Annotated in this window: 48 protein-coding genes (1 of these 48 running past the window's edge); 21 read left to right on the forward strand and 27 right to left on the reverse strand. The window is 43.9% G+C overall.

What is annotated here, in order from left to right; translation table 11 throughout:
* Positions 1-295, forward strand: the 3' portion of a protein-coding gene (locus T3H97_RS25825; RefSeq protein ID WP_328801313.1) for a DMT family transporter. 605 nt of this gene lie to the left of the window's left edge; 295 of the gene's 900 nt are visible here — the last part of the coding sequence; its start codon lies beyond the left edge, outside the window; its stop codon occupies positions 293-295.
* 87 nt (positions 296-382) lie between these two features.
* Here the strand turns inward: T3H97_RS25825 and T3H97_RS25830 are convergent, their stop codons facing one another.
* Both T3H97_RS25830 and T3H97_RS25835 read right to left on the reverse strand, forming a co-directional pair.
* Positions 383-2,389, reverse strand: coding sequence for a PTS fructose transporter subunit IIABC (locus tag T3H97_RS25830; RefSeq protein WP_328801314.1), 2,007 nt, complete (start codon positions 2,387-2,389; stop codon positions 383-385).
* A gap of 169 nt (positions 2,390-2,558) precedes the next feature.
* A complete protein-coding gene (locus tag T3H97_RS25835; RefSeq protein WP_328801315.1) occupies positions 2,559-4,511 on the reverse strand; it encodes a BglG family transcription antiterminator in 1,953 nt (650 codons plus the stop codon).
* Positions 4,512-4,661: 150 nt separating this feature from the next.
* On the opposite strand from T3H97_RS25835, the gene T3H97_RS25840 reads away from it, so the two are divergent.
* The 6 genes from T3H97_RS25840 (at position 4,662) to T3H97_RS25865 (ending at position 9,334) form a co-directional block, all read left to right on the forward strand.
* Positions 4,662-5,390 (forward strand): SDR family oxidoreductase, encoded by a 729-nt coding sequence (locus T3H97_RS25840; protein ID WP_328801316.1) that lies wholly within the window; start codon positions 4,662-4,664, stop codon positions 5,388-5,390.
* Complete coding sequence (locus T3H97_RS25845) at positions 5,384-5,854, forward strand: MerR family transcriptional regulator (RefSeq protein WP_328801317.1); 471 nt, start codon at positions 5,384-5,386, stop codon at positions 5,852-5,854. The genes T3H97_RS25840 and T3H97_RS25845 overlap by 7 nt, the downstream gene beginning before the upstream one ends.
* 90 nt (positions 5,855-5,944) lie before the next feature.
* Positions 5,945-6,496 carry a GNAT family N-acetyltransferase gene (locus T3H97_RS25850; RefSeq protein ID WP_328801318.1) on the forward strand — a complete coding sequence of 184 codons (552 nt, stop codon included), beginning with the start codon at positions 5,945-5,947 and terminating at the stop codon, positions 6,494-6,496.
* A gap of 17 nt (positions 6,497-6,513) precedes the next feature.
* Positions 6,514-6,759, forward strand: a complete 246-nt coding sequence (locus T3H97_RS25855; protein ID WP_328801319.1) for a GNAT family N-acetyltransferase — start codon at positions 6,514-6,516, stop codon at positions 6,757-6,759.
* Positions 6,760-7,042: 283 nt separating this feature from the next.
* Entirely contained in the window at positions 7,043-8,071 is a 1,029-nt protein-coding gene (locus tag T3H97_RS25860) for an RDD family protein (RefSeq protein WP_328802884.1), read from the forward strand.
* A 222-nt stretch (positions 8,072-8,293) separates the two neighbouring features.
* A complete protein-coding gene (locus T3H97_RS25865) occupies positions 8,294-9,334 on the forward strand; it encodes a CdaR family transcriptional regulator (RefSeq protein ID WP_328801320.1) in 1,041 nt (346 codons plus the stop codon).
* Between the two features lie 128 nt (positions 9,335-9,462).
* Here the strand turns inward: T3H97_RS25865 and T3H97_RS25870 are convergent, their stop codons facing one another.
* Positions 9,463-10,608, reverse strand: coding sequence for a glycerate kinase family protein (locus tag T3H97_RS25870; protein ID WP_328801321.1), 1,146 nt, complete (start codon positions 10,606-10,608; stop codon positions 9,463-9,465).
* 21 nt (positions 10,609-10,629) lie between these two features.
* Positions 10,630-11,925, reverse strand: a complete 1,296-nt coding sequence (locus T3H97_RS25875) for a GntP family permease (RefSeq protein ID WP_013312693.1) — start codon at positions 11,923-11,925, stop codon at positions 10,630-10,632.
* 244 nt (positions 11,926-12,169) lie between these two features.
* On the opposite strand from T3H97_RS25875, the gene T3H97_RS25880 reads away from it, so the two are divergent.
* From T3H97_RS25880 to gnd, 4 genes are all read left to right on the forward strand, one after another.
* Positions 12,170-12,901 (forward strand): GntR family transcriptional regulator, encoded by a 732-nt coding sequence (locus tag T3H97_RS25880; RefSeq protein WP_103047116.1) that lies wholly within the window; start codon positions 12,170-12,172, stop codon positions 12,899-12,901.
* A complete protein-coding gene (gene gntK, locus T3H97_RS25885) occupies positions 12,894-14,432 on the forward strand; it encodes a gluconokinase (RefSeq protein WP_328801322.1) in 1,539 nt (512 codons plus the stop codon). The genes T3H97_RS25880 and gntK overlap by 8 nt, the downstream gene beginning before the upstream one ends.
* Positions 14,433-14,458: 26 nt before the next feature.
* Positions 14,459-15,805 (forward strand): GntP family permease, encoded by a 1,347-nt coding sequence (locus T3H97_RS25890; RefSeq protein ID WP_328801323.1) that lies wholly within the window; start codon positions 14,459-14,461, stop codon positions 15,803-15,805.
* A 108-nt stretch (positions 15,806-15,913) separates the two neighbouring features.
* A complete protein-coding gene (gene gnd / locus T3H97_RS25895; protein ID WP_328801324.1) occupies positions 15,914-17,317 on the forward strand; it encodes a decarboxylating NADP(+)-dependent phosphogluconate dehydrogenase in 1,404 nt (467 codons plus the stop codon).
* A gap of 113 nt (positions 17,318-17,430) precedes the next feature.
* On the opposite strand, the gene T3H97_RS25900 is transcribed toward gnd, so the two are convergent.
* The 5 genes from T3H97_RS25900 to T3H97_RS25920 form a co-directional block, all read right to left on the reverse strand.
* Positions 17,431-17,802, reverse strand: a complete 372-nt coding sequence (locus T3H97_RS25900) for a DMT family transporter (protein ID WP_272639524.1) — start codon at positions 17,800-17,802, stop codon at positions 17,431-17,433.
* Entirely contained in the window at positions 17,802-18,353 is a 552-nt protein-coding gene (locus T3H97_RS25905) for a TetR/AcrR family transcriptional regulator (RefSeq protein WP_272639525.1), read from the reverse strand. The genes T3H97_RS25900 and T3H97_RS25905 overlap by 1 nt, the downstream gene beginning before the upstream one ends.
* A gap of 187 nt (positions 18,354-18,540) precedes the next feature.
* Positions 18,541-19,497, reverse strand: a complete 957-nt coding sequence (locus T3H97_RS25910) for an endo-1,4-beta-xylanase (RefSeq protein ID WP_328801325.1) — start codon at positions 19,495-19,497, stop codon at positions 18,541-18,543.
* Between the two features lie 324 nt (positions 19,498-19,821).
* A complete protein-coding gene (locus tag T3H97_RS25915; RefSeq protein ID WP_328801327.1) occupies positions 19,822-20,760 on the reverse strand; it encodes an alpha/beta hydrolase in 939 nt (312 codons plus the stop codon).
* Positions 20,761-20,784: 24 nt separating this feature from the next.
* A complete protein-coding gene (locus tag T3H97_RS25920) occupies positions 20,785-21,846 on the reverse strand; it encodes an LLM class flavin-dependent oxidoreductase (protein WP_025722808.1) in 1,062 nt (353 codons plus the stop codon).
* A 318-nt stretch (positions 21,847-22,164) separates the two neighbouring features.
* Here T3H97_RS25920 and T3H97_RS25925 point away from each other — a divergent pair, with 318 nt between their 5' ends.
* From T3H97_RS25925 to T3H97_RS25935, 3 genes are all read left to right on the forward strand, one after another.
* Positions 22,165-22,746, forward strand: a complete 582-nt coding sequence (locus tag T3H97_RS25925) for a TetR/AcrR family transcriptional regulator (RefSeq protein WP_328801328.1) — start codon at positions 22,165-22,167, stop codon at positions 22,744-22,746.
* Positions 22,747-22,972: 226 nt separating this feature from the next.
* Positions 22,973-23,419, forward strand: coding sequence for a GNAT family N-acetyltransferase (locus T3H97_RS25930; RefSeq protein ID WP_328801329.1), 447 nt, complete (start codon positions 22,973-22,975; stop codon positions 23,417-23,419).
* A gap of 327 nt (positions 23,420-23,746) precedes the next feature.
* On the forward strand, positions 23,747-25,192 hold the full coding sequence (locus T3H97_RS25935) for a DEAD/DEAH box helicase (protein ID WP_328801330.1): 1,446 nt from the start codon (positions 23,747-23,749) through the stop codon (positions 25,190-25,192).
* Between the two features lie 63 nt (positions 25,193-25,255).
* Here T3H97_RS25935 and T3H97_RS25940 read toward each other — a convergent pair whose 3' ends face one another.
* Positions 25,256-26,332, reverse strand: coding sequence for an elongation factor G (locus tag T3H97_RS25940; RefSeq protein ID WP_230486364.1), 1,077 nt, complete (start codon positions 26,330-26,332; stop codon positions 25,256-25,258).
* A gap of 760 nt (positions 26,333-27,092) precedes the next feature.
* On the opposite strand from T3H97_RS25940, the gene T3H97_RS25945 reads away from it, so the two are divergent.
* Complete coding sequence (locus T3H97_RS25945) at positions 27,093-27,683, forward strand: RNA polymerase sigma factor (protein ID WP_328801331.1); 591 nt, start codon at positions 27,093-27,095, stop codon at positions 27,681-27,683.
* Positions 27,644-28,711, forward strand: a complete 1,068-nt coding sequence (locus T3H97_RS25950) for a DUF4367 domain-containing protein (protein ID WP_328801332.1) — start codon at positions 27,644-27,646, stop codon at positions 28,709-28,711. Before T3H97_RS25945 ends, T3H97_RS25950 begins: the two co-directional genes overlap by 40 nt.
* 91 nt (positions 28,712-28,802) lie before the next feature.
* On the opposite strand, the gene T3H97_RS25955 is transcribed toward T3H97_RS25950, so the two are convergent.
* Positions 28,803-29,378 (reverse strand): histidine phosphatase family protein, encoded by a 576-nt coding sequence (locus T3H97_RS25955; RefSeq protein WP_328801333.1) that lies wholly within the window; start codon positions 29,376-29,378, stop codon positions 28,803-28,805.
* A gap of 156 nt (positions 29,379-29,534) precedes the next feature.
* Between T3H97_RS25955 and T3H97_RS25960 the strand changes: the two genes are divergently transcribed.
* Positions 29,535-30,752: a MerR family transcriptional regulator gene (locus tag T3H97_RS25960; protein WP_328801334.1), complete on the forward strand. Its 1,218-nt coding sequence runs from the start codon at positions 29,535-29,537 to the stop codon at positions 30,750-30,752.
* Position 30,753: 1 nt separating this feature from the next.
* The gene (nudK, locus tag T3H97_RS25965) at positions 30,754-31,716 is read left to right on the forward strand and encodes a GDP-mannose pyrophosphatase NudK (protein WP_328801335.1); all 963 of its coding nucleotides are present in this window, start codon (positions 30,754-30,756) and stop codon (positions 31,714-31,716) included.
* Between the two features lie 70 nt (positions 31,717-31,786).
* Here the strand turns inward: nudK and T3H97_RS25970 are convergent, their stop codons facing one another.
* Positions 31,787-32,710, reverse strand: a complete 924-nt coding sequence (locus tag T3H97_RS25970; protein ID WP_328801336.1) for an AraC family transcriptional regulator — start codon at positions 32,708-32,710, stop codon at positions 31,787-31,789.
* A gap of 185 nt (positions 32,711-32,895) precedes the next feature.
* On the opposite strand from T3H97_RS25970, the gene T3H97_RS25975 reads away from it, so the two are divergent.
* Positions 32,896-33,642: an SDR family oxidoreductase gene (locus tag T3H97_RS25975; RefSeq protein ID WP_328801337.1), complete on the forward strand. Its 747-nt coding sequence runs from the start codon at positions 32,896-32,898 to the stop codon at positions 33,640-33,642.
* A gap of 61 nt (positions 33,643-33,703) precedes the next feature.
* Here T3H97_RS25975 and T3H97_RS26520 read toward each other — a convergent pair whose 3' ends face one another.
* The 6 genes from T3H97_RS26520 to T3H97_RS26005 form a co-directional block, all read right to left on the reverse strand.
* Positions 33,704-33,829 carry a hypothetical protein gene (locus tag T3H97_RS26520; RefSeq protein WP_442955628.1) on the reverse strand — a complete coding sequence of 42 codons (126 nt, stop codon included), beginning with the start codon at positions 33,827-33,829 and terminating at the stop codon, positions 33,704-33,706.
* A gap of 138 nt (positions 33,830-33,967) precedes the next feature.
* Positions 33,968-35,467 (reverse strand): malate:quinone oxidoreductase, encoded by a 1,500-nt coding sequence (locus T3H97_RS25985; RefSeq protein ID WP_328801338.1) that lies wholly within the window; start codon positions 35,465-35,467, stop codon positions 33,968-33,970.
* A 375-nt stretch (positions 35,468-35,842) separates the two neighbouring features.
* Complete coding sequence (locus T3H97_RS25990; protein ID WP_328801339.1) at positions 35,843-36,706, reverse strand: P-loop NTPase family protein; 864 nt, start codon at positions 36,704-36,706, stop codon at positions 35,843-35,845.
* Positions 36,707-36,875: 169 nt separating this feature from the next.
* Entirely contained in the window at positions 36,876-38,300 is a 1,425-nt protein-coding gene (gene araA / locus T3H97_RS25995; RefSeq protein WP_328801340.1) for an L-arabinose isomerase, read from the reverse strand.
* 40 nt (positions 38,301-38,340) lie between these two features.
* On the reverse strand, positions 38,341-39,036 hold the full coding sequence (locus T3H97_RS26000) for an L-ribulose-5-phosphate 4-epimerase (RefSeq protein WP_104497505.1): 696 nt from the start codon (positions 39,034-39,036) through the stop codon (positions 38,341-38,343).
* A gap of 1 nt (position 39,037) precedes the next feature.
* On the reverse strand, positions 39,038-40,651 hold the full coding sequence (locus tag T3H97_RS26005) for a xylulokinase (RefSeq protein ID WP_328801341.1): 1,614 nt from the start codon (positions 40,649-40,651) through the stop codon (positions 39,038-39,040).
* A 290-nt stretch (positions 40,652-40,941) separates the two neighbouring features.
* Here T3H97_RS26005 and T3H97_RS26010 point away from each other — a divergent pair, with 290 nt between their 5' ends.
* Together T3H97_RS26010 and T3H97_RS26015 are read left to right on the forward strand one after the other, a co-directional pair.
* Positions 40,942-42,030: a GntR family transcriptional regulator gene (locus tag T3H97_RS26010; RefSeq protein ID WP_328801342.1), complete on the forward strand. Its 1,089-nt coding sequence runs from the start codon at positions 40,942-40,944 to the stop codon at positions 42,028-42,030.
* A gap of 166 nt (positions 42,031-42,196) precedes the next feature.
* A complete protein-coding gene (locus T3H97_RS26015) occupies positions 42,197-44,191 on the forward strand; it encodes a serine hydrolase domain-containing protein (RefSeq protein ID WP_328801343.1) in 1,995 nt (664 codons plus the stop codon).
* Positions 44,192-44,609: 418 nt separating this feature from the next.
* Here T3H97_RS26015 and T3H97_RS26020 read toward each other — a convergent pair whose 3' ends face one another.
* From T3H97_RS26020 to T3H97_RS26060, 9 genes are all read right to left on the reverse strand, one after another.
* Positions 44,610-46,409, reverse strand: a complete 1,800-nt coding sequence (locus tag T3H97_RS26020) for a hybrid sensor histidine kinase/response regulator transcription factor (RefSeq protein ID WP_328801344.1) — start codon at positions 46,407-46,409, stop codon at positions 44,610-44,612.
* 100 nt (positions 46,410-46,509) lie between these two features.
* Positions 46,510-47,097 carry a sensor domain-containing protein gene (locus T3H97_RS26025; RefSeq protein ID WP_328802885.1) on the reverse strand — a complete coding sequence of 196 codons (588 nt, stop codon included), beginning with the start codon at positions 47,095-47,097 and terminating at the stop codon, positions 46,510-46,512.
* Positions 47,098-47,370: 273 nt separating this feature from the next.
* The gene (locus T3H97_RS26030; protein WP_328801345.1) at positions 47,371-47,973 is read right to left on the reverse strand and encodes a class I SAM-dependent methyltransferase; all 603 of its coding nucleotides are present in this window, start codon (positions 47,971-47,973) and stop codon (positions 47,371-47,373) included.
* Positions 47,974-48,204: 231 nt separating this feature from the next.
* Positions 48,205-48,738, reverse strand: coding sequence for a YceI family protein (locus tag T3H97_RS26035; protein ID WP_328801346.1), 534 nt, complete (start codon positions 48,736-48,738; stop codon positions 48,205-48,207).
* A gap of 280 nt (positions 48,739-49,018) precedes the next feature.
* Positions 49,019-50,353, reverse strand: a complete 1,335-nt coding sequence (locus T3H97_RS26040; RefSeq protein ID WP_328801347.1) for an SMI1/KNR4 family protein — start codon at positions 50,351-50,353, stop codon at positions 49,019-49,021.
* A 342-nt stretch (positions 50,354-50,695) separates the two neighbouring features.
* Positions 50,696-51,223, reverse strand: coding sequence for a hypothetical protein (locus T3H97_RS26045; RefSeq protein WP_328801348.1), 528 nt, complete (start codon positions 51,221-51,223; stop codon positions 50,696-50,698).
* Between the two features lie 141 nt (positions 51,224-51,364).
* Entirely contained in the window at positions 51,365-51,925 is a 561-nt protein-coding gene (locus T3H97_RS26050) for a DUF4303 domain-containing protein (RefSeq protein WP_328801349.1), read from the reverse strand.
* Between the two features lie 102 nt (positions 51,926-52,027).
* Positions 52,028-53,992 (reverse strand): translation factor GTPase family protein, encoded by a 1,965-nt coding sequence (locus tag T3H97_RS26055; protein WP_328801350.1) that lies wholly within the window; start codon positions 53,990-53,992, stop codon positions 52,028-52,030.
* A gap of 373 nt (positions 53,993-54,365) precedes the next feature.
* Positions 54,366-57,482: a DEAD/DEAH box helicase gene (locus T3H97_RS26060; protein WP_328801351.1), complete on the reverse strand. Its 3,117-nt coding sequence runs from the start codon at positions 57,480-57,482 to the stop codon at positions 54,366-54,368.
* Positions 57,483-57,671 lie beyond the last annotated feature (189 nt).

The following is a 57,671-nucleotide window of genomic DNA, read 5'->3' on the forward strand; positions in this document are numbered from 1 at the left end:
GGCTTGTTCCTTTGTGGAGGCCCAACAGTTCAACTTTAACCACGTTGGTGTAGGGGAGATTGGGCTAGTCTTATATTATGGTATCTTTGTCACCGCATTAGGCTACGTATTATGGTTTAGGGGTGTATCAAGAGTACCGGCTAGTACAGCAGCTGTATACACGGGGTGTATTCCCGTCAGCACACTGCTGCTGTCCTATATCATCCTCCGTGAATCCTTCTCATTTGCTCATCTGGCTGGTGCAGGCTTTGTATTTCTCGGCATCATACTTATATCACGCGGTGAACGCCGCTGACTCACGCAAAGACCTTCTCAGAAAAGAGGCTCCCGGCTGAAACTTCGGGAGCCTCTTTTCTTTAATTTAGGTTCTTATCGCATTGAATTAATGCACCTGATCCAGCAATTGATATGCTTCTTCCTTCGTTGTAACTGCCAGAAGCGCTTCTCTGAAATGATCGTCCATCAGCTTACGTGATAACATTTGCAGCACTTTCAGATGCGCATTTTCCTTGCTGTTGCGCGGTACGGCAATCATGAAGATCAGTTTTGCCTCACTTCCGTCTGCACTATTCCAGTCAACACCGCCCTGCTTGATGCCGAAGACCACGCTTGGCTTCAGGACAGCTTCCGATTTGCCATGAGGAATGGCAATATTCATTCCAATGCCTGTTGATCCTTCTTCCTCTCTGGCTAATATCGCCTGTTTGAAATCACTGGCAGAGCTTACAGCTCCAGTTCTCTCAAGTGCTCCGATCATTTCATCAACCACAGCATCTCGTGTCGTTCCTTCCAGATCCAAATTAATCAGATCCATCGTTACAATATCCGTCAGTTTCTCAATGTGAATGTCTTGCGAAGACACGGCTGGCCCGTTACTTGTGACAGTTGTTGAAACTGATGACTCCGCAACGGCCGTTGTAGTAATCGCAGATTGTCCAGCTCCTGTGGTAGAATGTCCAGGCATCGCTTCCCCAGCAATATCTGGAGTTACAGTTGCTGCAATATCTTTTTTCAACAAGCTCACCAGGACAACCGATACAGCTACGCCAACGATAACGGCGATGAAGAACATAAACACATGGTCCACTGCACCAAGTACAGCTACAATCGGTCCACCATGAGCTACCTTGTCACCTACATTCCCCAACATCGCAATGACTGAACCGACCATGGATCCTACCATGATACTAGGAATAACACGCAGTGGATCTTGCGCCGCGAATGGAATCGCACCTTCGGTAATCCCGAACAACCCCATCGTGAATGTTGCCTTCCCGGCCTCGCGTTCCGCAGGTGCAAATTTACGTTTGTTGATCATCGCTGCAAGTCCCATCCCAATCGGCGGAATACAAATCGCAACGGCGATTGGCCCCATAATTTCATAATTCCCTTCGCCGATCATGGCCGAACCGAATAAGAATGCGACTTTGTTCACAGGGCCGCCCATATCAAAGGAGATCATCGCACCTAGAATCAATGCTAGTAGAATTGAACTTGTACCTTGCATACCTGCAAGCCAGCCCGTTAAAGCTTCAAACAATTGTGCGACTGGAGCACCAATCACAAAGACAAAGATTAATCCAACAATTAACGATGCCAATACAGGGATAATAATAATAGGCATGATCGGCTGTAACGCTCGCCCAACCTTCATTTTCCGAATACCCAGTGCAACATAACCCGCCAGGAAACCAGCGATAATTCCGCCGATAAATCCGGCCCCCGCCTCACTTCCATAAAAACTGCCGTTCGCAGCAATGAATCCGCCAACCATACCCGGTGCAAGCCCCGGTCTATCTGCAATGCTCATCGCGATGAATCCAGCGAGGATCGGTATCATAAAGGTAAACGAAGCCGAACCGATATCCTGAACCGTCTTCCAGAATGAACCGTCAGGTATAACCAGACCGCCTGGTGTCTTCTCACCGCCAATCGTCAATGCAATGGCAATGAGCAATCCCCCAATGACGATGAAGGGTACCATATAGGACACGCCGTTCATCAGGTGGCGGTAGATGGGATTTTGCTTCGGTTTGTTCTCCTGTGAGCTACCTTCGGCAGAACGTGACTCTGCTTGGTACACAGGTACATTGCCCTTCATCACCCGCTGGATCAATTCTTCTGGACGGCGAATGCCATCCTGTACGCCAACGACCAGCAGTTTCTTACCGACGAAGCGGTCTTTAACCACCGTTTTATCCGCTGCAATAATAATGCCATCTGCCTCACGGATCTCCTGCTCGGTCAGTTGATTTTCGACTCCAATGGAGCCTTGCGTCTCGACCTTCATTTCGATGCCCAGCTTTGCTGCTGCCTTTTGCAGATTCTCAGCTGCCATATACGTATGTGCAATTCCGTTAGGACATGAGGTAATCGCTAATATCTTCATAGTCATTCCCCTTCTCTCTGTTGTTTCCGCTTACATTGATAGTATAAACGCCTATCTTGCTGTTATCGGACGAACTTTTTACCGGAACTTTCGGAAAAACGGAATTATACCGACAAAAAACAGGACTTATCTATAAGTCCTGTTCCAGAGCACAGCTTTTGATTTTAGTTTATCCCTTCATTCTCCCTAATAATCTCATCGCATCGGTCTCCTTAGATAAAGCATGCACCAAAGCAGGCTGCTCACTGATCAGGGACAATTCCTTGAATAACTGGCGCATCTCTTCCCGCCCATCCTGTTTAACCGCAAGCAAGAACACAAGCTCTACTTTCTCGGTCCCCCAGGTAAGCGGCTGCTTCAAGGTAGCGATTATAATAGAGGACTGCCTTATCCACTCGGAACCGCCATGCGGGATGGCTATGCCTCCTCCAATCGTCGTAGCCGACATTTTTTCTCGCACCAGTACGCTGTCCACATAACCGGGCTCCACATATCCTTTGTCCTCCAGTATTTGCGCCAGCTTGGAGATCAATTGTTCTGGATGCTGCACTTCCTGCTGGGGAAAGACCAAAAAGGGTGTTGTATATTTAAAAAATACCGATTCTTCTGCTGCCCTATGTTCCGGCTCATCCAGTCGTCGGATCACTTGCTCCAGTCGACGCTCGTCCTTGGCATCCAGCAAGGGAGAGACGAGAATGTGTGGAATGTTCATCTCTGGGAGATCTACAGTGGTAATAACGAGATCCACCTCCTGGGCTGCCAGATAGTCCTGGACTTCTGCTTTGGAAAGGGTTGTCTCCACATGTACAGCCGGAAATTTACGTTCCACCTTGGTGCGCAGCAGTTGGGACATACCGATGCCCATGTGACACACGATAATGGCTCTCTGGGGATGACTCTCTTTCTGGTGCAATCGCTCCACAGAAGCCTGAAAATGCAGCGTTAAATATGCCGCTTCCTCCTCGGGGAATGATAGCCGGATCCATTTCCCCACCTCTTCCAGTGTAATAATAACCCGGTCGAACATGTAGGGGTACATCTTCTTGATCTCGGCCAGCATAGGATTGGACACGGTCAACCCATATTGAAGACGGTTCAAGGTCGTATATAAATGGACATTTAACCCTTTCAGCAACATTTTGTCCTTGGAAAAGGCAATCATATTCAGCTCAGACATCCGCCGGACTAACTGCTCAATCAACTCAGGCAAAAGCGGGTGGCTATCTGCCAGCTCACCTTGTTTTCCTGTTCTTTCCTCCTGCTGGTAACGGAACTTCCCGCTAAGCAGGTGCAGAGTTAAATACGCTGTCTCTTCCTTGGAAAAAGGCACGGCAAACAACTTTTGCAACTGCTGCAAAAAAGACGTAGCCCATGTAAATTCGCGTCTCTCCTGCAAAAAGGCAATGTCCTGCTTGGAGAGGGAAATGGGTTGTCCCATCTTGGTTCGTTTGACCATTAAGAGGATATGCAGCATTAGAGCTTCGAAAGCTTCGTCAGTAAAACTGAGCTCATGGCGTTTTTGCAATGCTTTTAATTCATGATTTATGGTTGTAATCTCGTGCGATTCAAACTGTTTGCGCATCAACTGTCCTGTTAACTCAGGACTGTCAATCAGCTGGTTCATCCGCGCCAAAGCGATGCGCTTATTTTTCTCAGAGCCTTGAATGGTCAAGCCTACGCGCTGCTTGGTAATTAAGGCCAGATTAAAGCTGTGCAGCCAGCCATCAATCTTCTCCATATCTCTACGAATTACCGTCTTGTTCACATAATACTGTGAAGCTAGATCCTGGATGGTCACAGGCTTGGCATTCATCAAAAGCCGATAGGCGAGATGCAGTACCCTTTCCTCATCCGACTCATGTTGGGCTGTACTCTCGTCCGCATACAGTCGATGGAACAATTCATTCTGATCCGCTTCACCCATCTCCAGATAAATGCCGCGTCCCGGCCTTCTCACCAGATTGGCATCAGAATGCTTGACGATATAATCTTCAATTACTTTCAGATCGTTGCGGATCGTCTTTTCAGAGCAGTCGGTCAGATCCGCCAAATCCTGCGCTAACCACAACCGGTCTGGTTCAGTTAACAACATGCGTAAAATTTCCATTTGCCTTTTATTCATTCCATTCTCCCATCTTCCAAGTTAAAGAATGTCCAGGGCATTTCGAGCTATATTTTTGCTGGTTTTGTGTTGACTTTAAGTATACTCCAAGTAGTACATTTAAAGCATGGTGGCCGCCAAATTCAAGAATAATGAAAAGAGGAATCACTCATGACCATTGGGAAAACAGTTCTTATTACTGGGGCCAACAAAGGCATCGGGTATGAAACAGCCAGACAATTGGGGGGTATGGGTTATACAATCCTGATTGGCTCACGGAATGAGCAGAGCGGCCGGGAAGCGGTGGCTAAGTTGGCTAATGAGGGAGTAGAAGCCCGATTGATTTTCTTAGACGTGACGAACCAAAGTACGATTGATTCCGCAGTCCATCTTATCAAACAAGAATCCGGTTCCCTTGATGTACTCATCAACAATGCCGGCATATCTTTGGGAGGGGCTACTCCTCCAAGTCAGTTCTCTTTGGACGATTTAAGAGAAACGTATGAAACGAACTTTTTCGGTTTGGTCGCGGTGACGCAAGCCATGCTGCCTTTATTGCAAGAATCTCCATGTGGTAGAATCGTTAACTTGTCGAGTGGCCTTGGTTCGTTAACCTATAATAGCGATCCTGAGCATGAGCATGCACAATTTAATTTGCTTGCCTACAATAGCAGCAAAGCAGCGGTTAATATGTTCACCGTCACCCTTGCCAAAGAATTCAAAGACTCACCTCTCAAAATTAATTCGGCTGACCCTGGCTTTACCGCCACTGACTTAAATGGCTTTACAGGACCGGGTTCGGTACAACAAGCTACTGCTGTCGTTGTTCGTTTAGCCACTTTAAATAATGACGGGCCGTCAGGAGGATTTTTCGACTCGAATGGAGAAGTGCCTTGGTAATCGTTACAATGAAGGAGTGGGATACTTTGCAGGAAATTCCGGAGACGATAACCTCTATTAGTCAAGCTGCAGAACTAACAGGTTTAACAGAGGATACCATACGCTATTATGAGCGAATTGGCTTGCTGCCTTATGCAGAACGAAAGGCTAACGGACACAGGTTCTACAGTAAAGATCAGATTCTGGGGATTATCTTTTTAACCCGATTAAAAGCCACTGGAATGACCATAGAGGAAATGAAGCATTATCGGGAACTTTCGATGCAAGGCAACAGCACCATTCCGATCAGACACTCCTTACTTGAAAAACATAATCAGAAGATTCAACAAGAAATTTCCAAACTTATGGAAACCCAAAAAATTATTGAATATAAGCTCAACCATTATCGTGACCTCTCTACCAATCCTGATCTTAGCGACACGAATTGCAACCCTACAACACCCAGCACCAATCCCCTTTTTTAAGGGGTTATTTTCATTTTCAGTGGAAGATTGATGGAGCTCCCTTAATTGCCTATAATCCAAATATAGTATGAATTTCTAGGGGGAATAACGGTGATCACCTATGTGAGATGCAATGACGTCAGTATGGAACACGTTTTTCAAGCGTTTTCGCTTGGGTTCTCGGATTATTCCATTCGCCTGACCACGGATCAGGACGATTTCGCAGCACGTTTTTTTGGTCCAGAGGGTAATACACGGAATCACTCTTTCCTTGGCGTGGATGAGGATCAACCGATCGGCTTAATTCTCGGCGGTGTCCGGCAGTTCGACGGGTACAAGACCATGCGTTGCGGCACGCTATGCATCGCTCCGGCTTACCGCGGTCAGGGGATTAGCAACAAGTTGCTGGAATTACATAAACAAACAGCCATCTCCGCGGACTGCCAGCAGCTATGGCTCGAAGTCATCAAGGATAATCATCGGGCCGTTAAATTATATGAAAAGCAAGGCTATCAGCCACGCTATACGCTGAAATACTTCAACGGCACTCTGCCCTCTGCCCCACCCACTGTCCCCTCACCGACTGCCACATCCATTGGCAAAGTGATACACCTTATTACGCCACCAGTACACAGGAAGCCTTTCTCGGCATCTACGAAGTGAATCAAACGTGCCTCGGCATGGTAAGCATGAGCGCTATGGGCAAAATCAACTTTCTTTGGGTCGATCCTAAGCATCGCAACCAAGGATTAGGATGCGCCCTCCTTCGTAGAGCAGCAGAGATCCACAAGATTGAGAAGGTGTACATCTGTCTGTCTGAAAATGACTCTCTTGAAGGCTTTATCCAAAAAATAGGTCTCTCGAAAGACCCCATTGAGCAATATGAAATGGGTATGCTGCTGAAGGTCGATCATGTTGGACAATGATCAACCTTCCTCCTATCCATGCTCCCCTGTTTGATTCACCTACATCTTCTTCTTCCAATTATAGAGTAAATGAGAGGAAGGGATATTTATAATAATTTCTTTGTTTATAGAATGTTTTCCTAAACATGGATTGTAAAATGACCGTTAATATAAGGAGTGTGTTTTTAATTATTAAGAAGAGGTGTATTTTTTGGACGAACAGCACGTATCACACAATCCGCAGGAATCTTCAAGACAGATGTACATTCGGCATGGCCAAAATTATGGGGTAGATCCAAACAGGATGGCGGCGTTATCAAAAACGTACGGGAATTCTACTCTGTTTAGACGGTGGGGAGCAACAGTTTTTGATTGCATATTTTTTTATCTTGGGTATATTTGTTTCTTTATTTCTGTCATTCAAATAACGGATAGATGGTTTTTGCCTTTAGCGATTGCATCCCGTTGTATTCTGCTTATTGCTTTCTTCAGCTATTATTTGCTTTTGGAAGGTTACACAGGCTATACGCTGGGTAAGTTCGTCTTTCGTATTAAGGTGGTTAATGGGGAAGGTAAGCCTCCTGGTTTTCTTAAATCACTCATTCGTACGCTGCTCAGGCTAATAGACACCAATCCGTTGCTAATGGGTGGGATACCTGCGGGTATCAGTGTGTTAGTAACTGCATCAAGACAACGAATTGGTGATTTAGCTGCAGGTACATATGTTGTAAAGGTACGGGATTTAGAGCCGATTAGCAAAAAGACAATGATACGTTCGCTGTTTATATTTTTTACCGCAATGGTGATCTTGGGAGCCTCGTTTGTAAATGCTATTTTTATACTTGCAGACAGTTACGTACCTCCTGAAGCTCCGGTGAGCAAGAAAGAGCAAAGCTATGTAAGTAAAGATGGACGTTTTCAGATCTCAGCCCCGCTAGACTGGTCAACAGACCCGGACCGTGAAGGAAAAGCAGAGATTGCAATATTCAATCCGTACATCCAAAAGTCCGTTGTGGTACTATCCCACTCGAAAAAGCAATTGGGCAATATAACTCTTCAACAGTACGGTAAGAAAGCTGAAAATAATTTAACCAAAGAGTGGAACCTGTCCAGTGTAGGACCTGTCTCTAACACAACCATTCACGGATATCCTGCCCTTGAGTTCGCGATTAAAGGTAAAAAAGATGTGGATAAATATATCACCCATGTAGCGATTATTGAGACCGAAAAGGATTACTACCAGGTGCTTGGATATGCACCAGCGTCTAAAGACGGCCGTTTAAAGAAAGAACTACACGACATTATCTATAGCTTCCGCGAGGTTCGTCATTAGACAGCGTGGCTGGCAATAAAAAGGATAGACACAAAAAGCAGGTGCTCCTATGAGCCCTGTTTTTTGCGTACAACGATTCTTCACATCTATGATAAAATGGACTGACATGTTCGACAACCTGCCTTATCATGTTGTTCAGATGCACAATATATTGGAAGCCCTTTCATAAAGTTGGTACATTAAAATACGCTATATCACTATAGATAAAGGAGGAATCCGGATTTGTTTCAGCTCTCCGAAAAACAAGCCCAAGACATCGTGGACAAAATGATGAAGGATATTCCATACAATATCAATATAATGAATGAACGAGGCATCATCATTGGCAGCGGCGAGAGTGAACGAATCGGAACTATTCACCAAGGCGCTGTTCAGGCGCTCGAAACCGGGAAAATGATTGAAGTGTGGCAGGACGGCCACTATGAGAAAAAGGGAACCAATGAACCGATTGTCATTCATCATGAGCTAGTTGGTGTCATTGGTATTTCAGGCAATCCCGATGAAGTGCGTCCTTTTTGCAATATTGTTAAAACTACGGTGTCTCTCCTGATTGAACAGCGCATCTCGTTGGAGCATCTGGCCCACGAAGCCAACCGCAAAAAGTCTGTGCTGGAAATGTTGTTAAATCATCAGGGAGCCTATACGCAAAAAATAAAAAAAGAAGCAGCTCAATATCACATTGATTTGCTTCTAAAAACTTCGGCTGTATATGTAAAGTATCTGCCTGCTGATCCAACTCATTTAGCCGAATTGTCTAATATATTCATGCAGCATCCGTCCTTTCGTATGGAGGAAGACTGCTATCTCATTCTGATACAAAATCAGGAACCGACAGACAAACTGCTAGAGCCACTTGTGCGCAGCCATCCCGATGTGCTGATTACAGTCAGCAGACAAGAACACAACATTGCGGATGTTTATATGCAAGCCAAGTCAGCTATGAATATTTTACTGGCACTGCGCCCGCCTGTGCAGAAAATTTCTTTTGCGGAAGTCGAATTTCTAGTCAAATTGAGTCAAACGAACCTGACGAACACGATCCATCTGGTCAGCAAGCTGGAAGATACCGTGGATTTGCTGGATACGCTGCGAAGCTTTATTAATCATAACGGCAGTGTCTCCTTTACCGCAGATGAATTAAATATTCATCGAAATACGCTGCAATACCGCCTGAAGCGCATCCATACCTTAACCGGTAAAGATCCCCGGAATCTCCTTCAGCTCTTTGAGCTTACGCACGGCTTATTGGCACTGTATCAATGAACTGCTGTATCACGCCAGACCATGCGCCAGTAATATCATATGTTCGCTCGCCGTCACTCCCAAATTTCTCAGTCAATCTGGCTTTGGCTAAAGTTCGGGATTACAGGCGAGCGCTCGTATTATTCGGTTCATTTCTCGCTGAATTGAAGTACTCTTGCGATATTCTCGCACGTACGCTCTACGTTTTGTGGCCCTTCGGCCAGCAGCTTACCGAGCTCCGAGGCTCCTGGTACGATGCCGAACACCGCATCTATTCCTTCCTTGTACAACGTGTCGATCCCTTCCCCGATATAACCTGCGACCGCAATGACCTTTTTGCCAGACTGTTTGGCCGCCTGAGCTACTCCATAAGGAGTTTTACCGAATTTAGTCTGAAAATCAATACCGCCTTCCCCCGTCAAAACGATATCGGCAGTGGCGAGCTTTTGTTTTAAACCAGTGTATTCAATCACAATTTCAATGCCTTTCTGCAGCGTCGCCTGAGTGAAAATTAATAAGCCCGCACCCAATCCACCTGCTGCGCCTGCGCCTGGGAGATCGCGCACATCCTTGCCCAGCTGCTGCTTTACCACATCGGCGTAATGGGCAAGATTGGCATCCAAATGCTGCACCATCTCCGGGGTTGCCCCTTTTTGTGGCCCGAATACTTGAGATGCCCCACGCTCTCCGCACAGCGGGTTTGTCACATCACAGGCTACAATCAGTTGGACCTGCGGCAAGCGGTCATCCAGTGATGAAATATCAACACTGGCCAGCTCGCCCAGACTACCGCCGCCGCGCGGAAGAGTATTGCCTGTTGCATCCAAAAATCTGGCACCCAGTGCTTCCGCCATGCCTGTACCGCCATCATTCGTTGCGCTTCCGCCAATGCCGATGATAATTTTTCGAATTCCCTGGTTCAGACATTCACAGATTAACTCCCCTGTGCCGTAGGTGGTTGTCTTTAACGGGTTTTTGTTATCCTTGTTAACCAGATGGATTCCACTGGCGGATGCCATCTCGATTGCCGCTGTGGTGCCGTCTCCCAGCAAGCCGTATGCAGCAGTTACAGGTTCTCCAAGCGGTCCTGTCACCTCGATATAACGAATCTGTCCGCCTGTCGCATCCACCAGTGACTGCACCGTTCCTTCACCGCCGTCCGCCATCGGTACATGCACATAATTCGCCGCCGGATAGACCTTGCGCAGTCCTTTTTCCATCGCGATACACACTTCTTTAGCCGTCATGCTTTCTTTAAAAGAATCTGGTGCCAGCACAAATGTTTTCTCTCTCATCTTCTCACCCCATCGTGAATATTAAAGTAAAAATCCATACATGAGTGTCGCTACAATTGCCATCGTTCCACCCACAATAGCTTCGTAAGGAATCAATCCCATCCGTTGTTTAATGCTCATTTTCATGCTGTCTGCTGTGACGTGAAAATAGTTGCCCTGTGGCAAGGAATCAATGACGGTAGCACCTGTATGCACCATCACAGCTGCAGCGAGTGGGGCCGTTCCCATGTTCAGAATGGCTTCCCCAAACGAGCCCGTCGCCAAAATAACGCCCGTCGAGGTGGACGCCGTGGCAGCTGCCATCAGAATGCCTGCAAGCGGTGCCAAAAATGTACCGGAAACTCCCGAAGCTTCAATCAGGCCAACCACCTGAGCAGACAAATTGGAGGCAGAGATCAGACCCGCAATCCCGCCTGCACCGATCAAAATCAGCACGGTCGCCGTCATTTTATTCAGACCGGAGGCCGAATACTTCAGGATATTGCGCCCTTGTCCCATGGCCAGCATACCCACAATCCCAGCGATCGGCAAAATGTACATCGCATCCACCTTGAAATTCGAAAGTGCTTCAATACCAGAGATGGAACCAATCGGGTTAATCATCAGCAAAATAACAGCTACCAACGGGGCTACAATCGCCCGTCCCAACGCCGGGTATTTCGATGTATCGACATCACTGTCCATGATATCCTGGTCGGACACCTTCACACCTTTGGTTTTCAACATAGATGCCACCAAAACAGTCATGATTAAACCGCATATCGCAGGAACCACACCCGCCAACATCACGTGGCTTAAATCCAGATTAAATCCGCGCGCCGCCGCAATCGTATTAGGATTGGGAGAGATGATGTTCCCCGCTTTTCCGCCTCCAGACAAAGCCAACAGGAGCGCCAGCTTGGAAATCCCCATCTTGTTACCGACCGACAATGCAATAGGTGCCACAATCAGCACGGCAACGGGAATAAATACACCTACCGCCGTAATAATCATCGTCGCCAAGGCTAGTGCGAGTATCGCTTTACTGCCGCCGAACTTCTTTACAATAGCCTGCGCAATCGTCTCCGCCGCCCCAGATTCCATCATTACGCCTGCCAATACACCTGCGGCAAGCACACGAATGACCGTCCCCATCACACTTTGCGTACCGCTTATTAACACGCTGATCGTCTGCTCCAGATTGGCTCCGCCCAATAAAGCGCCTACAATAGCTCCCAAAAATAAAGCGTAAACCGGATTCAGCTTTCTTAATATCAGAATAATTGCAATAGCCAGCCCTGCCAGAGCTCCTATCCAACTGATCGTCAATCCTTCCATCTGTCTAACCCCCCGGGCAATTTTTGATTACGCTTTCATTATATCGATTGCCGCACGTTAAAAATATTGAAGAACAGACGAATTTGATTGTGCATTTGCACAAAAAGTCCGAACTTCAATTGGAACCTATGATGGAATCAGTATAGAGGCGTTACAAAACAAATTTAATGTATACGCTTGCAAATTTAAAATTTCAGATTATAATACCTGTATACAAGTATACTTGATTAATTGAGAAGGTGAAATGATGGTCGAATCAGAATTCCTATATCCCTCCAAATGGCTTTTAAAAGCCTCAGCTGGTGATCGCGTAACATCCGAGCTTAGAATGCGCATTATTTCTGGCGGGATTGAAAGCGGTACCATATTATCTGAAAATAAACTAGCTGCTGATTTCACTGTAAGTCGCTCACCCATTCGTGAAGCGTTAAAAATACTGGCATCCGAAAATATCATTCGATTAGAAAGAATGGGAGCCGTTGTTATTGGCCTATCAGAAAAAGAAATAGAAGAAATTTATGATGTCCGTCTGCTCATAGAATCCTTCGTATTTGAACGTCTTGTAAAGATGGACATTGATGATTTGGCGAAGGAACTTAGTAAAATACTCGAAATGATGAAAGTCGCCATCAAATATGGTGATGCTGATGAGTTTTCATATCAAGATGTCTTATTCCATGAAACGATTATTCGTGCAGTCAATCATTCCCATATTCTGATGATTTGGAATAATTTGAAGCCTGTTATGGAAAGTCTCATTCTTCTGTCGATGCGTATGCGTTTCAAAGAAAAGTATGAAGATTTTACACGGATTATAAACAATCACGAACTTTATATTGAAGCAATCAAAGCAAAAGATAGAGACCTCATGATCAAGTCTTTACATGAAAACTTTGATGATGTTCAAGGTAAAGTAGAAGACCTATGGATGTCACAACAAATGCTATCTAAAGGAGTAGTGCAACAAAATGACTAACTATATGTTAGGTATAGATATCGGAACCACAAGTACGAAAGCCGTTCTATTTAGCGAAAAGGGCGAAGTCATCCAACAAGAGAATATTGGATACCCGCTTTATACACCGGATATAGCGACAGCTGAACAAAACCCAGAAGAGATTTTTCAGGCTGTCCTGCAAGCCACTTCGAATATAATGAAACATCACTCACAAAAAAAGCTATCGTTTGTTTCATTTAGCAGTGCCATGCATAGTGTCATTGCGATGGATGAAAATGACCGCCCACTGACGTCTTGTATCACTTGGGCAGATAATCGAAGTGAAGCATGGGCACATAAAATAAAAGATGAGCTGAATGGCCATGAAGTCTATAAACGAACAGGAACACCCATTCACCCCATGTCACCCTTAACGAAAATAGCCTGGATTGTGAATGACCTTCCTGAAACCGCTGTCAAGGTTAAAAAGTATATCGGAATTAAAGAATATATTTTTAAAAAGTTCTTTGATCAATATGTAGTGGATTATTCCCTAGCTTCTGCCATGGGCATGATGAATCTAGAAAAATTAGATTGGGATGAAGAAGCATTAAAAATTGCTGGTATAACCCCTTCTCAATTATCTGAGCTCGTGCCAACAACCAGGATATTTACCAACTGTGATTCAGATTTAGCAAAAAAGATGGGGATCGATCCACAAACATCGTTTGTCATTGGAGCTAGCGACGGAGTCCTTTCTAATCTAGGTGTTAATGCGATACGAAAAGGCGAAGTTGCCGTCACAATCGGGACAAGCGGTGCCATTCGAACCATTATAGACAAGCCTCAAACAGACGAAAAGGGAAGAATATTTTGTTATGCCTTAACAGAAAAGCACTGGGTTATTGGGGGGCCGGTGAACAATGGCGGGATGGTCCTTCGCTGGATCCGTGACGAGCTTGCCTCATCAGAAGTAGAAACAGCGAAAAGACTAGGAATTGATCCATATGATGTACTAACCAAGATTGCTGAACGTGTAAGACCAGGATCTGACGGATTGTTATTCCATCCATACCTGGCTGGTGAACGTGCGCCATTATGGAACCCAGACGTACGTGGCTCATTCTTCGGTTTAACGATGTCACACAAGAAAGAACATATGATTCGCGCAGCCCTAGAAGGAGTCATTTACAATTTGTACACCGTATTTTTGGCATTAACTGAATGCATGGACGGTCCCGTGACCCGAATTCAGGCTACAGGAGGCTTCGCAAGGTCAGCTGTTTGGCGGCAAATGATGTCCGATATATTCGCATCTAAAGTCGTTGTTCCTGAAAGCTACGAAAGTTCTTGTCTAGGAGCTTGTATTTTAGGCTTGTATGCCACCGGACAAATCCAGTCCTTTGAAGTCGTTTCTGAAATGGTTGGCAGTACCAACAAACATACACCAAAAGAAGAAGCAACCAAGGAATATAGAAAATTGCTGCCGATTTTCATTAACCTATCCAGAGTATTAGAAGATGATTATACACGAATTTCCAACTATCAAAGAAGCTTAATAAAACACTAAAAAGATAAAAACAGGGGGTAATTACAATGCCATTAGTTATCGTAGCAATTGGAATTTTAGCATTATTAGTTTTAATAATGGGCTTCAAATTGAATACCTTTATTTCATTAATCATTGTATCGTTCGGCGTCGCTTTAGCACTTGGAATGCCATTAGAGGAAATTGTCAAAACCATCGAAGCCGGATTAGGCGGAACCCTTGGTCACTTAGCGTTAATCTTTGGACTTGGAGCGATGTTAGGTAAGTTGATCGCTGATTCTGGTGGTGCTCAACGAATTGCCATGACCCTCGTAGACAAATTTGGTGAAAAAAATATCCAATGGGCAGTCGTAGCTGCTTCATTCATTATCGGTGTGGCGTTATTTTTTGAAGTAGGATTAGTATTGTTAATTCCAATCATATTTGCCATTTCAAAAGAATTAAAGGTTTCTATCTTATATCTCGGTATTCCGATGGTTGCAGCTTTATCCGTAACACATGGTTTCTTACCTCCACATCCAGGGCCAACAGTTATTGCTGGTGAATATGGCGCGAACCTTGGTGAGGTTTTACTTTACGGTTTCATTATTGCCATTCCAACCGTTATCTTAGCTGGACCTGTATTTACGAAGCTTGCCAAAAAACTCGTACCTGCATCATTTACGAAAATGGGTAATATCGCCTCTTTAGGTGAACAAAAAGTATTTAAGTCCGAGGAAACTCCTGGATTTGGAATCAGTGTATTTACTGCAATGCTTCCTGTCATTTTAATGTCTATTGCTACGATTATTACTTTGCTTCAAAAAACAATGGGATTTGAAGATAATAGTTTACTAGCAGCGATCCGTTTTATTGGTGATGCATCGACTTCGATGTTAATTTCCTTACTGGTAGCTGTCTACACCATGGGAATAGCAAGGAAAATTCCAATCAAAAATGTAATGGCATCTTGTACAACTGCTATTACTCATATTGGGATGATGCTCTTAATCATTGGGGGAGGCGGTGCCTTCAAACAAGTGCTGATTAATGGCGGCGTAGGTGACTATGTAGCCGAATTATTTAATGGAACTACATTATCACCCATCTTGCTTGCCTGGATCATTGCTGCAATTTTACGTATTTCCTTAGGTTCTGCAACTGTCTCAGCTTTAACAACCGCTGGTTTAGTTATTCCGATGTTAGGACAATCCGACGTTAATCTTGCTTTAGTTGTGCTTGCAACGGGAGCGGGTAGCTTAATAGCTTCACATGTTAACGATGCTGGTTTCTGGATGTTTAAAGAGTATTTTGGTTTAAGCATGAAAGAAACGTTTGCAACATGGACATTGCTTGAGACCATCATTTCTGTAGCTGGATTAGGATTTATTTTAGTACTAAGTTTATTCGTATAAACCATGATTCCCGGGCGGTAGATCCCCTCACTTATTTTTCTTAGAATCTTCTAAGCCTATAAGTGAGGATCTACGGCCTATTCATTTCAAATAAAAGGAGCAGAAAAAATGTCCAACACAATTGGTGTCATTGGTTTAGGGGTAATGGGCCGTAATATTGCTTTAAACATGGCTGGTAAGGGTGAGCAAGTCGCTGTCTATAATTATACGAGGGATTTAACTGACGATCTTGTTAAAAAAAGTGAAGGTCACCCCATCCATCCCTACTACGAAATTCAAGATTTTGTTTACTCCTTAAAAACTCCAAGAAAAATCTTCCTTATGGTAACAGCGGGCAAACCGGTCGATTCGGTAATAGGTACATTAGTACCCTTTCTTGAAGCAGGCGATGTGATCATGGACGGTGGTAACTCCCATTACAAAGATACGGAACGTAGATATGATGAATTGAAGTCAAAAGGAATCGGTTATTTAGGAATCGGTATTTCCGGCGGTGAAGTTGGGGCTTTAAATGGACCTTCGATCATGCCTGGTGGAGATAAAAACGTATATGAAAAAGCAGCTCCTATTCTAACAAAAATAGCAGCCCAAGTGGACGGAGACCCTTGCTGTGTTTATATGGGTCCAAAAGGTTCCGGTCACTTTGTAAAAATGGTACATAACGGAATCGAGTACGCAGATATGCAATTAATCGCAGAAACCTATACATTTTTAAGAAAAAGGTTACGTTTATCTGTGAATGAAATTGCTGATATCTTTGAAATATGGAATCAAGGGGAACTGAAAAGTTATTTAATCCAAATCACAGCAGAGATTTTACGGAAAAAGGATGATGTAACAGGCTTGCCATTAATCGATGTGATTCTTGATAAAACAGGGCAAAAGGGCACAGGTAAATGGACAAGCATTCAAGCAATTGATCATGGGATCCCATCATCCATTATTACAGAGTCATTGTTTGCCCGTTACATCTCCTCTTTAAAAGAAGAACGAGTTTATGCAGAAAATATTCTAACAGGACCCGGGATTGATCAGCGAAGTTTAAATAAAGATGTGTGGATTGAGTACATTAGACAAGCTTTTTATATGGGTAAAATTTGTGCCTACGCGCAAGGATTTATACAATATAAAATGACTTCTGAACTTTACGGATGGAATTTACCTTTAAAGGACATAGCCCTTATTTTCCGTGGTGGTTGCATCATTCGTGCCGAATTCTTAAACGTAATAAGCGAAACATATCAAGAACAGCCGAATTTGGCTAATCTTTTAATCGCTCCCTATTTTGCTGAAAAGGTTAAAGAATATCAAATAGGACTGCGAAAAGTTGTCTGTGAGGGCGTTAATTCTGGTACTTCGTTTCCATGTTTAAGTGCTTCACTTACTTATTACGATAGTTACCGGGCAGGCATTTCGAATGCTAACCTTTTGCAAGCACAAAGGGATTATTTTGGTGCCCATACTTATGAACGAAGTGATGCAGCAGGATCCTTTCACACAAACTGGCAGTGATCCATAGTCGTAGTAAATCTCCAGAGCCCTAATGTAGTGGTTCTTCCCTTCATTAGGGCTCTTATTTTGAATACATTTTCCCCACAATTCTCTTGTGTCTATACTATTTCATCTCATTTTTGAACGATTGAACTCGTTGCTTCTGTTGTTCCTTTTGCCTCACCATGTCCTGCACCAAATAGGTTCAGTACCACCACGCCAATAACAATTAAAGCAATACCTGCGATACTTCCTGTATTGATTTTTTCTTTCCAAATCAATACTGAAATAAGTGTTGTAGCAACAGCTCCTACACCTGACCAGATAGCATAAGTCATATTTAAAGGAAGCGTCTTAAGGGATAAGGAGATAAAGAAGAAAGAGATCGCGAACGCTACAATTGTGAGTAAAGTCGGATACAGCTTGGTGAAACCTTCTGAAGCTTTAAGCATTGAAGTTCCAACAAGTTCACCAACAATAGAGATTACCAAGAAAAGATAAGCCATTATTCATTCTCCTTTATATATGTTTTCAATTCTTCCATCATTTTTTGCCTCATTTCTTCATTGGGAGGAGCAAGCCCAAACATTTCAGCAAACCACAAGCCGTCTATAGCTAATCGGACGATCGTGGATCGAACAGGATCCAATTCGTCGCTTTCGATTTTACTTTGGATATTTGCATACTCATCCTGAAGTAGTTTTAGCATGTGAGGATTCGTAAACTGTGCTGCTGAGAGAGCGGTATACAGGTCACTTGCATTCCGATCGCCAGAAAATGATGTGTTCATATACGCGCGAGTCCATCTTCCTTTAGAATGTATATCGTCTTCTGCTCTCTCATTAAATTCGGAGACAAAGCTGGTCGATAGTTGTTCAACCATTCCCAAAATCAATTCATCTTTATTCGGAAAATGGTAAAGCAATCCTCCCTTACTTACTCCCGCTTTCTTAGCAACCGCTTCTAACGTTAATTTCTCTACTCCTTGTTCATGCACAATCATGGAGGCCGCTTTAAGTATTAATTCTCTTTTTAATGTTTTTTTAGTTGTATTCATTTTGATCACCGCCCATTTTACTATACCGTCCAGACGGTTTTATTTCAAGCAGAAAATACGTTTAAGCTAAATAAAAAGAAGCCTTGGCGTACAACATTTCAGCCAAGACTTCTTCCAATAAACATCTATCCAGCCCAGACATTTGGCAAAAGTTCGCATCTGTTGGGGTTTAAGTGCCACCCATAGCTTATCTTTGCAGATATTGTCTCAGCCATTGGATCGCGGGACGTTCCGTGCCGTTAGAGTTCAGCAGATGTGTGTTCGGCTTCCAAGTTTGTCCCTGAATATACCCCCAGAGCGTAACTCCCTTCACTGAGGGATGTTGCCAGAGTACCGGAAACTTCTCCTTGTATCTGGCAAGTTGGGTGTTATCGTCGCCAGTTATATCCAGTTCCGACACATAGATTGGCAATCCTGTTGCCGCCAGCTTGTTCAGTACAGTGTTCATCGTGTTAACTGAGACGGTGTCCATACTGAACTGGTGGCATTGGATACCAATTCCGTCAATCAGGCCTCTGCTCTTGAGCTGATTAATAATATTGACATATTGGTCGGTTAACGAAGGATCATTGATAATTCCATATTCATTGATCAACAGCTTGGCATTGGGGAAGGCTTGTCTTGCCTGTTGGAACGACCATATGACCCAATCCCATCCGGTCGACCCGTCACCACCAATGGCATTGCGATAGGACGGCTTCTGATGCAGCGGCTCATTCACCACATCTACAAACTCCGCATTCGGATAGCGTTGACCTGCTGCTTTAATCCACTGAGTCACTTCCGCTTTCTGATCAGCAGCCGACAGCCCCCTAACCCAACCTGGCTCCTGGGCACCCCATACCAACGTATGGAACTTGAACGGGAAGCCTTTGCTGCGGGCATAATTGTAGGCGGTATCGGCCTGTGACCAGTTCATGTTGTTACGGTTGCCTTCAACCGATTCCCACTTAGTCGAGTTCTCCGGCGTCACTTGATTCCAGTATGTCCCGTAACTAGGAGGGACACTGCCCGCAATGACATTCCCGAGGAATTTGCCACCGTTCGCCATACTGGCACTAGCCGGGTTTATCAGAACTGATGATAACAACACACCCGCCAACGCCAAGCTGCTTACCAACTTGCACACTTTAAATTTCGACATACAACCTCCTCCTCATACGTATAGTTTTTTAATATTCCTACTTTTAAATAAATCGCTTACATTTCCAATTATAAGAATGAAAGGTTATTATCCGCTACATGTAAAAGTAAAGATTTTACCCGAAAAACTTTACATCATTGCGGGGCGACTGAACACCTCGTGCTCCTTTAACACACGTTTCGATTAGAATCTAGTCTCGTATCAAACGACAAAAAAGATTACTGCAAAAAGTGATATACTCCCCTTTTACAGTAGCAAGTTTTATTATTTAACCTGCCTACTTTTTTGGAAGCATATCACTTTGGAGACTGCCCATTTAATAGTTTAAGGATTAAGGGCTCTTGCAATTGCGTCTACATAACTTTGGCTAGCACGTTGGCTTACTTCTGCTTGTGGAACTATTCCCTCAAAGTTGTGAAAAGTGCCGGGATACAGATGGAATTCGACGTCTACGCCCGCTTGGGCAAGACGTGCCACATATTCGATCGTCTCATCTCGGAATAGATCGAGCTGGCCTACGCACGTATAGGTCGGCGGCAGGCCAGCCAAGCTTTCTGCTCTCGACGGCACCGCATATGGGGACAACTCGGTGTCTTCAGTACGATCGCCCAAGTACATGTTCCAGGCCGCCAAGTTGTTCTTCCGGTTCCATGGTGCGTTATCGGCCGTAATTTCATGACTTGACGCCGTAATACTGCGGTCATCGATCATCGGATACAGCGGCATTTGGAAAATGAGGGCTGGCCCACCTTTGTCACGAGCCATTAAAGCAAGTGCTGCGGTCAGACCGCCGCCCCCACTTGCTCCGGCAATTGCGACCCGATCTAAGTCAATGCCCAGCAGCTCCGCTTCGTCGGTCATCCACGTCAAAGCGGCATAACAGTCATCGATGGCAGCTGGGTAGGGATGCTCAGGAGCAAGTCGGTAATCGACCGATACGACTACGCATTTGGCCGCCTGCACGAAGCGTTCGCACAAAGCATCGTCCATATCAGGATGGCCCATCACATAGCCTCCCCCGTGAATCCACAGCATGGCCGGAAGCCTAACGTCAGTTCGCTGGGCAGGTTCGTAGATTTTGACTAATATCTCGCCTGCTACGCTCGGAATCATCTGGCTTGTCGTACGTACGTGCTCCGACTGCTCAATAGGAGGACTAGACAAATAGCTTCTGCTCAGCTCTAAATTCTCTTCCAGTTGAAAACCAGGAAATTGTGCGATTACCGACCTTAATTCTGGTAATAAACGATTTTCAAAATCCACGTAAATCACTCCTATGTTTGGTTTTTATAATCTTTTCTCCGTCTCCGCTTCCCACTTGGCTATCTCCTTCCGAACTCGGGGTGCTACCTCTGTTCCTAGCAGCTCAATGGCTCTCATCACTTCGGCATGCGGCATCGTGCTTAACGGAACATACAGCATAAAGCGAGTAACACCTACATGTTTGCGAAGGTGAATGATCTTCTGGGCAACAGTCTCTGGATCGCCGACATACAGCGCACCTTCAAAGCTGCGCGCGGCATCGTAGCTAGAACGATCATAATGTGCCCAGCCCCGCTCCCTGCCCAATCTATTCATACCTGCCATCGTAGAAGGGAAATATGTATCTGCAGCTTGCTCATTATTCTCTCCGACAAATCCTATCGAGTGCGACCCAACCCTAAGCTTCGATTCATCATGACCGGCGTGCGCTGCTGCCTTCTTATAAAGCTGGACAAGTGGTGCAAAATTTACCGGATTCCCGCCAATGATCGCCAGTATCAAGGGCAGTCCTAACAGACCTGCCCGGATAGCAGAATCCTGCCTGCCCCCGCTGCCAACCCATATTGGTAAAGGATTCTGAACCGGCCGTGGATACACACCCAAATTGTTAATTGCTGGCCGATGTCCGCCTTTCCAGGTTACTTTTTCGGACTCCCGTATTTTAAGGAGCAATTCCAAATGTTGTTCAAACAGCTCATCATAGTCTTCCAAGTCATAGCCGAACAGTGGAAAAGATTCAATAAAGGAACCTCGACCCGCCATAATCTCCGCACGTCCATTCGAAATACCATCCAGCGTAGCAAAATCCTGAAAAACGCGAACGGGATCAGCTGAAGAAAGCACTGTCACTGCACTGGTCAGCCGAATCCGTTTCGTCTGCGCTGCAGCCGCTGACAGCACAACTGCTGGTGAAGATGCCGAATAATCCTTCCGATGATGCTCACCTACACCAAACACATCAAGTCCCACTTGATCAGCAAGGATAATTTCCTCGACAACTTCGCGCAATCGCTGTGCGTGACTTATCACTTCTCCTGTCTGAACGTCGGGCTTTGTTTCTACAAACGAAGTAATACCTATCTCCATCGTCCATCTCTCCTATTCTAATAGCCTTCTTTGTATGCTAATTAAATACCGGTAAAATATCATACCGATCGGTAAAATATTTTTCTCAGTAAATATAACTCATCAAAAAGAGTACTGTCAATAAATATAGTAAAAATACTTTAATTTATCCTCATACTGATATCTCCTTGGTGCGATAAACCAATCTGCATTTGACAATATAACGGGCTAATTATAAGATAATAACATACTAATTGGTACGCAAATAAAAACCCCTGACAATTATGATCATAGTCATTGAATTAAGAATAAAATTACGAGTAATGAGAGGTATTGATTATGGGACGAATCCGCGAATTTGACGAAGATAAAGTATTAGATGCAGCTATGCAAATATTTTGGGAGAAGGGATATGAAGCTACCTCATTAAGTGATTTAACTTCCAGAATGGAGATTCAACGACCCAGTATATATTCCACTTTTGGAGGCAAAAAAGAATTGTTCGAAGTTGCGCTGCGCAAATACATGATGTCCCGTGCTTCTATGATCCGAACCAAACTTCAAAGCGATTCATCTGTAAAAGAAGCATTTCGAACTTTTTTTGAAGGTGTGGTCGATGAGGAATATACAGAAAACCCTAGAAAAGGATGCTTTTGCATCAACACAATGGTTGAACTTGCACCTCATGATGAGAAATTTGAAATCCTTACAAGGGAACATCAAATGTACCTATCGGTTATATTTCAAGAAACCATTGAACGAGGTATACAATCAGGTGAGCTTGAGGTCAGTCTCGATGCAAAGGCTGTATCACAGGCGCTAGTCGTATCGTTAATTGGACTGACCGTAATGATAAAGTCTCGTCCAGAACGATCATTTATTAATAACACGATAGAGGTGACACTTACACTTCTTAAATAATTCGGAATGAACTCAATTTTAGCGAGTGGGTGTATTCTCGACGAACATGTCCCTCAGCGCAACCAAGACTGCTGAATACATTTCCTCGGCAGCCTTGGTTGCGCTCATATTACAGGCTTTTCACATTTGCATGAGTTCAAAAGATTCCTTCACCGATCTTTATTTTTGAATATATATGTTTTATTGTGTATAATAATTCAAAAATAATGAAAAGGGAGTACATCTAATGTCATATTTAATAAGAAACGCTAAGCCTGATGATTTAAGCAGTTTGACCGAGTTAATGTATGAATACATCGTTGGTTTTTATCAAAACCCTAGGCCACCTATCGAAAAAATTCATAATTTGATTCATACCCTTTTTAAGCAGCAAAACGGTATACAATTTGTGGCGGAACAAAATGGACAATTAATCGGCTTTGCTACATTATTCTTTACCTTTAGCACGATGAAAGCAGACAAAATCACAGTTATGAACGACCTATTTGTAATGGAACCCTTTAGAGATACAGAAGTAGAATCACAGCTTTTTTTAGAATGTCAAAAGTACTCACAAAATCATGGCTATGCTCATATGACCTGGATAACTTCTACTGAGAATAAACGCGCTCAAATTTTCTTTAAAAAGATGGATGCTGTCCAAGGGAGAGAGTGGGTTCACTTTTCATCGTAACAATACTTTTGATACGGTTTTCCGCGCTAACGGCAGTTCAAAGGGCACCTAATTGGGTGCCCTTTGTGCGTAAAACATGCTTTCACGCATGCGGATATGGAAACATGCCGATACCCGTACCTTCATGGCCTCCCTTTGCTGCTTAGAGTAGCCTCGTTTCTACCTCCATTCGGTAAATGCTCCAAGGATGCGTTTAGACAAACAGTTAATTCATTGATATGTATTAGAGTGAACGTGGATATAGAGTATACTAGATGAGTATAAGTTCGATACACGATGACATTATATATGTAATGGTATTCAAATACAGCGCAGAAGAGGTTGAAAATGAGTCAGAAGCATTTTACAGATTATGCATTAAGTGAAGAAATTGTAAGAGCGCTGAGTAGCTTGGGCTATGAGACGCCAACAGAGATTCAGACGGAAGTCATTCCAGTTGCGCTTGAGAAGAAGGATCTTGTCGCCAAATCGCAAACAGGTAGTGGCAAAACAGCAGCATACGGTATTCCAATCTGTGAGCTAGTAGATTGGAATGAGAATAAGCCCCAAGCTTTAATCCTGACGCCAACCCGTGAACTCGCGTTACAGGTCACCGAAGACATCACGAATATTGGACGCTTTAAGCGGATCAAAGCAACGCCCCTTTATGGGAAACATCCTTTTCATATCCAAAAGGCTGAGTTAAAACAAAGGACGCATGTGGCTGTAGGTACGCCAGGACGTGTACTGGACCATATTGAACGAGGCACGCTATCGTTAGATCGGATTGCCTATCTCGTGATTGATGAAGCTGACGAGATGCTGAATATGGGCTTTATCGAGCAGGTTCAGTCGATTATTCAAGCGCTGCCTAGTGACCGGGTTACCATGTTATTCTCCGCTACCTTCCCTGAGGACGTAGCCACACTGTCACGTAAATATATGAATGATCCTGTTAGAATTGAGATCAAAGCGACCGGTATAACGACCGCCACAATTGACCACTCTCTTATTCAGGTGAAGGAGTCAGACAAGCTGGCACTACTGCAAGATCTGCTCATTGTTGAGAATCCTGACAGCTGCATTATTTTCTGTCGTACGCAGGAGAATGTAGATACATTATTCAGAGCATTGGCTGATCTCGAATACCCATGTGATCGCATTCATGGTGGCATGGAGCAAGACGAGCGATTTGAGGTAATGAATGCATTCAGAAGGGGCCAATTCCGTTACTTGATTGCAACAGATGTTGCCGCCAGAGGGATTGATATCACGAATATCACCCATGTCATTAACTACGATATTCCCCTTGAGAAGGAAAGCTATGTTCACCGCACAGGACGTACGGGACGTGCTGGCAAAACGGGGAAAGCCATTTCCCTCATCACTCCTAAGGATGGCCGAAGATTAGCTGATATTGAAGCATATATTGGGTTCGCGATTCCACAGGTAAAGGCCCCCTCAGAAGAGGCTGTTGATCTGCGTAGAGAAGATTTTGAGCAGAAACTGCATGTAAAAACCGCACTCAAAAAAGATAAGCGAGAGCAACTAAACCAACAGATTATGAAGCTGAACTTTAACGGCGGTAAGAAGAAAAAGCTTAGAGCTGTCGACTTCGTGGGGACCATCGCTAAGCTTGATGGGGTCACCGCAGATGATATCGGGATCATTACGATTCTGGATAATGTAACGGATGTTGAGATTCTGAATGGTAAAGGTCCACTGGTGCTTGAGATTATGAAGAATACAACCGTAAAAGGTAAGCTGTTAAAGGTACGCAAAGGGAATAAGTAGAAGATACGCTGCATTAAAGAGGGTGAGGCAACCCCGCCCAGTACAGCCGATGGTTATCGTTAGCTATACGGGCGGGATTGCCGAGTTTATCTCTTGATCATTTAATTCATCTTTCCATTTATCGATATCATAAATGACTTTAAATTTTTCTTTCAACTGAGTATCATCTTCAATTGGCACAAAGCTGTCCAATTTCATATGGAAGTCCAAAACATCTTTTTTATGGTCATACATCTCTTCTAGAATCTCAATGATTGTGGAAAGTCTAGATTTAAATGATAACTTACAATCCTCTGTGTCCTCGAATATATATATATTTTCTACCTCTCTAAAAAAAGAGTTTCCTTCGAAATATAGCTTGTTACAGGTCATATGGATCTGCATCAGTGGTTCGCATATTTGCCAATCTGCTTTCAGCATAGCGTTTTTGAGCGATATATGTGCTCCACTAATATAATAATAATCTCGATAAAAACACATTGTACAAGAGGCTTTCATTATCTTAATTTTAGAATCTACAGCAGGATACCCTAATACAAATCCTTCAGCTAATAATTTCTTGGAAAAGTAATCTAACGATTTGATAAATAATTGATATCCAAGTTCCTTTCCTTCCTCATCATCTTTATGACAACAATAATGAATAATATCTTCATCCACTTGTTTATTTTCGTATCTATATCCCATTCCAGCCTGAATATGATCAATATGAATTTCGACTCCTGCAAATAGGTCATTTAAACTTGTTATTCTAGAGTGATTGCCTTTCAAATGAATATTCAAGTCAGCAGTACATTCTCTGTAGAGAATACAGGTGTCTTTGATATTCAATTTAATGTGTTGTCTTTCCATAAAATCAATGATTCTCTTAAGATGCAAGTAATCATTCCCTATTAAAATTATTTTCTTATATTCAATTGATCTATCATCAGCCTGATTCAAATGAACAGCAATACAAACATCCTGATCGTATTTTATTAATGCTTCAATACTTTCAATAATCCTATTTCGTAGCGCAGTTTGTTGAGGAAAAGGCATTGTTAATCCCATGTATTTTGATTCTAAGTTAGGTAGTAACTCCATTTGATCATTAAGATAACGTATCATATTATCAAAATATTTCTTAGTACTTTCATTCATAAGAAACTGTATCCTCTCATATTTTTTTAAGAGCTGGCCTACTCTTCTTGGAATCTCTCCTTCATATTTTCTATTTATCGATGAGTAACTTCCGTGCGATTTTGAAAAAACACTCCCGAATTGTTTCAGAGATTACTTACTATTGCGACGTCTAAACTTATTAAAAATGTAATGTCTAAATAGAACAATTAAAATTTCGGGTAGTAATACAGCAAATATGTATAACAATATAATGAATGGTAATGACGAAATGAAAGTTTCAGCGCCCTGGTCTGTTTTCACACGTTCAACTAGTAGCCACCACATAGGTACTGATACAATCCACATCAAGACATTAGAGATGATTACATAAAGAGTATTTTTCCATAGCAGACAAAATAAAATTGCAATAATGGCCGGAACAGTCCATGAACCTATCATATGACTATTACTTAATATAACAAATGTTATAACAGGATATAAAAGCGCAACCACCATCTGGACTCCCCTATTATCATAAAACCCCATTTCCTATCCCCTTTTTTCTTTACAATCTATTTTCACTTTTTTGATAGGTATATTTTATCATTCTATTTATTTCCACAATAAAAATTCAAGCTCTATGAAACCAACAACGTTGGTGATAATTGTTCTTCTTTATCGTATTCTCTTAGAGAGTTGATTAATACTTAAAAAATTTTAGAAAAGGTGTCCCTTTCGGTCCTCTTCATTTGTTATACAGATATAGTTTTCTTTTTAATCAGAGGGGGTGCCTAAATCTTTGAATGAGGAAATCGAATATAGAATTAAACGGGTCCAAGCTGGCGAGATCCAGGATTACGCCTACATTGTAAAGGAGTATCAGCGTCAGATTTTTGTGTACTGCTGGCGACTATTAGGCAGTGAGCAGGAAGCGGAAGAGGCAGTACAGGATATTTTCGTTAGTGCTTTCGAGAAAATCAGTATGTACAAGCCCACAGTGGGCTTCTCCTCCTGGCTGTATAAAATGGCTTATCATCACTGCCTGAACCTGATTCGCAGGAAGAAACTACAGCGCAAATTTAAAATCACCCTGTTCAACTCAACTAACATGACTTCAGACAGTGCTGCGCAGGTTATGGAACGTCAGCTTTTCAGTGAACCGCTGAGCCGGGCATTGGACCAACTGAATGCAGAGGAGCGAAACCTGTTGGTGCTGCGCATTTTTGAAGAAAAATCGTTTAGAGAAATCGGGGAAATTATGAACAAAAGCGAGGAAGCTATCAAGAAAAAATACGGCAGAACAAAAACAAAGCTCAAAAAAATGATGGAGCCCATAAAGGAGGACCCAAAATGCGTGAATTACAAGACAGAACTCAGGAACAAGGTCTGAAATACACCGATCTGAAAGACAAAGGCTTAAAAAATATGGACATGTTGACGGAGCCAGAGAACGTCTTAAAAATACAAGCCTTTGACGTCTCTGACAAAGTGATGGAACAGGTCTACCAAAAGGCGAAACCCCAAAAGGGACTCATCGTAAAAATGCGTCTTCAACCGCGCATCACCGCTCCTATTATGATCTTGCTTTTTGTATTGGGCGCCTCTGTGACTGGGTACGCCGCTTCGCAATATCTGGAATTACGTAACGGCAAAGGCGACGTCGTATTAAACACCGCCAAAACACCTGCCGAAACGGACGCCTCGAAAACGTATACCTCCACCTACGCACAGTGGAACGAAAAAGTGAAAGATCGCTTGCAGCCCGGAGAGTATGCCGCCTATTACGTCAAGGACGATTCTATGAATCAGAACAACCTATCTAATCCGGCCCTGTTTGCGTACAAGCCAGCTGAACTTTCAAGTTTCAACAGCTTACAAGATGAAATCAAGCGAACTGAGGCTCCATTATTCAGCAACCCCACTCATCTACCGGATGGCTATCAGTTTGAATTCGGATACGTCTATCCAAGCGCTGCATATCCTAGGATGATGGATAAAAAGGAATATCGAGCTTTAACCGATAAACTGATGCAACAGGCCAAAGCTGCACCGGAGGGTGAAAATCTGTTTATTCAAAAGCTGAGCTGGGACAAGTCAGACACCTCCTTTGCCCGGTATGCGAGAGGAAACGACTATGTAAACATTACCGTCACCAAATACACTTCTGAAGTCACAAAGACAACCATCATGCAAAATGAACAGGATTCGGCTGAGGAACTGATGATTAAAGGAACCAAGGCCTATTACATCAGAGCAAGCGAAACAAGCAAGCCCTTGGAGGTAGGAAAAAATCGACTGGGATGGCTCGATGAAAAAAGACGTTTACACTACAACATTTCTGATAACCAGGACAGCCCGCTGAGCAAAGAAGACCTGGTAAAAATAGCTGAAGATTTGCTTAACGGTTCACCGCAATAGTTATAAAAGAAAAGTTTCAAAAAGAGACCATCCTTTTTTAAGGGTGGTCTCTTTTTGAAGAATAGTCCTTATACCTTTTCCTCACAAACTATTACGGCATGTTCCACAATCTTTTTACCTCAACTAATTCCTGATCATTGAATTCCATTCTGTATACGTCTGGTTTGGATGTGTGTAGTAAAAATTTCAAATCGTACTGCTTGTCATAATACTCCATCATTAAAGTCATTACAGCTCCATGAGTGCCTAATGCGACTTTCCTTCCTCGGTAGATTTTTAACAATTCCTTTAAAACTGTTATACTTCGGTTCTGACAAACTGCATTAGACTCTCCTCCCGTTAAAGCAAAGTCGGGATCAGAAAATGACTTATCTAACAAAGGGAATAATTCATCATCGGACATTCGGTTGTCTTCACTAGAAAAAATTCTTTCTTTAAGATCCTCGAATATTAAAACTTCTTGTCCTGAGCATTGAGCTAATTCTTGAATGGTTAGGATTGCCCGTTGATAAGGACTTGAAACGAAAACCTCGATCCCCTCTCCTCTCAATAATTCAGTTATTTGAAAAGCATCTGACTTGCCTTTATCAGTCAAACCTCTTGTTCTTTCATTTCCTTCCGTCTTCGGTGATTCGCCATGTCTCACCATGTAAATGAAAGTTTTCATAGTATCCTCCATGAAGAGCTGATGAATTTTTATTACATGATATTCGTGACTAACTACCAAGTCACCTTTTGCTAGGGTGGTTTTCTCTTGTTTCTTATTGTATAAATTTTTCTTGAAGGTGACGTTACGTCATTTGCTATACTGGCTGAGAACGACATGCTAGAGCAATCAATTGGATGTGAGGAATGGATGGACAAAGAGAACTGTCTGACGACAGGACAGCTTGCCAAACGTACAGGGATAACGGTCAGGACATTGCGCTATTACGATCAAATTGGACTTCTGAGTCCAGGAGGTCATCGCACTGGATCCATAAGACTGTACAACATGAAAGATATGGAAAGATTACAGCGAATTCAGATGTTGAAGTATCTAGGGTTATCGCTTCAAACAATAATGGACATTTTAGATGCAGAATCGCCATCCAACGGAGAGATCAGACACTCGTTGCAAGCACAACTCGATGTTTTACAAAAGAAAATTGCTCATACGGAGCACGTAGTACATGCAATACGAGATGCTATGGAAATGTCGGCCTATGGATCCGATTGGAACCATTTGGCGGATGTTATTCAAACCGTGCAGAGTGAGCAAAATTGGGGGGAGCAATATCGGACGGCGAACCGCCTGCAAACGCGGATACATCTTTACGACAAGTACAGTACGAATCCCCAAGGCTGGCATCGTTGGATCTTTGAACAACTGGAGGTGCGACCGGGAGCCCACATTCTCGAGTTGGGCTGCGGCGACGGGACCTTTTGGATAAGAAACGGCGAACGAATTCCAAGCAGCTGGCGTATCACGCTTACCGATATGTCAAGCGGGATGGTGGAAGAAGCACGTTGCCGCTTGGGAAGCAACAATCCGCAGTTTAAGTTTTTATCTGTTGACGCGCAACAGATCCCATTCCATGAAGAGCAATTCGATATGGTTATCGCTAACAACATGCTGTACCACGTACCGGACATCCCTAGAGCAATCCGCGAGATGCACCGTATCTTAAAGCAAGGAGGTATTGTATGTACCTCTACAATGAGCACTCAACACCTACAAGAGGTCGAACACTTGGCGGTTTCGTTCGATCCTGAGCTTCATGTGTTGGATCATGCTATTAAACGGTTCCACCTGGATAACGGAGGGGACTTGCTGTCTTCTTGCTTTTCCGATCTTCGGTTGCTTCGATACGAGGATTGTCTGTTGGTCGACGAAGCGGAACCCCTGATCGAATATATAATTTCGACTCCGATGAACGCAAGAGAGCGACTTGTCGGAGCGGCTATTGACAAGTTTCGAGACCACATCAATCGGCTTTTGCAGCAGAACGGAACTCTCGAAATGACTAAAGAGAACGGAATCTTTCTAGGGAGGAAATGAGATGAAGGCACAACAATATCACCCAAGAGTACGGATTGTAAAAGAGGAGCTTCTATCGGATAACTGGTACATGTTAAATAAGGTTACATTCGAGTTTGAAAAAAATAATGGACAATGGGAGACACAATCCCGTGAAGTGTACGATCGTGGCAACGGCGTAACGATCCTGCTCTATAATCAGCACAAACAAACCGTTGTACTGACCAGACAGTTCCGAATGCCTACTTATCGGAACGGTAATGAAACTGGAATGCTTATCGAAACCTGTGCAGGATTACTCGATAAAGAAACACCGGAAGAAGGTATTCTTCGGGAGACGGAGGAGGAGACGGGATACCGTATCGACCGTGTGCAGAAAGTTGGCGAGGCCTATATGTCACCGGGCTCCGTTACCGAAATCCTGCACTTCTATGTAGCCGAGTATAGTGAAGATATGACAACGGGTGGCGGTGGTGGCCTTGAGGAGGAGCAGGAAAACATTGAAGTGATAGAACTTCCGTTTACTCAAGCGCTAGACATGGTCGAAAGCGGCGAGATTCGTGACGCCAAGACGATAATGCTGCTCCAATACGCTCAGATCCAGGGCCTCTTGAAAGTGAAATCGAAACCGCTTCATATCCTTATCGCAGGCCCTTATCGATCTGGAACGAATGATGATCATGTATTAATCGAGAAGAACGTCAACTACATGAATGAAATTGCTCTTCAAGTTTACGAGGCTGGTCACATGCCGGTGCTGGGAGAGTGGTATGCTTTGCCCCTTATCGCGACAGCCGGTTCCACTGCTCTGGGAGATGAGACCTTTAACAAAATCTTTCACTCGTCTTCCATTCGCCTGCTTGATTACTGTAACGCCGTGCTTCGGGTTGGAGGACCTTCTCAGGGTGCCGATGAAATGGTAAGGGTGGCGAAAGAGAAAGGATTGTTGATTTACGAACGGCTCGACGAACTTCCGTTGGTGTGATATATCCTCTTTGACCAGACCAAAGACAACTTGCCTCTGGGCATTCCCCACGGATCACCCGAAGAAGCTTTCAATCAACTGAGACACTAAGGGAATTGCGCAAATGTTTAACATCACTCATCGGTGGACGTCCAAACATGCGTCCATATTCCCGGCTGAACTGCGAAGGGCTCTCATAGCCAACGCGAAAGCCTGCATTGGCGGCTTCCAATCCCTCCGAGAGCAGCAAGCGGCGTGCAGTCTGCAGTCGAATGGCCTTCTGATACTGCAGAGGACTTATAGCCGTTACCTTTTTAAAATGCTTGTGTAAGGAAGAAGGGCTCATGTTTACTTCCTTCGCCAATTCTTCAATCACAAGAGGCTTAGAGTAATCGCGGGTTATCAGATGGATCGCTTGGGAGATGCTATGTGCATAGCTACCAACTACGGCAAATTGCCTGATTAAAGCCCCCTGCTCACCTTGTAATACACGATAAAGGATCTCGTGCGTGATAAGCGGCGCAAGAAACTGAATATCCGCAGGCGTATCCGAAAGTCTGACAAGCCGAAGCAGCGCATCAAGCAGCAGAGGGTCAGATTGGCTCACTAGTATGCCTCGTCCAGTCTTTACGTTACATTGAGGAGGACTCTTCTTGATAATATCCAGAATGACATCTGGGCTAATGGATAATTGAAGACTTAGATAAGGAAGTTCCGACGAGGCTTGAGTTATTTTACCAATTACGGGAAGTTGGACTGATGTGACCATGTAGGTTGTTGGATCGTACACATAGTTTTCTCCAGCCAGCATTGCTGTCTTTGAGCCTTGTGCGACCACGTACAGGGAGGGCATATGGACCGTATGATTCAGCTCGGACACATGGCTTGCACGTCTGAAATAAAGTCCTGGCACAGACGAAACAAACGTACCGTCCGAAGACGCATGTTGATGAATTAGATGAATCAGTTCTTGTAGATTCGTAGAAATATCAGAGGGGGGAGGAGACGAAATCATACATGCTTCACCTTCCTTTCTGTTGAACGCTAATATTGATGTGCTAATTATATGCACGCCGAATAGGATTAGGCAAGAATTGGACTTGATCGGTCTACCTGTCTCAATCGAATTCTACTTAAAATTTACTTGCAAGGCCAACAGAGGGCCTAAGGCAAATAGATCAAAGGAAGAAGGATTGGGATATGCATTTGGAAGGAAAAATAGAGAACAAAGTCGTCGTGATTACAGGTGCAAGCAGCGGAATTGGAGAAGCAACAGCACTGTTGCTTGCCGAGCGTGGAGCAAAAGTCGTGCTTGGAGCGCGCGGAGTGGAGCGCCTTGAAGCGCTGGCGACACGCATTTCCAATGGAGGTGGTGAAGCTGTCTATGCACGTACTGACGTGAGACGGCGCGAGGATCTGTACAACCTCGTTACTTTGGCTTGCGAACGGTACGGGAAGCTGGATGTTCTCGTCAGCAACGCTGGCGTTATGCCTATTTCCCCTCTAGAAGATCTGTGTGTCGAGGACTGGGAGGACATGATTGACGTCAACATTAAAGGCGTTTTGTACGGTATAGCCGCAGCACTGCCTATCTTTCGCAAGCAGGGTTCCGGACATTTCGTGAACATCGCTTCTGTAGCAGGACATAAGACTGTGCCGAACCAGTCGGTCTACTCCGGTACGAAGTTCGCCGTGCGCGCGATCTCAGAGGGATTGCGCCAGGAGGCTGGCGACAAGCTGCGCGTGACCATCATTTCGCCTGGTATTGTGCAGACGAATTTCACAGAGGGGATGACCAATCCAGCATTGAGAGATCAACTCGCTGCCATTCGGGATAAACTAGCCATGACACCTGACGCGGTAGCCCGTGCAATTGGATTCGCAATTGAACAACCGGCCGATATTGATGTGAGCGAAATCGTGATCCGTCCAACCGCACAAATGTAATATAAATAGATAGGGGCACCTCCTCTTGTGGGTGCGCCCCTATCTATTTATGCATAAAGCTTTACCATGGAAGCCGATCATCCATGTAATAGAATCCGCCCGTTGGACCATCCTCCGGCAGGGTCGCCAGTCGGACCGCCGTTTTCGCCCCATCCTCCACTGACAGCTCTGCCTTTTCCCCGCCCATCTGCGTTTTAACCAGGCCGAGGTGGCAATCCGCTGCACCCGTTCATTGGACAACTGGAACTGAATAGAGCCTATAGCGCTGCTTTCTTTTCTGTCTGGCTGCATCCTATCATATTGGGAACGATCAGCAAATAAAAAATTAACGATGAAGCGGTTCTTTTTCGCCCAGACCGAGCACCTCCGTTGTGGACTCATAAATTTCTTGGTAAAGCTCTGGGTTTTCCGCTAGTGACACCCCATAAGAAGGAATCATCTCTTTTATTTTTGGTTCCCATTCTTCCATATGTTGTGGGAAGCATTTTTCCAATACTTCCAGCATAACGTGAACAGCAGTAGAAGCACCCGGAGAAGCGCCGAGCAGTGCAGCTATCGAACCATCAGCGGCACTAACCACTTCTGTACCAAATTGAAGTGTTCCTTTACCGCCCTCCGTATCTTTGATCACCTGCACACGTTGACCCGCTACCACGATCCCCCAGTCCTCGATTTTGGCGTTCGGAATAAACTCGCGTAATTCTTCCAGACGCTTTTCATTCGATAACATCACTTGCTGGATCAGGTATTTGGTCAATGCCATCTCTTTTGCGCCTGCCGCCAACATCGTGATGAGATTATTGGGTTTTACAGAACCGATCAAATCCAAATTTGAGCCCGTTTTCAAGAACTTCGGTGAGAAGCCGGCAAACGGTCCAAATAGCAGTGCTTTTTGGTTACCGATATATCTTGTATCCAGATGCGGAACAGACATGGGAGGAGCACCAACCTTAGCTTTACCGTATACTTTCGCATGATGCTGGGCGACAACCTTAGGATTGTTACATACCATAAATAGTCCACTTACCGGGAATCCCCCGATATATTTGGACTCAGGAATACCAGTTCTTTGTAGTAAAGGTAGACTTCCACCCCCACCACCGATAAAGACAAATTTGGCAGTATGGTATTCGATTTTACCATTATCCAGATTATGGACTTTGACTTTCCACGAGCCGTCGCTCGCACGTTTAATATCCTTTACACTATGTTTGTAATTGATCTCGACGTTTTTACTTTTTAAATGCTCAAACAACATGCGTGTTAAAGCACCAAAGTTGACATCTGTTCCAGAGTCGATTTTGGTTGCCGCGATTGGTTCATTCAATGTACGGCCTTCCATAATCAGCGGAATCCATTCCTTCAGCTTTTCAGGGTCGTCGGAAAATTCCATGCCTTGAAATAGAGAAATAGGTGAAAGCGCTTTAAACCTTTTTTTCAAAAAAGATACATTTTTCTCTCCTGTTACCAAACTCATATGAGGTATTGGTTTGATAAAGTCCTGAGGATTACGAATCAAATGGCTGTTTACAAGAAAAGACCAAAACTGTCTTGAAAGCTGAAACTGCTCATTAATGTCTACAGCTTTACGAATATCTATAGATCCGTCAGCTTTTTCGGATGTATAGTTCAGCTCGCACAGTGCAGCATGGCCCGTACCTGCATTATTCCATTCGTTAGAGCTTTCTTCTCCTGCGTTTGCGAGTTTCTCAAACACTTTGATTTCCCATTCTGGTGCTAACTCTTTCAGCAATGATCCCAGAGTCGCGCTCATGACTCCGGCACCAATTAAGATAACGTCTGTATTTTTCTGAATGCTATTCATAAAAACCTTCCTTATCTCTTATATTTGCAAAAAAGAGCAGGCCCTCCTGCTTAGGTGATACAAGAAGCAAGGCTCCACTCAGGAACATATCTTTTCTGTCTCTATTATAACTAAAATATAATCTTTTAAAAATTATATTGTCTATTATCTGATAATTATAAATCATTTCTGCTAAAAAGTGAGAATTTTCTTTACAGAAATAATAAGAATGGATCTCAACACGCTGTATTATTGGGGCTTCACTTACTAGCAGTAATAACAGACACCAAAAAGGCTTTTAGAAGCAAATGATGTAGAGTACAGATTTCCAATGATCGAATCAACAGTCCATGTATATGAATAACTCGGTAAAATATGTCTTTACGGGATAGGCCCTTATAAATACTTCATCATGATATTCGAAACGGTCTGTTGTTGATTCTCCCAATCATAATCGGAGTTATCCATAATAAATGATTGAAAGGGGAGTTGCTCAATAATTTGCAATTCTAGCTCTCGTCGATGTTCAAGGAACTGAATATATCCTTCGTACCCGTGAAGCCCCTTCTTCTTTCCATAATCTTGCTCCGTATGGTACCAAATCGCGAAATCTAACCATTCTTGAGACCTCATCGTTTTCACTCGCTCAATCGTCTCACGCACATTAGGTTGCCTCAAATAAAACAAAATTGGATTTAGGTCCTGAATTTGCTTTGCAATCTGTAATACATGCTGAACAAATCGATCATTTCCAGCATCGTGTCGAGCGAGTAATGCACACCCTGGGTTCTGTAAAAAACAGCATTCGAGTATGATTAGCTTTTCCTTTTCTCGCTGATCCTTAGCAAAAGAACTCCAACGTTGAACCATCAACTCGCAATATTTTTCTACGGGTACTCCATCGTAGATTTCATAACGCCGCATTTCCTCATACAAACTAGACGGAATTTCATTTTGAGCTGATTGCTGGGCAAGTGCATATGCGATTAAAGAGTCGTTGCCATTCACAGATACAAACGGATCAATGTAATGAAACACCTCGGAATAGATAGATCGGAGCCGATCAAGTTCTTCGTTCGGCATACATGCAACCGATTCATAATCAGCGGGATGCCGTAAGTTCCCTTCTAAAAATAGTTCCGATTCTACTTGATGTGTGTTTAACATGTCATGTATGTATCTAGATAATGTGGATTTGCCAGAGCCAGGTATCCCTTCAACGATAACCAATTTCGTTTTCATAGCTGGTAAATTCGCCATAGTGTCACATCCTTATAAATTGAGTGATTACCTTAAGGAGAATCCAATTGTCTCGTTATAACGCCAGATAGCTTAGGAACCTTCCCTTATCTCGACATCCTTAGAAAACCAGTATAAGCATTGGGTCCTGAGGACTGACCCAATGCTTATATAGATGGATATCTTCTAGTTATTTAATAATTACGTATTCCAGGTTAACCAGTTTTGCATAAGTCACAATTTGGTCCGTGGTTAGATTCAAGGAAACCACGGTATGGTGACCGCCACCGTTCTCAATCCATGCTTTAACCCCATCTTGGAAGTTTGGCTTCACATTCCACAGTACACGGGCCACTGGAAGATTAGGAGCAGGAACTGTCGGTTCAAATGCAGTAACCTCGTTGATCAGCAGTTTATAATGCGTGCCAAAGTCAGCCATGGAAACAACTACACCGTCTCCTGCCTTGCCGTCAAATACCAGACGGGCTGGATCTTCACGATCGCCGATACCTAACGGAGAAACGATGACTTTAGGCTTGTTGCTTGCCAACGTTGGGTCAACTTCAAGCATATGGGATTGAAGGATCGATTCCTGACCAGCCGTTAATTCATAAGTGTAGTCTTCCATAAAGCCAGTGGATTGGTTATGGCTCATGACTTTAAGCAGACGATCGAGCGCCGCCGTCTTCCAGTCTCCTTCACCGGCGAAGCCGTATCCTTGTGCCATCAAACGTTGAACGGCAAGACCAGGAAGCTGTTTCATACCATAGAGATCCTCGAAGTTCGTAGTGAAGGCAGTGTAGCCGCCATGATCCAGGAACCGTTTAAGGGCAATTTCATAGCTCGCTTGCACTCTTACACTGGCTTCCCAAGCTTCCTTGCTATAAGTACCATAATCAAATTCATAAAGTTCGGAGTATTCCGCAAACAAAGCATCAATCTCTTCTTCTTTCACAGCATTGACGTACTGAACAAGGTCGCCAATTCCGAAGTAGTCAACGGTCCATCCAAATTGAATTTGAGCTTCGACCTTATCACCTTCCGTAACGCCAACGTTACGCATGTTGTCGCCAAAGCGGGCAACTTTGATATTGAAGCTTTCGTTATAAGCAACCGCTACATCCATCCACTCTGCGATTTGCTTCTGCACTTCTGCACGTTCCCAGTACCCTACGACCACTTTATTCTGTTTCTTCAGACGGGCATTGATAAATCCATATTCACGGTCACCATGAGCTGCCTGATTGAGGTTCATGAAGTCCATGTCAATCGTAGCCCAAGGAATGCTTTCATTATACTGTGTAGCCAAATGAAGCAGCGGCTTTTGCAGCAATTTAGTACCACGAATCCACATTTTTGCAGGTGAGAAGGTATGCATCCACGTGATGACACCGGCAACCTCGTCGCGATAGTTGACTTCTTTCATAATGCTAGTAATTTTGTCTGCACTAACTGCCAGATCCTGCAATACAAGCGGATAAGGCAGAACACCGCTTTTATTTAAGGCATCGGTCATTTCTTGTGCGTGTGCTTTGACTTCTGCTAATGCTTCTTCTCCATACAGATGTTGTGAACCTACGACAAACCAAAACTGTTTTGTACCTACTGTTGACATAACATTCATCCTCTTTCTTCGTTTGTTAGTTTAATTGGTCTTATTTTTGTCCGTAGTAAGCGTCTTTCCCATGTTTGCGCAAATAGTGTTTATCTAGAATGCGCTGCGGCAATTCTTCAGCAAAATGATTCAATTCTCGTGCGAATAAATTCATTTTCGAAACTTCTTCCAACACGACGCTATTCATTACCGCCGATTTTGCATCTTTGCCCCAAGTGAAGGGAGCATGACCCTTAAGTAGAACACCAGGCACTGCTAAAATATCCAGCCCGCGCTGCTCAAAAGTTTCGATGATGACACGGCCGGTTTCCGCTTCGTAACCACGATCAATCTCCTCTTGCGTCAAGAAACGGGCACAAGGAACAGAACCATAGAAGGTGTCTGCATGAGTAGTCCCCATTACAGGTACATCCAAGCCTGCTTGAGCCCAAATGGTCGCCCAAGTCGAATGCGTGTGTACAATACCTCCGATCTCTGCATAATGCTTATAAAGTACAGCGTGAGTCGGTGTATCTGATGAAGGTCTCATCTCTCCTTCAACAACATTGCCATCAAAATCGACAACCACCATATCGCTAGCTTTCATCGTGTCATAACTAACACCACTAGGTTTGATCACGAATAGGCGACTCTCACGATCAACAGCGCTTACGTTACCCCAGGTGTATTTCACGAGTCCATGTTTAGGCAAATCCAGATTGGCTTGAAATACTTCTTCTTTCAGTTGCTCTAACACGTCAATCCCTCCAGTTTTCCACTAGGTTATCTACAGCAGCCTGCTCAATTGCTAGACCTTGTGTGTAGCGTTCCATGAATGTCTCAAATCCCTTAACGTCGGAACTGTCGGGAGAAATTTCTTGCCCCTCAGCATCTCTAAATACTTTTTGGTCGAGGAAGTCTTCCAGACTTTCGTGTTGATCCTTGTTCATCATGTAAGAAGCCAGAATGGCAATACCCCACGCCCCGCCTTCTCCAGCTGTTGACATCACTGATACCGGGACATTCATGGCAGCCGCAACAATTTTTTGTCCGACGATAGGGGTTTTAAATAAACCACCGTGAGCCAGAATGCTGTCAATTGCGACATTTTCTTTCTTTGTCAAAATATCCATTCCGATTTTCAAAGCAGCAAACGCAGTGAAAAGATGAGTCCGCATGAAATTGGCCAAATTGAAACGGCTTTCAGGAGAGCGGACAAACAATGGCCGACCTTTCTCTATTCCGGTGATATTCTCCCCTGACAAATAGCCATAGCTGAGTAAACCGCCGCCATCTGGGTCTGCTTCCAAAGCCTTGTTCAGCAACACACTGAATAAATGATTCGGGTCCACCTTTTGCCCCATTGCCTCATAGAACTCACGGAACAAGCCCAGCCAAGCATTGATATCACTTGAACAGTTGTTGGCATGGACCATTCCGACCGGATTACCATTCGGTGTAGTTACCAGATCAATTTCCGGATATACCGCTGAAAGATCCTTCTCTAATACAAGCATCGCAAAAACCGAGGTTCCCACAGAGACGTTGCCCGTCCGTTTTCTTACACTATTCGTAGCGACCATCCCTGTTCCCGCATCACCTTCTGGAGGGCAAAGCGGAATACCTGGTTGTAAATCTTCGGATTTATCTAAGATTTTGGCTCCCGCGGCGGTTAATACACCTGCCTGCTCGCCTGAAATATAAACCTTAGGGAGAATGTCTTTTAAGTTCCAATCGTAACCTTTGGCCGCAATGAGTTCATCGAACTGCTTAACCATCGATTCGTTATAATCATGTGTAGTCTCATCAATTGGGAATATGCCCGAAGCATCCCCGACTCCAATCGCCTTATCGCCAGTCAACAACCAGTGAATGTATCCAGCTAACGTCGTCATAAAATCAACCTGAGGGACATGTTGCTCTTCGTTCAATATAGCTTGATACAGATGAGCAATACTCCATCGCTCAGGGATGTTGAATTGGAATTTATCAGTTAAAACTTTTGCTGCGGCACCAGTTGTCGCATTCCGCCAAGTACGGAACGGAACAAGCAACTCGCCCCTGCTGTCAAAAGCCATATATCCGTGCATCATTGCAGAGAATCCTATAGAACCAACGGTACGAAGGGTGATCCCATATTTTTGTTCAACCTCTTGCTTCATTTCACTATAAGCCTCTTGCAGACCCGTAATAATACTCTCTAAGTTGTACGTCCAATAACCGTCTACCAAGAGATTTTCCCACTCATAGCTTCCAGATGCGATGGTTTCAAAATGATGATCAATCAGCACTGCCTTGATACGTGTGGATCCAAATTCGATACCAAGTGAGGTTTCTCCCTTAGTAATCGCTTGTTTAATGTCTTGATCCATGCTCACGTTACTCCTCTCTCTGAACAACTGTTATAATCGCAATAATTGAAAGAAGGCGCTTTCTTTTGTTTACAGCCTTAGTATATTTTTTGTGCGTACATTTGTCAACACGAAAACATAGTTATGCCTACAAATGATATGATGAACCGAGTATTTCTCTATTTTGTCTTTAGTATTTATACAGATAGGACAATAGATTATAATAAACTCATAATTATGCTAAAATATGTACATACAAATATTATGGATGCATCAATTAGTATTAGAACAACTTGGAAAGAAGGAATAAAGTGAAACCAAAGTATCAGGTCATCCTTGAGGATATAAAAAGCAACATTCTATCAGGAGCATACAGCGTAGGAGAACAAATTCCAACGGAGTCGGCTTTGCAGGATATATATCAAGTTAGTCGCCAGACGGTTCGAAAGGCTATTTTAGAGCTATCCAATGAGGGTTTTTTAAGAAGTGAAAAAGGATCGGGCACTTACGTCAGTAGCCAATTCCGATCAAAAAACGGCGGGAATTCCAGTAATAAAACCATCGGAGTCATCACGACCTACATTTCTGACTACATCTTCCCTTCCATTATTCGCGGAATTGAAGCCAGATTAAATGAAGATAATTATTCATTGCTATTAGCGAGCACCAATAATGATGTCGCACAGGAAAAGAAAGCTTTGGAGATGATGTTGTCCTTTGGTGTCGATGGTTTGATCATTGAGCCTACAAAGAGCAATCTATATAATCCCAATATCGCTTACTACCTGACGTTCAAGGAGCAGGATGTTCCGTTCATCATGATTAATGCTTATTATGAAGAATTGGAAGTTCCCTTCTTTTGTCTCGATGACGTACAGTCCAGCTATCTGGCAACAAAAGAATTGATTGCTAACGGACACACACAGATTGGTATCATTGCCAAAATGGATGATTTACAAGGAAAGCATCGAATGAAGGGATATATTAAAGCACTTGGAGAAGCCAAGTTACGGTTTCACCCTGAGCAAGTGCTCTCATTCTATACAGAGACGAAGCAGGACCTGTCCACCAACTTGAAGAAATTTCTGACCGAACAAAGAGGCGGGTTAACCGCAATTGTCTGCTATAACGACGAGGTAGGATTAGAAGTTGTACATGTATGCAGACAACTTGGGATATCCGTTCCCGAAGATTTGTCCATTATTGGTCAAGATAATTCCTATATTTCCAAAAATGCGAACATCAAACTCACGACATTGACACACCCACAGGAACAAATGGGACGTGATGCCGCCGATTGGGTTATTAAGAAACTGCAAGGGAAAAAGGATCTACGCAACCACACCTATTATCAACCTGTATTAATTGAAGGGGAAACGGTAAAGAAGAGGCTGCAGTGAAAGGGGTTCAATATTCTTTGTAAGAAGCCTAATTGTCATATGACACTTTGGAGTGATTTGGTATGGTGGGTGACGAAATGTAACTTGTTGGTATGACAAGTCCTTTGCCATACTTGGTTTTGCCAGACGCTATAAGGCAAAAATACATTTCAAGGAGAAACCATTCATGGAAAAAATGATTTACACCATTCTCGCGGTTCTACTATTATCTACTACGATAACTACCGCATGTATGGCACCCAACGGCGCGTCAGTTGCCGCACCCGTTAACGCACCAGTTGCATCTGAAAAGGCTAGCTTGGAGGGGCCGCGAAATGCCAAGGAACTAGAAGCTTTTGCAGATGGTGTTTTTGCGGACAAGATGAAGAAGTTTAATACAGTTGGTTCTAATTTTGTGGTCGTTGCAGGTGGGAAAGTGATGCTAAGCAAAGGTTACGGGTATGCCGACAAGGGCAAAAAAATTCCTGTTGATAAAAATACCGTTTTTCAAATTGGCTCTGTTACAAAGTCATTCACTGCATTGGCAGCTATGCAGTTGGTCGATAAGGGGAAAATGGACTTAAAACACGATATCCAAGAGTATTTAGGAGGAATAAAGGTTCCGAATAAAACAGGAAAAAAACTGACGATGTTTGATCTACTTACATATTCAAGTGGATTTGATGAACCAGATATTCTCATGGAAATGCATCCAGAATACGCGGACAAATATTTTCCAATGAAGAAGTACATTGCATCAAATATGCCAACTGTTGTCAGGCCTCCAGGAGAAGCGTACACTTATGACAATTTTGGTTTCATGCTAGCGGGATATGCTGTAGCAAACGTAACGGGTATGTCATATTCCAAATATATGGAAAAGAATATTTTCAAACCGTTAGGCATGAATTCGACGAGTGTGCGGTTTACCCCCCAATTGTTAAGCAGAATGGCTGCTCACTATGGACCAACAGGTGAACTGATACCCTTGGACGGGTTTAAACCAACGGAAAAACCTGAAGGCGGTATCGTTTCAACAGCAGATGACATGGCGAAGTACCTCATTATGCACCTGAACAAAGGCACGTACAAAGGTAAAGAAGTGGTGAGTCCAAAGAGCATAGAGCAAATGCACACATACCAATTATTCCCTGACAAGGAGCTCCCGGTTACAACAATTGGATTCGAAGGCTACTTCAAAGAGAAGATGAATAATCAGCATGTGATTCTAAAAGGAGGAAATGTTACAGGCCATTCTTCCTTGATTGTTATTCTGCCTGAGAAGAATACAGCGATGTACATGTCCTACAATAACGACTCCATGATGAGTCTTGACGTGTATGAAGAATTTATGAATCATTATTATCCGAGAAAATCAGAGGTTCCAAAGTCAACCTACGCGACAATAAGTGAGCAGCAGGCCCAAGACTACGTGGGATTATACCAAAACACGCGTATCGCTGCCTTAAGGACGAAGGTTTCGTATTCGGACGGGAAATTAATAATGGAGACAGGAACATCAGGCAAACATACACTAAAAATGATCCACCCTTTATTATTTGAAGATGAATCAGGTAATAAACTGACGTTTAATAAAAATGAAGCAGGCCATATTGCATATTTGTATTACATGCAGCTCCCAGACCTCGTTGCTTATGCGCAAAAAATAAACATTGATTCACCATTTTCTGATGTACCTGCGGATAGTAAGTATATTCCATATATAAACAACCTTAATGCTTTGAAAGTCATGAGCGGAAAGTCAGCCAACCTCTTTGATCCGAAAGGAACGATGACTCAGGGAGAATTCTCAGAAGTGCTGCTGCGCGCCCACGGGTGGTATAAACAACCTTTCATGATTGAACCGAATAAGAAGCAGATGATGGCCGGACTACGTAATTATCAGCCTAATTCTCCTATCACTAGACAAATGGCGGCGGTAATGATCCAGAACCTGAAACAGGTTGAGCCTGGAATTAAGGTTAAATTGAGTGGCGAAACGGATGCTTGGGCAGTTAAAGCAGTCACAGCTCTGGCTTCCCAAGGTATCATGGACCCGAATACCAAGATCAATTTAGACGGCTCCATAGACTTCCGCTCCAAACAGCTTTTGAAGCGTCAAGAAGCCAGTGCCTTATTGGATCAAGCATTTAATTACTATACGTTGCCAATCAGTCACTAATCCAAAAGGTTAAATAGATTTTCTACCGTAAGGGACAGTGCTTACTTCAGGAGTAACGAAAAAAAGCGCGAGTGCAGAGGGGATTTCCCCATGACTCGCGCTTTTTGGTACATCTCGCCCATTTGAGGATGTTATGGGCAAGCAAAGCCACCCGATAAGGGCACGGTACTAGCAGGTACCTAAGGAGGCGTACCGAAAGTCTGCCAACCGCGATTGGTCTCTGGCTTCCCCCTCAAGGGTGGGATTCATCTGCCTTTTTGTAATTACCAATTCCTATAATGGTACTTTATATAAGGTTTCCTGAACCCCCGATCAAACTGGGGGTTTTCTTGTACAATAAGAAACAAGCGGCTACTGATGCTGCCGCTTGTTTTTAGTTTTCTCCATATCCAACGGAAATCCGTATCGAGCCGTAAGGTTATTCCAGAAGCCCTGCCTCCCGGGCTTTTTGCACCGCTTCCTCCCGGTTGCGAACCCCCAGCTTCAGATAGACCGATGACGCATAGTTTCTAACCGTACCATCAGATAAATACAATTTGGAGGCAATGGTTTTATACCGCAGTCCTTTCGACACGGACTGTAAAATTTCAAGCTCCCGTGGAGTTAAGTCATAGGTCGCGGCCACTTTGGTTGTCGACGGATCTTCCCCACTCTTGTCTGCTTCCAGCTGTGCAAACAATTTGTGCGACATCTCCTGATCGATCAGCGTGCCTCCGCGATAGACCGTGCGTATTGTTTCGGCGAGCTCTACCGGCTTCATCGACTTCAATAAGTATCCGTCCGCTCCGCTTCGCAGCGCTTCCAGAGCCTGTCCAGTATCTTCGAACGTGGTGAGAATCAAGATGCGGATGTGGGGCCACGTTTGTTTTATGGTACGGGATGCGGAGATTCCGTCCAGGTTCGGCATGTCCAAATCCATGAGCACCAGCTGAGGCTGAACCTGCCTGCACAGTTCGATGGCTTGCTCGCCATCTTCTGCCACCCCTACGACTTGCAAATCTTGCTGCTCCTCGAGAAGAGTCCGCAGACTTTCACGGATAAAAGGCTGGTCATCGACGACCAACAGACGGATGACATCATCCTTAAGCTCCGTTTGTCGTGGCAGGGTGCAGGTAACGAGGGTGCCTTCGCCCGGTTGGGTATAGACGCCAACATGCCCTTGCAGATTCATCGCTCGCTCTTTCATGGCGTTCAAGCCGAAGCCATCCCGTCCATGTTCCATCCCACGGCCGTTATCTTGAATTTCCAGCCTCGTCTGCTGAGGCTCGAATTGTACCAAAACCGTAATCTCCGTCGAGTGTCCATGACGCACGGCATTCGTCAATGATTCTTGCAAGCAGCGATACAGCGCTATCTTTGCTTGCTTCGTTACAGGGTATTCCTCTCCGAAGGCCTGGAAACGAACCGACACCTTAGCATGCTCCTGAAACTCCTCTGCCAGCTTCCGCAAAGACTGAAGCAGTGGGAGTTCTTCATGCGGCGATTCGATTTGATGCACATAGCCTCTCACTTCATCCATATTCTTCCGGGCCAGGTTCAATAGGGAATCGAGCCGTTTCGTTCCTGTATCCGTCTCTAGCTCAGGGCGCAAGGTTTCCAATCCCATAATGAGGGAAGTGTAGGCATGACCGACAGTATCATGAAGCTCTTTGGAGAGCCGATTTCGTTCTTCGGCCAGCGTGATGCGCTCGATTTGGGACAAGTACTGCTCCAGCACCGCATTTTGCTCGCGTATAATTTCGCTTTGACGATGATTGACCATCAATAAATGGAAGGAAAATCCGAATGCATAAGCCGTCCCGAATTGAATGGTCATAACCCAAAAATCAGTCTGCTCTACAAGCAGCTTAATTATAGCGGGTAGGAGCAATACCGATAAAGGACCTGACCAAAGATATGTTCTTTGTTTGCTGTTAGCGGCAATTAAAAATGGATACAACAGGAATGTGAGGTAGGCTTCCGGAAAAAACGAAGCTAAATACAAGCACAGCCCGCCCGGGATCACAATCTCGGTAAGCAGGTAGTATCTATAATCGAGCTGCAAGCACAGCCAAGGAACGGAAAAAGCAATAAGCTGCCAAAACACAAGAACCCAAAGCGGCAGCGTGAAATGAGCTTGCCGCTCTATGATAGTGAGCAGGAGAGAAGTACTGCAAATCAGGCGGATCATAAGCATGAACCAGTCGTACCAGAACCACTGCTTTACCATATCGAACAAAACCATCAACCCCTAAGAACTATCAGTATGACATTACGTAACTATTATAGAGCAGACCATCATCCAACAATACTTTTAAATCCAGACCGGGACATTCCGGCTACCGGTTCACACTCTTGATCATAAGACGGGTGTAGCCCCCTAGCATGCGTGTCAAGCTGTTCGCAAGCCTGTAGCTCACCATAGTGAATACGACTCCTGAGGCCGAAACCAGTACGGATTTTATTACAGTATCTATAAGTACACCCATAAAATAATAATTAAATAGCGAAAAGAGGAGCGGGGTCGCAATCATCGCGAGTGGAGTTATATAAAGCAAGGCTGCACTAATGAGGCTTAAAATCCCCACCGGGAGCTTCAGCATCAGCCAGCCGATAGCGATCCAGTTGCGCCGATTTAGCAGCTCCTTCCTTGCTTGAAGCCAGATAGAGGCATCGGTGTTTATTGGTTTAACGTAAAGCTCTGTGGTAATATCCGAATAGATCTTGGTCTGTATGCGTTCAAATTGCAGGAAGGCGTATGTAGTTCGCAAAATGCGAGTAATCAGAGGAACACCCGCGACGGTAAACGAAAGACTCAAACCTAATGTAAGAGCGACCAGATAAAAGCAAAAGTAAAACAATCCGGTAGCGAAAGTAAGCAGTAGGAAATAGCCATTTTGAATAAAGCTGACGACGGTTCTTGTCATCAAAGAGCCCACATCCTTTACAAGTAGTAGTCGTATCCTACGGCTCTTGATGTCAAATCGGCCAGTGCCATAATGTCATATGACACAAGGCGAAAGCGGTCTGCAAACCTAATGAGGAAAAAACAACTGGTTCTTCGCCATTTTTTAAATATCGCATAGTAATGGTAATCGTCTTTGCAGAGTCAAGCGGCTTTTGATCCAATCCCTCTGCGATGCATGAGAAGACACAAAGCATGGCTTCCGGTAAGGAGAGCTGATTTCTGCCTAAAAGTTTTATTTTTGAGAATCAAGAATAAACATAGATGCATCTTGTCCCATGAATATTTTACCTCCGTTAAAAAAAGTTTTGGACTGAATATCTCTATATCCTATTTTAGTCATAATGTCAGTCAGCTCTTCTTGATTAAATCCGTTATGAATTATATCTGAAACTACTTTTTCATTTTTATTAAAATCTACGATTAGTAAATGTCCTCCTTCATTTAGAACATCAAATAGCCTTGATAAAACGAATTCAACATCATGAATATGGAGTAGAACCTGAGCCATAAAAATATAGTCAGCATGAAGATCCGATAGACCTTCCTTTTCAAAGTCAAAGCATAATGTATCTGCATTCTGAATATGAAGATCAGTAATTTTTTGCTTTATTTGATTAATCATGCTTTGTGAAGTATCCAGAAAAAGCATAGAATTAAAATCGTTTAACAAGTTCATTCCGACAAGGCCCGTTCCACACCCAAAATCAATAGCATTCTTACTATTAGCGTCAACTACATATTCACGAATGGCATCAGATGATGCCTTTGCAATTTGAATTCTTTCCGAAGTGTCATATATATTCGCTATCATTTCAAACTTATCCGTATTTCCCATGATTACCTCTCCAATCCCCCTTAATAAAATCCTGAATACAACAATATAGAATGATATTCTATCGAAGCAATAGCATTTAGTCCACTTTCTTATTAGTAAGCTCTTAGTCTTGGTTCGTTGCTGTACAATTTTGCTTCAACATTTTCGCCCTTATTTGTGATACGGTTCACCACCCTACCTGTAACGGCAAGTTTAAAGACCACCCCGCTAAAAGGATGGCCTTGAGGATCGCTACTCTATTCTAATTGCCTCGATATAAAGCTCGATTCTCACTTCATTCCCGACAACAATCCCGCCTTTTTCCAGATGCGAGTTGAATGTCAAGCCAAATTCATTGCGTTCGATACTGGCTGTTGAATGAAATCCTACACGTTCCCGGCCGCGAGGGTCTTTGTTTAGTCCTTCAAAAACGGTATGAAAAGTAATGGGTTTTGTTACTCCATGCAGAGTTAGATTGCCCGTAAGTTCATATTGCCTTTCGCCAGCAAGGACGCAGCTGGTGCTTTGAAACGTAATGGTTGGATACTTGGCTGCATGAAGGAAGTCGTCGCTCTTCAAGTGCTCATCTCGTTGCGATTGGCGCGTTGTGATACTATTTGCATCTATGGAAGCCTGAATACCCATGGTTGTTAAATCGTTGGGGTCAAAACTCAAGATCGCTTGGAAATGCTCGAATACTCCTTTAATTCTACTAATCATTAAATGCGTCACCGAAAACTCGACGGAACTGTGGTCCGGATCCACTTCCCAATTGATATTGCTCATAAATAAATTCCACCTCTATGATAAGATTTTGAGAAAGGTCGCCCCATCTCCAAACACTGCGCTATTCGCATACTCCTAATGTACAAAAAAGCTACTGACAACGGGATGTCAGTAGCTTTTTTGCATTTTAATTGGCTTCCTCGTAAATCCGATTTCGGAATGTTCAGGCTCCGCCACGTCAAAATTAAATCGAAGGTGAGCTCGCAGGTGCCGATCATCTGAGGGTGATACTCTAAACCTTATTGGTTTACACTTTATGGATACTCTATGTACACCTTCTTCACCACTCGTCTTTGTCGAAATAATCCTCTGGCAAATGCAGTTCTCGCAAACAACCGATAAATTTTTCTCTGAAATTCGGATTGCTTTTGTATTGCGGCCATACCTCCTTATAGTAAGGCAACAACCCCTCATGAGGAATAATACCCCAGTATAAAATCGAGTTATTCAGAACCTCTGGGCCGCCCCCCATCAACATCTGTTCAATGATCTCCCAGCTTCCCAGCTTGTTTTCGCAACTGCGCGCGGCATAGATGGCAGTGGTCTGCATTTTCGGGTCGGCGTGACACAAGAAAGGCGCAAAGTTCTGGAGAGTAATCGCACCATAATCCTCCAAGATATACCCTGCATAACGCAACGTTTCCGGGTCGTGAATCCTGTCAAGCCTTTGCAAGATCACTGGAATAAACTCTGTTAAATTCACAGTTTTACTGGAAGCATGCAGAATCTGTAAAGCTTGCAGAAAACCCTCATGCCCATCCGATTGCAACAGCTCCAGAAGATATTTTCTACCCGCGTCAAAAGAAGTTTTGCAGATGAGCCAAATGGCTGTGGTCCGATTTTTTGGGCTTTGCTCCGCAATATTTTTCAAAAAAGCAAGGGTTGGCTGAGAGACTTTCTTAAACTTGAATATTCCATCAAGCGCTTTTGCTTGGATTTCTTCGTTTGGAGCGCTCTGATAAATCTGGATCAGCGCATTCTCATCACCCGGCATTCGACTGCCAAACCACCCGATATCATAATCCAGAATAATTTCATCCAGCCAACGCTCGTACCAGTCCAGAAAGCTGTCTTCATAGACAAAGAAAAAAGGATGATCGGGATGAAAATCGGAGGTGTACACAATTCTCCCCCTATATTTCCCCTCAAGTACGAGATACATGTCGTATTCGCAGCCTTGGGTGCCTATGCACAACATGCCGCCCAACACCTTATTACAGGTGTCGTCGTATTCCTCATCGAGAATGTCCTCGTCCTTGGTCAGGGGCTCAATTAGATGGTTCCATTCTTCTTTGGTCATCCCGGGATGCAGAACGGATTTTGCAAGGAGTGCCTGGCGCTCGGTGTAGGAAGTTGCCTTTTCAATTGAATAAATTCCATAGTAGGGGCCAGCGCCACCGTTGCCGATTTTCGTTAAAAATTGCGCGTAAGGCTCAGGAAGTGTGACCTGATTATGGGCTTGCCAGTCCGCCAGCTCTTTTACTGTAAGCTTCTCTTTAACCCTATATTGATGTGAGGATGATCCAAACACTGAGAAATCCGCGTCTTTGCGCATAGCTTGACTCAGTTTGTTTTTTATTCGATCCAGTTGCGTTTCTTTCTTGCCAAACCACATATTTGAACCCTCCTGTTGACCATAGCCAGGTTTCCTTTGTTTGCTTATCCAGCAATTTTATTATTTTTTCTATGGGTCGTACCTCTTTAAAATGATATGTATCTTTAAGTAATCTTTCATTGTAGCTTCTCTTAAGGTCACCACTGAACCACCTTAGAGTACCATACAAAAAATCCATATGAATGGAATCCATATGGGGGCCAACACGAATTTGTTAGGATACGGACACTTGGCAAATTTGATGACAAAGACCGTGATCATTTTTATTCTTGTTAGAAAGTGATGGTGTGAGCTAGCCCCCTTTGACCACTCAAAGGGGACTTAAAGTCCACAGGGATACGATTATTCGTTATCCGGCGTGGCTGGACTGGCCGGGGGCATCAAGCCTTTAACGGCGCCGAGAAATGGACGAATGGACTTGATCATACCGTAGCCCATCTTCACGACCGGGACAAATTTCTGGATCATGCCGAACAGCCGCAAGCCGCCGCCGAGCATACCGCCAAGCCCTCCTGCGCCCGCAGTGGAGCCGCCAAGGCCGCCTAACAGCGAGCCCATCATCGGCAGGAATGCCGACACCTTGGCGTCCGGCTTGCGGGAGCGCGAACGGCCAGACGGCTTACGTGCGCCGCTTTTCCGGTTGCCGAGACGGACGCCCGGGGCATGCGCACCAGCTCTGCGTTTGATAGATCGGGAGTCTTGCTTCCCGGAAGAAGCGCGTGGGGGGACTCCGGCGCTTGCAAGTACTAATCCGCCATAATTAGCGTCGGTGATGTAGCCGACGTAAGTCTCTCCGCTGTGCAGGGTGACACAGACCGGACGGCCCTGAAACTTCTTAGCCCGTGCACGCATCTCTTTCGATTGTGCCATGGAAGTTCACCTCGCTCACTGATTATAATTCAGTTTACGCCAGGGGCGGGCTGCGTGCTTGTGCGAATGGGACATACGCACGCCAAAAACCGCTTGATGATTAGGTATTTTACAACTCTCCCTCAAGAAACGCGAATGCCCTTACTCCGCCGCTTCTGCCAGCCATGCTTGCATAGCCGGAGACTCCACCCGATTCAAACGTAGGGCGATGTCGGTATTGATCTCATCCGGCGGCATGACCTCGACAAGGACGCATACAGACTCTCGCGGTTGATTCAAGGCAAACACGCCTTCATCATCGAGCATTTTCATCGCCAGCTCCATGGCCTTCAGCCTCGAATCAAATTCACGCTTCCATTCGTCAGCTTCAAGCTCCGCAATGGAAGGACGCTCCATAAACAATTGTTTAACATCATCGAAGTTCTCATCCCTGAAACAACAGTAGGGTGAATCGGCATAGGACCATTTGATGAGTTCCGCAATCGTTGACCCCGGCGTGTCACTTTCTTCTCCTTGCCTGGCCGCTTCCCTCTCCAAGGCCTCCCATGACCAGGCGGAGATGCTTGGCGCATGTCCCTCTCCAGAAGTGAATAGCGTGCAGTAATAGTAACGTTCGCCATTTTCAAAAAGAGTACGAAAGGACGTCCTAGCCACATCGGCAATTTCCGCCGCCAGCGCCTCTATTCCTTGCGTCGGTTTCATGACATTCGCTCCTTAGCCCTATAAATATATCTTATTTCCATTATAAAAATTGTTCGTACTAGATCTACCTACTTTTCACCTGAATCCTGGAAATATGGGCGATTAAGGTTCTAATTCAAGGTGCATCTTGGCTTCCGCCTCATCCCATGGCACCGAGTAACCCGCCCCCTTGGCGCAAAAGATGGAGGAGGATGTATACAGTGGGTCCGCCCCTTTGCGGTAGCCCATCCGCTCTATGACTTCCTCCGTATTATGGCAGCGGTCGTAGCCACTGAACACGCAGCGGATACTGCCTCGTCCATGCGTAAAGGATGCAAATTCGGTACTGTAGTTCATGAAAGTCGACACGGGCACCCTGCCCGTGACCACCGCTTGCGTTCCGGTTGTCTGCGGTGGATTAAAAATACCCGAAGCACGCTGAATATCGGACAGCACCCTGCCCATTTCATCGATAGCGACCTTGATTTTAAAATCGTAAAAGGGCTCCAGCAGCACGTTGTCCGCCTTCTCCAGACCCTGCCGTAGTGCTCGAAAGGCAGCCTCACGAAAATCGCCGCCATGAGTATGTTCTTTGTGCGCGCGGCCCCTCAGCAGCGTAATGTTCACGTCGGTGACCGGCATGCCGGTCAGCAGTCCGTGATGCTCCCGTTCATAGAGGTGATTCCGAATCAGATTCTGATAGCTGACATTCAGATCATCGGCATGACATCTGCTATCGAACATGATGCCGTTGCCCCTTGCTCCCGGTTCAATCAGCAAATGCACTTCCGCATAATGCCTGAGCGGTTCGAAGTGGCCGTACCCTTTCACAGCCGATTGAATCGTTTCCTTATACAAGATTTCCGGTTGTCCAAAAGAGATAGAAAAGCCAAACCGCTCTCTAACAAGCTGCTCCAGCACTTCCAGTTGAATCAATCCCATGACGCGGATAGAAATCTCCTGCAATTTCTCATCCCAAACGACGTTCAGAGACGGCTCCTCCGCCTCCAGCGTGCGAAAAGCACCGAGCACCTTCTGTACATGTATCGAATTGTCGAATAATACCTTCGATTGTAACGTCGGTTCCGACTCGTAAGCTAACTTGTCCGATATCGACCCCAGGCCTTGTCCAGCCCCGGCGGCGGACAAGCCGGCAACCGCAAACAAATCGCCAGCTTCCACTTGTTCCACCGGCTGCGATTTAAGGCCGTTAAACAAGAAGAGCCGCGTAACTTTTTCGTCATATTGAACCCCGCCGCTCTCGTAACTAAGCTGTTCTCTCACCTTCAGCCGACCACCCAGCGCCTTAATGAACGTGAGTCTCGCTCCGCCTGCGTCGTGCCGAATTTTATAAACCCGCCCCTGGAACGAAGCATTCTCGTCATAAGTGGTTGTCGTCAACAGATGCAGCTGATCCAGAAATTCAATGACGCCTGTATCCTGAAGCGCAGAGCCGTAAGCACAGGGGAAGAGAAGACCCGCCGCTATCATCCTCTGCAAAGCCTCCAGCCAGAAGCCGCAATCCTCTCTTCCCTCCAGGAATGCTTCTAGCAAAGCTTCGTCCCGCTCCGCCATGGCCTCCCGCAGCGGCTCGCCGACTATGCCGTCAGCGAAGCTCTGTGTAATGCAGCATACTTCCCCCGTCAACTGCTGACGGATATCCGCCTCGGTTCTGCCTGCATCCGCGCCGATCCGATCCGTCTTGTTGATAAAGAAGAACGTCGGAATCCGATGCTTGCGCAGCAGCTGCCAGACCGTCTCAGTATGGCCCTGAACACCTTCAACTGCGCTTACAATCAGGATGGCATAATCAATGACCTGAATCGCCCGCTCCATCTCCGGGGAGAAATCGAGGTGTCCGGGCGTGTCTATTAAATAATAACTGTCTCCTTTATATTCTATTACCGCCTGATCTGCGAACACCGTAATGCCCCTTGCCCGCTCGATGTCGTGGCTATCTAGAAACGCATCCTGATGATCCACCCGCCCCCGCGACCGGATACTGTTCGTATGGTACAGCAGCTGTTCCGCAAAAGTTGTCTTGCCTGCGTCCACATGGGCGAACAGGCCAATCGTTAGTCGCTTCATAGAATCCCACTTTCAACGCTTCTTGTTAATACTGCTCATTTTATTAAAGCATAGAAATCGGGAGAGTGGGTAGGAGTTGGTTTTGAGTGAGGGTCTTTTTTCATAGATAGAAGATAAAAGCAACGAGTAACATTTATGTTGAGTGATTTCGGAGAATCATCTCGAATGCAGTCTTTACAGGCAACGAATCTACACCATTTAAATCTGCATTAGTAATGTAAAAGAAAGACGGCAGTCAACAAAAAAACCAAAGACTGCCGCTTTTTATAGTCCTGATAAATTTCGCAATTTCAAGTTTCGCCCTACTTGTGGTACGGTTCTGGGTATCATCTCGAAGGCGAAAAGAAAAGCCCTCCAACTTGGAGAACTTCGCCTAACCATCATTCCCGACCTCATTATTGTTATAGTCGTCAATAATTGACATCGTTTTATTTGCCACTTCACTACCGAGCGAGGCATACAATTTCTTATCGCCGATCACATAAAATTCTTCTTTAGCTCGCGTCGCTGCAACATTCATCATATTGGGATCAGAGACAGCCCATCTTGCTGCCCCACTGCTATCAGAGTCCGCTCCAAGAACAAAGTAGACAATTTTGGCCTCTTTCCCTTGAAAAGTATGAACAGTTCCAATATTCGTTGTTTTCCCATTTTCTCGTTTCGTGAAGTTAATTCCATCTAAAACTTGTGCAAGTTTATAAGCCACATTTCTAAATGGGGTGATAACATAGATTTCATCCGCTAAATCCGGATCTTCCTGCAAACGTTTATCAATCATTCTTTTCAATAAGTCAGCTTGTTCCTTAACAAATTTATCATTTGCTTTACCGGTTGAATCATACCATTGTGATTTCCCTTGTGCCTCATCTGCTGATTTACCTTGTACCATCAACCCCTCATACGAAATTTCATTTGAAATCGTAAACATCGGATAGTTCGAGCGTCTGTGTACCCAAAGGGGTATGCCAATCCATTCATCCTCATTTTTTTGGAAACCATACTGACTTGTGGCATCCACAATGGTTTGAGTAGACGCATCAGCAGAAACAAATTTCTCATCGACTTCATAGTGTCTTCCAATTAAGGTTAAAACATTTGAACCTAGCGTCATTACGGGTTTTATTTGTGATGGATCCCCAACGACCATAACCTTTTTACTTCTAAAAATGGCACCCACACTAGCTTGTGGCAGTGCTTGACCCGCCTCGTCTATAAACAGATTACCTATTGAATCTTCATTAAGATTTTTAAACATTCGACCAAAACTAGCAAAAGTAGTGCTGACAACGGGGATCGTGAAATTCAACCAATTCCATGATTCTGAAATTAGCTGCTGTCCATTCTCTTTTCCCAAGTATTCAGACTGATTATTCCAAATATTTATCGCGGCTTTTAAATTGCTTCTGTTTTCATACAGGAATTGCTTTCTAACTTTTAAAGCTGAAATAAATAGCTCTGATTGTAATTTACGGAATTTCACTGTAAACCATGGATTAGACTTTTGCAGCTCATCATACGATTGTGAAAAATCTGGTTCCTTAATGCCACTTTGATACTTGAGTTTTTCTAACAATACAATTTCTCGTTCCACTTTTTTAAAACCATTTTGTTGTTTGATCATCCATTGATCGAAGTTAGCTCTTGTGTCCTGAGTTTGTTTTTGGACATACTCACTTTTCGCAACATTTTCCCTTAACCTATTTTCGAGTCGCCTACGGTCATTTAACCATTTCGTTTTTTGTTTCGATAGATCATTTAAATGATCATTCGCATTATTCAGATCTTTGGAGTACTGCTCAACTTTTTCCTTTTTAAATATTTTCTGAAGCCACAAAAAACTTGGCTTTTGAGAAGTAACTACGTCATAATTCCTTTTAGCTTGAGCTTGTAAATCAATTAGGTTTTCTATCTCAACAGAAGCATCTGACCAATCCTCTTGGAGATTTTCAATTTCTTGTCCCAGTCTTTCTAGTTCACGTCTCGCTTCTTCTTCCTGTGAGATTAAATCTGTTCGTTTCTTTTTTTCTTCTTGTTCAAATGCAAACACTTCCTCTTTATGCTTGGTTTTTAATTTTCGAAGAGCATACATTTTCTCGCTATAGTCTTGCATTTTATCTCTTTCGATTTTTAATTCAGCATACAGACGGGAGAATTCTTGATATACACTTTCACATGTATTTGCTTGATCATGATCCTCTAAATCTTTTTCGATTGCTTTAATGGTTAAAAGTAACTTGTTCATGTTTGTTGACGCGCCGCCCTCTAACGAGAACACACCCCAATTTTCCTCATGTAAAAGCTCACTTTTAATCTCGCGATTCTGTCCAAAACCTTCACTGGTTAATTTAGAATTGGAAACCTCTTTAAAATAATCTGCTTCATCTAGTAGCCTTTGAAAATCGCCCGCAATCGTTTCTTTCTTTGGTAACTCCTTAACAATATTTTGGACCGCCCCATTGTTTGAACTTGCAACAACAATGTTTTTATCTGAAATGGAATGTGGTAAAACACCGGGCTTAAAATCTTTACAATAAACCAGACTCCCTTTAATCCTTTTATCAGAAAGCTGCACAATTTCCGCTGCCTGTTGTACAACTAAATCAGCAAAAATATCTTTTAACAGTGTTGTTTTCCCTGTTCCTGGCGGGCCATTGACACTACGAATATCATTTTTATCATTTAAAGCTAGATTCACCGCAACCTGCTGCATAAATGAAAGCGCGAAACCAGGATTACTTGGGAACCGCCCGAGCGGATAGAACTTAGGTTGTAAAATAGTTTTCTCGAAAATTCGGGGGTTATAATGAACGGACTCTTTATTGCCATCCAGATTGTGCCTATGTCCCGAAAAGTCATTAAAATATCGATCCAAATTTTTATTAGTGATTGTCTTTGCTTTGTTCAGATCTTCAATAAAGAACGAATGTAGATTTACATCTCCGTTATCCAGGTTTTTCACAAATGCATAGCGGAAATTTTCTACGGAAACATGATATTTATGAAAAAGCTCAGAGATGGTGGTATGAAAACCTTCTTCAAATTTGCTGTTCAAATCTTCTCTAAATACGTTTTCAACTTTCAAAAAATCTTTCGGTAATTCACCATGTTGGCGGATATAACCGCTCATTGTATAAAACAATTTGTCTGCTAGAAAATTCAATTCGTTATCAAAATAGATAGAGAAGGTGAATTTGTAAGATTTACTAACTTCCTCGTAGGTTTTAGCAATCTTGTATTTCCCCCTCAATAGTTCAACAATTTCTTGAAAATCAAAAATATTGAAATATAATACTAAGCCCGATTTCTTAAAGAACTTATCTGATACATCTTGTTGTTTTTTTTGCTTCATTAAAAAGTCTGAAAAAAACTGATTCCAATCCTCTTCCATTGTATGTATGAGCTTTAGCGATTTGTCTTTTTTATTAATAGAACCTTCGGATAACTGCTCGATCGTAATCCAAGCATTTAAAATATCTTGCCGTTTATTCATGAGTCTCCCCCCATTATCATCTGTAATTACTATTATAAAGCTCTCACCCTGTCATCTAAAGACAAAAAGAAAAGCTCCCCAACTTAGAGAGCTTACCAATGTACCATTCAATTATATAAGATTTCACTGCTTTTAACAGTGTATTGTATTCCATTCTTATTCCAGCTCTGTCTTTGAGTTAATCTTAAT

It is taken from the genome of Paenibacillus sp. LX16, assembly GCF_036252815.1.
GTDB classification, from domain to species: Bacteria; Bacillota; Bacilli; order Paenibacillales; family Paenibacillaceae; genus Paenibacillus; species Paenibacillus polymyxa_B.

What these genes read in the sequence shown, in the direction of transcription:
- T3H97_RS25830 (WP_328801314.1), bottom strand. Translation starts at nt 2,389, where the DNA reads ATGAAGATATTAGCGATTACCTCATGTCCTAACGGAATTGCACATACG.
- T3H97_RS25835 (WP_328801315.1), bottom strand. Translation starts at nt 4,511, where the DNA reads ATGAATAAAAGGCAAATGGAAATTTTACGCATGTTGTTAACTGAACCA.
- T3H97_RS25840 (WP_328801316.1), top strand. Translation starts at nt 4,662, where the DNA reads ATGACCATTGGGAAAACAGTTCTTATTACTGGGGCCAACAAAGGCATC.
- T3H97_RS25855 (WP_328801319.1), top strand. Translation starts at nt 6,514, where the DNA reads ATGGTAAGCATGAGCGCTATGGGCAAAATCAACTTTCTTTGGGTCGAT.
- T3H97_RS25860 (WP_328802884.1), top strand. Translation starts at nt 7,043, where the DNA reads ATGGCGGCGTTATCAAAAACGTACGGGAATTCTACTCTGTTTAGACGG.
- T3H97_RS25870 (WP_328801321.1), bottom strand. Translation starts at nt 10,608, where the DNA reads ATGAGAGAGAAAACATTTGTGCTGGCACCAGATTCTTTTAAAGAAAGC.
- T3H97_RS25875 (WP_013312693.1), bottom strand. Translation starts at nt 11,925, where the DNA reads ATGGAAGGATTGACGATCAGTTGGATAGGAGCTCTGGCAGGGCTGGCT.
- T3H97_RS25880 (WP_103047116.1), top strand. Translation starts at nt 12,170, where the DNA reads ATGATGGTCGAATCAGAATTCCTATATCCCTCCAAATGGCTTTTAAAA.
- gntK (WP_328801322.1), top strand. Translation starts at nt 12,894, where the DNA reads ATGACTAACTATATGTTAGGTATAGATATCGGAACCACAAGTACGAAA.
- T3H97_RS25890 (WP_328801323.1), top strand. Translation starts at nt 14,459, where the DNA reads ATGCCATTAGTTATCGTAGCAATTGGAATTTTAGCATTATTAGTTTTA.
- gnd (WP_328801324.1), top strand. Translation starts at nt 15,914, where the DNA reads ATGTCCAACACAATTGGTGTCATTGGTTTAGGGGTAATGGGCCGTAAT.
- T3H97_RS25900 (WP_272639524.1), bottom strand. Translation starts at nt 17,802, where the DNA reads ATGGCTTATCTTTTCTTGGTAATCTCTATTGTTGGTGAACTTGTTGGA.
- T3H97_RS25905 (WP_272639525.1), bottom strand. Translation starts at nt 18,353, where the DNA reads ATGAATACAACTAAAAAAACATTAAAAAGAGAATTAATACTTAAAGCG.
- T3H97_RS25910 (WP_328801325.1), bottom strand. Translation starts at nt 19,497, where the DNA reads ATGTCGAAATTTAAAGTGTGCAAGTTGGTAAGCAGCTTGGCGTTGGCG.
- T3H97_RS25920 (WP_025722808.1), bottom strand. Translation starts at nt 21,846, where the DNA reads ATGGAGATAGGTATTACTTCGTTTGTAGAAACAAAGCCCGACGTTCAG.
- T3H97_RS25925 (WP_328801328.1), top strand. Translation starts at nt 22,165, where the DNA reads ATGGGACGAATCCGCGAATTTGACGAAGATAAAGTATTAGATGCAGCT.
- T3H97_RS25930 (WP_328801329.1), top strand. Translation starts at nt 22,973, where the DNA reads ATGTCATATTTAATAAGAAACGCTAAGCCTGATGATTTAAGCAGTTTG.
- T3H97_RS25935 (WP_328801330.1), top strand. Translation starts at nt 23,747, where the DNA reads ATGAGTCAGAAGCATTTTACAGATTATGCATTAAGTGAAGAAATTGTA.
- T3H97_RS25940 (WP_230486364.1), bottom strand. Translation starts at nt 26,332, where the DNA reads ATGAATGAAAGTACTAAGAAATATTTTGATAATATGATACGTTATCTT.
- T3H97_RS25950 (WP_328801332.1), top strand. Translation starts at nt 27,644, where the DNA reads ATGCGTGAATTACAAGACAGAACTCAGGAACAAGGTCTGAAATACACC.
- T3H97_RS25955 (WP_328801333.1), bottom strand. Translation starts at nt 29,378, where the DNA reads ATGAAAACTTTCATTTACATGGTGAGACATGGCGAATCACCGAAGACG.
- T3H97_RS25960 (WP_328801334.1), top strand. Translation starts at nt 29,535, where the DNA reads ATGCTAGAGCAATCAATTGGATGTGAGGAATGGATGGACAAAGAGAAC.
- nudK (WP_328801335.1), top strand. Translation starts at nt 30,754, where the DNA reads ATGAAGGCACAACAATATCACCCAAGAGTACGGATTGTAAAAGAGGAG.
- T3H97_RS25970 (WP_328801336.1), bottom strand. Translation starts at nt 32,710, where the DNA reads ATGATTTCGTCTCCTCCCCCCTCTGATATTTCTACGAATCTACAAGAA.
- T3H97_RS25975 (WP_328801337.1), top strand. Translation starts at nt 32,896, where the DNA reads ATGCATTTGGAAGGAAAAATAGAGAACAAAGTCGTCGTGATTACAGGT.
- T3H97_RS26520 (WP_442955628.1), bottom strand. Translation starts at nt 33,829, where the DNA reads ATGGGCGGGGAAAAGGCAGAGCTGTCAGTGGAGGATGGGGCGAAAACG.
- T3H97_RS25985 (WP_328801338.1), bottom strand. Translation starts at nt 35,467, where the DNA reads ATGAATAGCATTCAGAAAAATACAGACGTTATCTTAATTGGTGCCGGA.
- T3H97_RS25990 (WP_328801339.1), bottom strand. Translation starts at nt 36,706, where the DNA reads ATGGCGAATTTACCAGCTATGAAAACGAAATTGGTTATCGTTGAAGGG.
- araA (WP_328801340.1), bottom strand. Translation starts at nt 38,300, where the DNA reads ATGTCAACAGTAGGTACAAAACAGTTTTGGTTTGTCGTAGGTTCACAA.
- T3H97_RS26005 (WP_328801341.1), bottom strand. Translation starts at nt 40,651, where the DNA reads ATGGATCAAGACATTAAACAAGCGATTACTAAGGGAGAAACCTCACTT.
- T3H97_RS26015 (WP_328801343.1), top strand. Translation starts at nt 42,197, where the DNA reads ATGGAAAAAATGATTTACACCATTCTCGCGGTTCTACTATTATCTACT.
- T3H97_RS26025 (WP_328802885.1), bottom strand. Translation starts at nt 47,097, where the DNA reads ATGACAAGAACCGTCGTCAGCTTTATTCAAAATGGCTATTTCCTACTG.
- T3H97_RS26030 (WP_328801345.1), bottom strand. Translation starts at nt 47,973, where the DNA reads ATGGGAAATACGGATAAGTTTGAAATGATAGCGAATATATATGACACT.
- T3H97_RS26035 (WP_328801346.1), bottom strand. Translation starts at nt 48,738, where the DNA reads ATGAGCAATATCAATTGGGAAGTGGATCCGGACCACAGTTCCGTCGAG.
- T3H97_RS26040 (WP_328801347.1), bottom strand. Translation starts at nt 50,353, where the DNA reads ATGTGGTTTGGCAAGAAAGAAACGCAACTGGATCGAATAAAAAACAAA.
- T3H97_RS26045 (WP_328801348.1), bottom strand. Translation starts at nt 51,223, where the DNA reads ATGGCACAATCGAAAGAGATGCGTGCACGGGCTAAGAAGTTTCAGGGC.
- T3H97_RS26050 (WP_328801349.1), bottom strand. Translation starts at nt 51,925, where the DNA reads ATGAAACCGACGCAAGGAATAGAGGCGCTGGCGGCGGAAATTGCCGAT.
- T3H97_RS26055 (WP_328801350.1), bottom strand. Translation starts at nt 53,992, where the DNA reads ATGAAGCGACTAACGATTGGCCTGTTCGCCCATGTGGACGCAGGCAAG.
- T3H97_RS26060 (WP_328801351.1), bottom strand. Translation starts at nt 57,482, where the DNA reads ATGAATAAACGGCAAGATATTTTAAATGCTTGGATTACGATCGAGCAG.